The 57,428-nt window shown below is 69.7% G+C and carries 45 protein-coding genes and 2 pseudogenes (1 of these 47 running past the window's edge); 24 read left to right on the top strand and 23 right to left on the bottom strand.

What is annotated here, in order from left to right:
* The 7 genes in view from AC1RR5_RS22900 to AC1RR5_RS22870 are tightly spaced (each overlapping or abutting the next) and all read left to right on the top strand, a layout consistent with a single transcriptional unit that may run on beyond the window.
* Positions 1-631 carry the final stretch of a hypothetical protein gene (locus AC1RR5_RS22900; protein WP_492925377.1) on the top strand. 962 nt of this gene lie to the left of the window's left edge, so 631 of the gene's 1,593 nt are visible here — the last part of the coding sequence; its start codon lies beyond the left edge, outside the window; the stop codon is at positions 629-631.
* Positions 628-1,179 carry a hypothetical protein gene (locus AC1RR5_RS22895; protein ID WP_492925375.1) on the top strand — a complete coding sequence of 184 codons (552 nt, stop codon included), beginning with the start codon at positions 628-630 and terminating at the stop codon, positions 1,177-1,179. The genes AC1RR5_RS22900 and AC1RR5_RS22895 overlap by 4 nt, the downstream gene beginning before the upstream one ends.
* A complete protein-coding gene (locus tag AC1RR5_RS22890) occupies positions 1,176-3,887 on the top strand; it encodes a hypothetical protein (RefSeq protein WP_492925373.1) in 2,712 nt (903 codons plus the stop codon). The genes AC1RR5_RS22895 and AC1RR5_RS22890 overlap by 4 nt, the downstream gene beginning before the upstream one ends.
* Positions 3,884-6,466 (top strand): hypothetical protein, encoded by a 2,583-nt coding sequence (locus AC1RR5_RS22885; RefSeq protein WP_492925371.1) that lies wholly within the window; start codon positions 3,884-3,886, stop codon positions 6,464-6,466. Before AC1RR5_RS22890 ends, AC1RR5_RS22885 begins: the two co-directional genes overlap by 4 nt.
* Positions 6,463-6,858 carry a hypothetical protein gene (locus tag AC1RR5_RS22880; RefSeq protein ID WP_492925369.1) on the top strand — a complete coding sequence of 132 codons (396 nt, stop codon included), beginning with the start codon at positions 6,463-6,465 and terminating at the stop codon, positions 6,856-6,858. Before AC1RR5_RS22885 ends, AC1RR5_RS22880 begins: the two co-directional genes overlap by 4 nt.
* A complete protein-coding gene (locus AC1RR5_RS22875; protein ID WP_492925367.1) occupies positions 6,855-8,951 on the top strand; it encodes a protein kinase domain-containing protein in 2,097 nt (698 codons plus the stop codon). Before AC1RR5_RS22880 ends, AC1RR5_RS22875 begins: the two co-directional genes overlap by 4 nt.
* Positions 8,948-9,676 carry a hypothetical protein gene (locus AC1RR5_RS22870; RefSeq protein ID WP_492925365.1) on the top strand — a complete coding sequence of 243 codons (729 nt, stop codon included), beginning with the start codon at positions 8,948-8,950 and terminating at the stop codon, positions 9,674-9,676. Before AC1RR5_RS22875 ends, AC1RR5_RS22870 begins: the two co-directional genes overlap by 4 nt.
* On the opposite strand, the gene AC1RR5_RS22865 is transcribed toward AC1RR5_RS22870, so the two are convergent.
* From AC1RR5_RS22865 to AC1RR5_RS22820, 10 genes and pseudogenes are all read right to left on the bottom strand, one after another.
* Positions 9,673-12,453: a PAS domain-containing protein gene (locus tag AC1RR5_RS22865; RefSeq protein WP_492925363.1), complete on the bottom strand. Its 2,781-nt coding sequence runs from the start codon at positions 12,451-12,453 to the stop codon at positions 9,673-9,675. The genes AC1RR5_RS22870 and AC1RR5_RS22865 overlap by 4 nt on opposite strands.
* 46 nt (positions 12,454-12,499) lie before the next feature.
* The gene (locus AC1RR5_RS22860) at positions 12,500-13,138 is read right to left on the bottom strand and encodes a chemotaxis protein CheX (protein ID WP_492925361.1); all 639 of its coding nucleotides are present in this window, start codon (positions 13,136-13,138) and stop codon (positions 12,500-12,502) included.
* Positions 13,135-13,518, bottom strand: a complete 384-nt coding sequence (locus AC1RR5_RS22855) for a response regulator transcription factor (protein ID WP_492925359.1) — start codon at positions 13,516-13,518, stop codon at positions 13,135-13,137. The genes AC1RR5_RS22860 and AC1RR5_RS22855 overlap by 4 nt, the downstream gene beginning before the upstream one ends.
* 55 nt (positions 13,519-13,573) lie before the next feature.
* Positions 13,574-13,819 (bottom strand): hypothetical protein, encoded by a 246-nt coding sequence (locus tag AC1RR5_RS22850; protein ID WP_492925357.1) that lies wholly within the window; start codon positions 13,817-13,819, stop codon positions 13,574-13,576.
* Positions 13,816-15,708 (bottom strand): chemotaxis protein CheA, encoded by a 1,893-nt coding sequence (locus tag AC1RR5_RS22845; RefSeq protein ID WP_492925355.1) that lies wholly within the window; start codon positions 15,706-15,708, stop codon positions 13,816-13,818. The genes AC1RR5_RS22850 and AC1RR5_RS22845 overlap by 4 nt, the downstream gene beginning before the upstream one ends.
* Positions 15,705-16,538 carry a CheR family methyltransferase gene (locus tag AC1RR5_RS22840; protein ID WP_492925353.1) on the bottom strand — a complete coding sequence of 278 codons (834 nt, stop codon included), beginning with the start codon at positions 16,536-16,538 and terminating at the stop codon, positions 15,705-15,707. The genes AC1RR5_RS22845 and AC1RR5_RS22840 overlap by 4 nt, the downstream gene beginning before the upstream one ends.
* Positions 16,535-17,623 carry a protein-glutamate methylesterase/protein-glutamine glutaminase gene (locus AC1RR5_RS22835; protein WP_492925351.1) on the bottom strand — a complete coding sequence of 363 codons (1,089 nt, stop codon included), beginning with the start codon at positions 17,621-17,623 and terminating at the stop codon, positions 16,535-16,537. The genes AC1RR5_RS22840 and AC1RR5_RS22835 overlap by 4 nt, the downstream gene beginning before the upstream one ends.
* The gene (locus AC1RR5_RS22830; protein WP_492925349.1) at positions 17,620-19,047 is read right to left on the bottom strand and encodes a chemotaxis protein CheW; all 1,428 of its coding nucleotides are present in this window, start codon (positions 19,045-19,047) and stop codon (positions 17,620-17,622) included. The genes AC1RR5_RS22835 and AC1RR5_RS22830 overlap by 4 nt, the downstream gene beginning before the upstream one ends.
* Positions 19,044-20,159: a methyl-accepting chemotaxis protein gene (locus AC1RR5_RS22825; RefSeq protein ID WP_492925629.1), complete on the bottom strand. Its 1,116-nt coding sequence runs from the start codon at positions 20,157-20,159 to the stop codon at positions 19,044-19,046. Before AC1RR5_RS22825 ends, AC1RR5_RS22830 begins: the two co-directional genes overlap by 4 nt.
* Positions 20,148-20,681, bottom strand: a pseudogene (locus AC1RR5_RS22820) (methyl-accepting chemotaxis protein); the annotation flags it as partial. The pseudogene AC1RR5_RS22820 and the gene AC1RR5_RS22825, both read right to left, overlap by 12 nt.
* 518 nt (positions 20,682-21,199) lie before the next feature.
* On the opposite strand from AC1RR5_RS22820, the gene AC1RR5_RS22815 reads away from it, so the two are divergent.
* The gene (locus tag AC1RR5_RS22815; RefSeq protein WP_492925347.1) at positions 21,200-22,540 is read left to right on the top strand and encodes an LLM class flavin-dependent oxidoreductase; all 1,341 of its coding nucleotides are present in this window, start codon (positions 21,200-21,202) and stop codon (positions 22,538-22,540) included.
* 48 nt (positions 22,541-22,588) lie between these two features.
* On the opposite strand, the gene AC1RR5_RS22810 is transcribed toward AC1RR5_RS22815, so the two are convergent.
* The gene (locus AC1RR5_RS22810) at positions 22,589-23,029 is read right to left on the bottom strand and encodes a hypothetical protein (RefSeq protein WP_492925345.1); all 441 of its coding nucleotides are present in this window, start codon (positions 23,027-23,029) and stop codon (positions 22,589-22,591) included.
* Complete coding sequence (locus AC1RR5_RS22805; RefSeq protein WP_492925343.1) at positions 23,029-23,844, bottom strand: TIGR02587 family membrane protein; 816 nt, start codon at positions 23,842-23,844, stop codon at positions 23,029-23,031. Before AC1RR5_RS22805 ends, AC1RR5_RS22810 begins: the two co-directional genes overlap by 1 nt.
* A gap of 118 nt (positions 23,845-23,962) precedes the next feature.
* Between AC1RR5_RS22805 and AC1RR5_RS22800 the strand changes: the two genes are divergently transcribed.
* Both AC1RR5_RS22800 and AC1RR5_RS22795 read left to right on the top strand, forming a co-directional pair.
* A complete protein-coding gene (locus AC1RR5_RS22800; RefSeq protein ID WP_492925341.1) occupies positions 23,963-24,685 on the top strand; it encodes a cytochrome c oxidase assembly protein in 723 nt (240 codons plus the stop codon).
* Positions 24,682-25,392, top strand: a complete 711-nt coding sequence (locus AC1RR5_RS22795) for a cytochrome b (RefSeq protein WP_492925340.1) — start codon at positions 24,682-24,684, stop codon at positions 25,390-25,392. The genes AC1RR5_RS22800 and AC1RR5_RS22795 overlap by 4 nt, the downstream gene beginning before the upstream one ends.
* Positions 25,393-25,408: 16 nt before the next feature.
* Here AC1RR5_RS22795 and AC1RR5_RS22790 read toward each other — a convergent pair.
* Positions 25,409-25,861: pseudogene (locus AC1RR5_RS22790) on the bottom strand (c-type cytochrome); the annotation flags it as partial.
* A gap of 200 nt (positions 25,862-26,061) precedes the next feature.
* On the opposite strand from AC1RR5_RS22790, the gene coxB reads away from it, so the two are divergent.
* From coxB to AC1RR5_RS22775, 3 genes are read left to right on the top strand one after another with little or no spacing between them, the layout of a single operon-like run.
* Positions 26,062-27,018: a cytochrome c oxidase subunit II gene (gene coxB / locus AC1RR5_RS22785; protein WP_492925338.1), complete on the top strand. Its 957-nt coding sequence runs from the start codon at positions 26,062-26,064 to the stop codon at positions 27,016-27,018.
* Positions 27,015-29,546, top strand: coding sequence for a cbb3-type cytochrome c oxidase subunit I (locus tag AC1RR5_RS22780; RefSeq protein WP_492925336.1), 2,532 nt, complete (start codon positions 27,015-27,017; stop codon positions 29,544-29,546). Before coxB ends, AC1RR5_RS22780 begins: the two co-directional genes overlap by 4 nt.
* Positions 29,543-29,842 (top strand): hypothetical protein, encoded by a 300-nt coding sequence (locus AC1RR5_RS22775; RefSeq protein ID WP_492925334.1) that lies wholly within the window; start codon positions 29,543-29,545, stop codon positions 29,840-29,842. The genes AC1RR5_RS22780 and AC1RR5_RS22775 overlap by 4 nt, the downstream gene beginning before the upstream one ends.
* 1 nt (position 29,843) lies before the next feature.
* Here AC1RR5_RS22775 and AC1RR5_RS22770 read toward each other — a convergent pair whose 3' ends face one another.
* Positions 29,844-31,142, bottom strand: a complete 1,299-nt coding sequence (locus tag AC1RR5_RS22770; protein ID WP_492925332.1) for a PQQ-dependent sugar dehydrogenase — start codon at positions 31,140-31,142, stop codon at positions 29,844-29,846.
* Positions 31,139-31,573 (bottom strand): DUF2231 domain-containing protein, encoded by a 435-nt coding sequence (locus tag AC1RR5_RS22765; protein ID WP_492925330.1) that lies wholly within the window; start codon positions 31,571-31,573, stop codon positions 31,139-31,141. Before AC1RR5_RS22765 ends, AC1RR5_RS22770 begins: the two co-directional genes overlap by 4 nt.
* Positions 31,574-31,725: 152 nt before the next feature.
* Here AC1RR5_RS22765 and AC1RR5_RS22760 point away from each other — a divergent pair, with 152 nt between their 5' ends.
* Together AC1RR5_RS22760 and AC1RR5_RS22755 are read left to right on the top strand one after the other, a co-directional pair.
* The gene (locus tag AC1RR5_RS22760; protein WP_492925328.1) at positions 31,726-32,085 is read left to right on the top strand and encodes a hypothetical protein; all 360 of its coding nucleotides are present in this window, start codon (positions 31,726-31,728) and stop codon (positions 32,083-32,085) included.
* Positions 32,086-32,097: 12 nt separating this feature from the next.
* Positions 32,098-32,379, top strand: a complete 282-nt coding sequence (locus AC1RR5_RS22755) for a hypothetical protein (protein WP_492925326.1) — start codon at positions 32,098-32,100, stop codon at positions 32,377-32,379.
* Here the strand turns inward: AC1RR5_RS22755 and AC1RR5_RS22750 are convergent.
* The 7 genes from AC1RR5_RS22750 to AC1RR5_RS22720 all read right to left on the bottom strand — a co-directional run bounded on the left by AC1RR5_RS22750 (position 32,376) and on the right by AC1RR5_RS22720 (position 38,888).
* Positions 32,376-34,430, bottom strand: a complete 2,055-nt coding sequence (locus AC1RR5_RS22750) for an ATP-binding protein (protein WP_492925324.1) — start codon at positions 34,428-34,430, stop codon at positions 32,376-32,378. The genes AC1RR5_RS22755 and AC1RR5_RS22750 overlap by 4 nt on opposite strands.
* A 53-nt stretch (positions 34,431-34,483) precedes the next feature.
* Positions 34,484-35,143, bottom strand: a complete 660-nt coding sequence (locus AC1RR5_RS22745; RefSeq protein ID WP_492925322.1) for an extensin family protein — start codon at positions 35,141-35,143, stop codon at positions 34,484-34,486.
* 32 nt (positions 35,144-35,175) lie between these two features.
* Entirely contained in the window at positions 35,176-35,361 is a 186-nt protein-coding gene (locus tag AC1RR5_RS22740) for a DUF3008 family protein (RefSeq protein ID WP_492925321.1), read from the bottom strand.
* A gap of 54 nt (positions 35,362-35,415) precedes the next feature.
* A complete protein-coding gene (locus AC1RR5_RS22735) occupies positions 35,416-35,652 on the bottom strand; it encodes a hypothetical protein (protein WP_492925319.1) in 237 nt (78 codons plus the stop codon).
* 84 nt (positions 35,653-35,736) lie between these two features.
* The gene (locus AC1RR5_RS22730) at positions 35,737-37,221 is read right to left on the bottom strand and encodes an amidohydrolase (protein WP_492925317.1); all 1,485 of its coding nucleotides are present in this window, start codon (positions 37,219-37,221) and stop codon (positions 35,737-35,739) included.
* Positions 37,222-37,339: 118 nt separating this feature from the next.
* The gene (locus AC1RR5_RS22725; protein WP_492925315.1) at positions 37,340-38,359 is read right to left on the bottom strand and encodes a FecR family protein; all 1,020 of its coding nucleotides are present in this window, start codon (positions 38,357-38,359) and stop codon (positions 37,340-37,342) included.
* Positions 38,313-38,888, bottom strand: coding sequence for an RNA polymerase sigma factor (locus AC1RR5_RS22720; RefSeq protein ID WP_492925313.1), 576 nt, complete (start codon positions 38,886-38,888; stop codon positions 38,313-38,315). The genes AC1RR5_RS22725 and AC1RR5_RS22720 overlap by 47 nt, the downstream gene beginning before the upstream one ends.
* Positions 38,889-39,172: 284 nt before the next feature.
* Between AC1RR5_RS22720 and AC1RR5_RS22715 the strand changes: the two genes are divergently transcribed.
* The 9 genes from AC1RR5_RS22715 to AC1RR5_RS22675 all read left to right on the top strand — a co-directional run bounded on the left by AC1RR5_RS22715 (position 39,173) and on the right by AC1RR5_RS22675 (position 57,140).
* Positions 39,173-41,689 (top strand): TonB-dependent receptor, encoded by a 2,517-nt coding sequence (locus AC1RR5_RS22715; protein WP_492925311.1) that lies wholly within the window; start codon positions 39,173-39,175, stop codon positions 41,687-41,689.
* 103 nt (positions 41,690-41,792) lie between these two features.
* The gene (locus AC1RR5_RS22710; protein WP_492925309.1) at positions 41,793-44,093 is read left to right on the top strand and encodes a TonB-dependent receptor; all 2,301 of its coding nucleotides are present in this window, start codon (positions 41,793-41,795) and stop codon (positions 44,091-44,093) included.
* A 144-nt stretch (positions 44,094-44,237) separates the two neighbouring features.
* Entirely contained in the window at positions 44,238-46,034 is a 1,797-nt protein-coding gene (locus AC1RR5_RS22705) for a CIA30 family protein (protein WP_492925307.1), read from the top strand.
* Between the two features lie 154 nt (positions 46,035-46,188).
* Positions 46,189-49,224 carry a TonB-dependent receptor plug domain-containing protein gene (locus AC1RR5_RS22700; protein WP_492925305.1) on the top strand — a complete coding sequence of 1,012 codons (3,036 nt, stop codon included), beginning with the start codon at positions 46,189-46,191 and terminating at the stop codon, positions 49,222-49,224.
* A 501-nt stretch (positions 49,225-49,725) separates the two neighbouring features.
* Positions 49,726-52,863 carry a DUF2339 domain-containing protein gene (locus tag AC1RR5_RS22695; RefSeq protein ID WP_492925303.1) on the top strand — a complete coding sequence of 1,046 codons (3,138 nt, stop codon included), beginning with the start codon at positions 49,726-49,728 and terminating at the stop codon, positions 52,861-52,863.
* A gap of 170 nt (positions 52,864-53,033) precedes the next feature.
* Positions 53,034-54,563 carry a DUF4153 domain-containing protein gene (locus AC1RR5_RS22690; RefSeq protein WP_492925301.1) on the top strand — a complete coding sequence of 510 codons (1,530 nt, stop codon included), beginning with the start codon at positions 53,034-53,036 and terminating at the stop codon, positions 54,561-54,563.
* Positions 54,564-54,568: 5 nt separating this feature from the next.
* Positions 54,569-55,273 (top strand): response regulator transcription factor, encoded by a 705-nt coding sequence (locus tag AC1RR5_RS22685; RefSeq protein ID WP_492925299.1) that lies wholly within the window; start codon positions 54,569-54,571, stop codon positions 55,271-55,273.
* Positions 55,270-56,850, top strand: a complete 1,581-nt coding sequence (locus AC1RR5_RS22680; protein ID WP_492925297.1) for a sensor histidine kinase — start codon at positions 55,270-55,272, stop codon at positions 56,848-56,850. Before AC1RR5_RS22685 ends, AC1RR5_RS22680 begins: the two co-directional genes overlap by 4 nt.
* A gap of 92 nt (positions 56,851-56,942) precedes the next feature.
* Positions 56,943-57,140, top strand: coding sequence for a hypothetical protein (locus tag AC1RR5_RS22675; RefSeq protein ID WP_492925295.1), 198 nt, complete (start codon positions 56,943-56,945; stop codon positions 57,138-57,140).
* A 12-nt stretch (positions 57,141-57,152) separates the two neighbouring features.
* Here AC1RR5_RS22675 and AC1RR5_RS22670 read toward each other — a convergent pair.
* Positions 57,153-57,428, bottom strand: a 276-nt coding sequence (locus tag AC1RR5_RS22670) for a hypothetical protein (RefSeq protein WP_492925293.1), incomplete at its 5' end; no start/stop codon positions are given.

The raw sequence follows: 57,428 nt of genomic DNA, 5'->3' as shown, positions 1-57,428 counted from the left end.
GCGGCTGCTGGAAGGCGGCGTCGAGCAAGCCCTGCAGCGCCTAGCTTCGAAACATGAGGAGCTGGGCGACTACATCAGCGGCGTCGGCCTGATGGCCCAGCTGATGGTGGTGATGGAAGAGCGCGGCGGCCCCGACCTCGACCCGTCGATCGACGCCTACGCCGTGTTCGACCGCAGCCGAGAGGCCGAACGCAAGAAGCCCACGAAGCCGATGTTCATCGTCCTCTCCAAGAGCGACGACCTGACCCACAAGTCCGATGCGGTGCAGCTGCCGATCCGCCGGCTGCTGCAGGGTCATCCGCAGGCGGCCCACCTGCTGCGCATGCTGCGACGCGAGCCGCGCAAGGCAGACGCCTATGCCATGCTCAACACCCTGCGCCCCGGGGTCGCCCGCCAGATCGACGAGTGGTTCGCCCTGGCCAGCTTCCAGTTCGCCACCGCCTTCGAGGGCGTGGCGCGCGGTTCGACGACCATCAACTACCGGCTCAGCCATGTCGGGGTCACCGAGCTGATCCGCGCCCTGCTGCGTCTGAAGGAGCACACCGAGAAGCGCCGCACCTGGGACGGCGTGGCCGGCCTGTTCCGCCGACGCCCGCCGGCCGAGGCACCGGTGGCGGAGTCGGCGCCGTGAGCCGCCACAACGGCATAGGCTCGTTGGTCGCCAGTGGCGTCATGGCCTTGCTGGCCGTGGCCGCGCTTGCCTGGATGCTTGGCGTCGCGCCGAGTTTCGGAACGGCGACGGTCGGCGCGGCGCCGACCCGGGGCGGCGGGCCGTGGATCGAACGGCTGGGCCTGTCGCAACTGGAGCCCTGGTCCTCGCCGGCGCCCGCCTTCGCCGAGCGTCTCGCGGCGCTTGGCGACACGCAGGGCGCGGTGCTGAGGCGCGAGCTCTGCACGGGCGCCGGCATGGACGGCGACCCGGCCTTCCGCGAGGCGCGGCTAGCGCTGGCGCGCAATGACGCCAGCCTCTGCGCCGCTCCCGTCGAGCACGTCGCGGCGGTGTCACCGGTGATCGTCGCCCTAGGGCCGCAGTTCGGCTGGCCGGCCCTGATCGCTGCCGCCGTAGCCGCCCTGGGCCTGGCGTTGTGGCGGCTGCTGGCGCTGAAGCGCGCCCATGACCATTGGCGCCTGCTGGGCCGGTCGACCTTCGGGACGGCGCGGAGGGCCGGCAGCGGATGAGTGGCGTCCTGCTGGGTCTGACCTGCCTGGCGCTGGGGTTGGCGTTCTGGCGTGTAACGGCGGACGGCGCCTCGGCGCGGCGCAAGCCGTCGGCGCAGCGCGTCGCCGCCCTGGTCGTCGGCGTCGTCGCGCCGGCGGTCCTGGTCGTGGGTTGCCTGCTCACGGCCGCCGCGCAAGGCCGCACCGGCGATCTGCGCCTGTCGCTGCTGCGGCTGACGGCCGAGGTGCGCCAGTTCCCCTTGAGCCTGGGCGGCGACGCCAGCCGCGACGACCTCGTCATACCGCGCTTGCCCGCCGGCTTCGCCACGGTGCAGCCCGACCTGTCGACCGGCGGCGACGCCCCGCCGCTGGCCCTCGTGGTCGCCGGGTCCGATATCGCGCCGCCGCCAGCGGTGATCGCCCTGCGCCAGGGCCGAAAGCTGACCTGGCCCGCCGCCCTGTCCTTCGCAGAGGGCGACGCCGTCTGCGTTCAGGCCCCATGCGAGCGTGCCGGCGCCGCCTGGGCCGTGATGCGCGGACGCACCTTCACTCCGGCTGAGTGGCGTGACGGCAGGGTTGAAGCTCTGCCCGAGGCCGATGCCGGCCCGGCCATGCCCGAGCGCAAGACCCTGCTGGCGTTCGGCGGCGTCAACGACTGGACGCCGCTCCAGGCGATCCATCCGCTGCGCGACTTCTTCCCCCAGTCCCGGACCGCCAAAGCGAGCGGCGTGCTGGCCGATTGCGACCGGTGGCTCTGCGTTGGCAAGGGCGCGGCGCGCACTCCGGCCCGCAGCTTCCTGTTCCAGAAGGGCGGCTTCGGCGGCGACGCCTGGTCGATCGTGCTGGCCGATCCCGGCGCGCGGATCGCGCGAGGCGGCCAGGTCGTCCCCTACGCTACGCCCGCGCCCATTCCGCTCGGGACCGGGATCGCGGTCGAGATCTTCGAGCCGCGCTTCGTCGATGGCGCCATCGACGGACAGGACGCCCGCCGGGGCAGCCTGCAACTGCGCCGCAGCCTGGTCCTCGCCGAGCGTGACGGCCAGGCCGACATCGCCTTCGCCACGCCGCCGACCGAGGTCGTCGGCCGTTGCGACCGCGCCGCGCCACCCCGCCGCCTGGGCCTGGAGGCGACCGTGGTCGGCGGCCTAACCGCCGACGCCCTGCGCGCGTCGCCGAACCTGCCGCAAGGTCCGGCCTGCGACAGCTTCAACCGCGCCAGGCTGGATGTCCCCGCCACGGTGCCCGCCCTGCGGACCGCGCACCTGTCGCTCGATCGGATGGCGACGCCCTGGCCGGCGGTGCTGATCGTCCTGGCCTGGACCGCAAGCGTCCTGCTGACCTGCCGAGATGTCTTCCACCGGCGCCCCAGCCTCTGGGTGATCCTCAGCCTGCTGCAGTTGTTGCTGGCTCTGCGCCTCCTGATCGGCCTGGCCGCCGCCGAGGCCGACCCGGCGCTGGACTGGCGCGAGATCCTTGGCGACGCCGCCCTGGCCTATGTCGCCGTCCCGGCCGCACTGCTGGCCTGGGCGCGAGCCGGTGAACCGCGCAAGCCCGGCGACCTGACGCTCGACCTCGCCCCGCCGCTCGCCGCCGTCGCCATCCTGGCCTGGACCCATCACCTCAGCGTCCTGAGCCTGCTGCTGCTCGCCGCCTGGGGCTTGGCCGTCGCCTGGCGCGCGCGCTTGGCGGATCGCTTCAAGCCAGCCCCCAAGCCCGGATCGCCCTGGGCGTCAGGTGTCCTGCTGCTGGTCATCATCCTGGTCGTTCGCCTGGCCGTCGGGGCCATCGGCTGGAAGGAACGCATCGATCTGGGCGTGACCGTGCTGGCGATCAGTGTCGTCTACACCCCGCTGATCCTGCTCGGTTTCGGCCGCCTGCTGGCCGCGTCCGAGGTCCACCCCGCCGGCTGGGTCAGGCCGATCGTCTTCTGGGCGCTGCTGGCGCTGGCGACCTTCGTCGTGCCGTTCACAGTGCGCGACAGCGGCTACGCCCTGATGTTCCTGCCGATCGCCGGGGTCGCCGCCGGTCTCGCGTGGCGTCGCGGCGTTGCGCGGATCCCGTGGGCGACGCCGATCGTCACCGCCGCCGCTCTGCTGATCGCCCTGCCCGTCCTGGGCGCGGTCGGCGCTACCCGCGCCGAGCACCTGGGCCACACCGCCCAGATGCAGCGCGGCCTCAGCGACGAGCAGGCCCTGGCGACGCTGGACCGCCAGGCCAAGGCCAGCCAGAACCTGCTGCGGCTCTACCTGATCGCCGCGCCCGAGGCGCTGGGGGCGGACGTCTCCACGGAAGCCGAAGGGCTGAAGATCTGGTCGGCGCAGCTGTCCGACTACACCGGCTCGCTGCTGGGGCGCGGCTATCTCTCCCCGGCCAATCTCACCGCCCTGAAGCCGGTCCAGGCCACCGACAACCTGACCGCCGTCCACCTGATGTCCCCTTTCGGTCGCCTGGCCACGGGTCTCTTCCTGGCCCTGTTGGCCGTCGCGCCTATCGCGGTCTGGAACCTGAACCGCGCCGTCGCCCTCGACGCAAGACGCGCTACCGGCCTCCTGGCGCTGTGGTGCCTGTTCGGCGCGGCGACCTACATGACCCTGGCCAATCTGCAGTTGGTCCCGTTCACCGGCCGCAACGCCTATCTGCTGGCCCCGACCTCCGGCGGCGACCTGCTGGAAGGCGCGATCCTGATCGCCCTGGCCGTCTGGGGCCTGGCCTCGGAGGCCAAGCGATGAGCCGCCGCCCGAAGCCGAAATGGGGCCGCGCCCTGGCCGTCGCCACGCCCCTGGTCGCCGTCGTCGCCCTCGTCGCTGGGGCTCCAGCGGTGCTGGCCGCGCTCGGCCGGTCATCGGGCCAGGGTCCCGCCAGCGGCTATGACCGCCTGGTCGACGCCATCGCCCAGCGCCAGTGGCTATCGGTGCGCTACGACGCCGAGGGCGAGCCGCGCATCGCCCTACGCGACGGCCCGGTCGGCCGCGATCCGCGCCTGCGCGCCTTCGTCAACGCCTCCTACCTACGCGGCGACCTGCAGGACCCGTCCGTCTGGCGGCTCAGCGACGACGGCCAATGGGTCGAGGGCATCGACCCGTTCGCGCACCACATCGACCGGCCGTTCTCGGGCGGCGGCGCCTGGGGCGGGCCGATCCAGTTCCGGGGCGGCGCGGCCCCAGGCCTGCGCCTGCAACCGCTGGGGACGCCGCCGCCCGCCGCGATCCGCCTGGAACCGCAAGGCGCTCCGGCCGCTGCGTGCGACATCCTGATGCCGACGCGTCGGGTCGTCGCGGACGGACCGCGGCGCGCGCTCTCGATCTGCCTGAAGGACGGCGACCAGCCGCCTCATTCGGTCGGGTCGGTGATGTTGGTTGGCGACCAGGCCGTGGTGCGGGTACAGACCCCGTCCATCCTGGAGATCCGGGTCGGCGCGCGCGACGTGCGCCCGCACGCCGATGGCGACGTGACCCTCACGCCTTTGCCGCCGGGCGAAACCCTGACCCTACGCACCGGCCAGTCGGTGCTGCGCCTGCGGCTCGACGGCGGGGCGGCCGACATCGCCCACGGCACGCCCTCGGGCGCCCGCGCCTACTTCCCGGCCCTGCAACCGCTGGCCCAACCGATCGAGCGGGCCATGACCGGTCGGCCGCCGACGCCCTTGCGGCTGTCGCTGGATGCGCGACTGCAGCAGGCCGCGCAGGACGCCCTGACCGCTGGTGCCGCTACGGTGCGCGCCACCGCGACGCCAGGGTTCAAGCCCGATCCCGGCGACGCCTTCAAGGCCGCCGTGACGGTGATGGACACCACTACCGGCCAGGTGCTGGCTGTCGGCTCCTGGCCGCTGGCCGAAACCGACCTCGCCCCCGCCCAGCGCCGCACACGCCGGGGCCAGAACCTGATCGACCAGAACCACAATTTCGAGCGCCTGCCCGTCGGCTCGATGGTCAAGGGTCCGTTCGCCCTAGCCATTCTCGACGCCGATCCGGGCCTGGCGAGCCTGAAGATCCAGGGCGGCGGCACGGGCCGCATCCGCACGGTGCTGGGCATGGACCTGGGCAAGGGCGGGTTCGACAACCACGGCCTGGGCATGACCGACTTCCCGACCTTCCTGGAGCACTCCAACAACCGCTACGCCCTGGCGCTGATGATGCTGGCCTATCGCGACCCTGGCGCGCCGCCGGCTCCGCCCCGCGTCCAGCCGGGACCGGTGGAGGCCTGGTCGCTGGAGGGCAAAGGCCGCACTGACGTCCCGCCCCTGCCGGTGTTCGGCGAGGCGACCGCGCCCGGACCGTTCGGCTGGGTCCTGCAACCGCCGCCCGGAAGGGGCCCGCCCTGGCCCGACCGCTTGGCGAGGCTCTTCGATCTCGACGCCGGCCAGGGCGGCGGCTGCCGTTATGACGTCGCCGTCTGGCGTGGTCTGAGCGGCGCCGCGCCGCCCTGCGCCTCACCCCTGGCTGGCGCGTCGCCGGAACGCGAGCGGCTGGGCTTCGACGCCGTCGCCTCGTTCCGCAACGACTATCTGATGGCCGTGCTGGGCGGCAGCCGCTCGACCTGGAGCGCCATCAAGATGGCCGAGGTCTATTCGCGGATCGTCACCGGCCGCCAGGTGCGCGCCCGCCTGACCCCGGCCGCCGCCGGCCCGCCCGGGGCCGAGCTGCCGATGCGCAGCCCGCAGGTGCGTGGGCCGGTGCTCGACGGCCTGTCGCGCGTGGTCAAGACCGGCACCGCCGCCTGGCTGGGCCGCGAGTTCGCCGCCATGGGCTACGGCCCGGACGTGGCGCTCTACGGCAAGACCGGCACCATGAAGGTGGCCGGCGAGGTCCCCAGCGCGCCCGGCGCGGCCCTGCTACGGCAGCTGGCGCGCGGCGACTGCGGCCTGCGCTGGGACGCCTCGGCGGGCATGCTCAAGTTCGGCTATGTCGCGCCCCAATCGAAGGCCGAGGCGACGCGTCAGATCCTGGACCTCAAGGAGACGCGCTGCCGCGTCCGCGTCGCCGGCCGGCGGGATCTGGCCGAGCAGGCGGCGGCGGAGATGCTGCGCTACGCCTGCGGCTATCGCAACTGCCGGCCGGGCGACTTCGAGCCCGAGCCGGACGGCCGCGTCGTCGACCTGCCGCTGCGCGCGACCGAACCGCCGCTGCTGGACGGTCACGCCATCGCCGTCGTCGCTGTGCGTCAGGCCGACGGCCAGCCGGTGCGCGGCCTGACCATCGTGGTCAATCTGCAGGACAAACGGCAGGCGGAAACTCCGGCCCTGGCCGTCGCCGCCGCCGTCCTACGCTCACAAGCCGCCCACGCCTGGATCGCCGGAGACGGATCATGAAGCGCTCCGTCTCCTATCTCGCCATCGTCCTGCCCGTCGCCCTGGGACTGGCCGCCACCGGGCTTGGCGCCTGGATGGCCCGCCCCTCGCCCGCGCCCAGCGTCGAGGCGACGGCGCCGCGCTGGCTGGCCGTGAAGGTCGCCGCCGACAGCCCCGCCACCCGCGACTGGCCGCATTTCTTCGCCTGTTCGGGCCTGGCCGCCGATCCAGCTCTGATGCGCGCCACGCTGGGACTCAACGGAGGCGGGGCCGAAAGCGTTTGGCGTCGAGATGGTTCAGACACGCCGATCCGCGTCGCCCTCGCCCCGATTGATGCGCCGGCCCCGCCGGAGGCCGATCGGATCATCGAGGCCGCGTCGCGGGCCGTCACCGACTGTGGAGACACGCCATGACCTTCCTCCAGGCCGAGGCGCCGCTTCGTCTGAAGGTCGACGGCTACCGCAAGCCCCTGCGCCTGCGGTCGCTGGGTCGCGCCGGGTCGCTAGAGACGTACGCCGTCGAGGGCGAGACGGTGCAGGCGGTGCGTTTCGTCCCGATCCCCGAAGCGGCCGGCCCGTACGCCGCGGCGATGGACGCCTTCGAGGCGCTCGGCCGGAAGCTGCGAGCCGACGCTCCGGGCGCGGCCCTGCCGGTCGAGGCCGTGGTCCGGGCGGCCAGCGGCGTCTTCTGGCTGCAACCGCCGTCCGGCCTGACGCTGGAGGCCTGGCTGGCCGAGCACCCCGGCCCCGTAGCCGAGCCGGTCGTCGCCGCCTTCGCCCGCCGCCTGGCCGAGGCGCTAAGCGAGCTACACGCGGCCGGGATCATCCATGGAGACCTGGCGCCCCGCGCGGTGCTGATCGACGGAGAGACGTTGCGCCTGACCGGCTTCATGGTCGATCGTCGCCCGTTCTTCCGGGCGCTGCGCAGCCAGGACGGCCTAGTCGAGCCCGGCTATGCGCCGCCCGAGGCCCATGACGGCGCGCTTCGTCACCCGATCGACCGCGCCGCCGACCTCTACGCCGCCAGCGCCCTGCTCCAGCGCCTGCTGACGGGGCGCGCGCCGCCGGCCGCCAATCTCGCCGCCCGCGTGGCCGGCGACAACGCCTGGCCGAGCGACGTCTTCGTTCCCGCCGCCCTGCGCACCGGGATCGAGGCCGGTCTCGCGCCCGCCGCCGAGGCGCGGCCTGCCGACGCTTCGGGCTGGCTTTCCGGGCTGGGCCTTGGGCCCGAGACCGGCGCCTGGTTCGATGGCTTGGTGCAAACATCGCCGGAGCCGGAAGCGGACACGTTCGAGCTGCCTCCCCTACCGATGGCCGTCGAGACGCCGCCGGAACCGGTCGACGCGCCGCTCACTCTGGCGCGTGAGACGCCGGTGCGCCGCCGCCTCGGCTGGTGGGCGGCCGGCGCTGCTTTAGCCGTCGTGGTCGTCGCGGCTGTCGCCCTGGTTGGACCCAAGCTGGTTCAGACTCAGCGCAAGCCCGTTCTCACCAGCGCGCCCAAGGCCGCGGCCCCCGTCGCGCCGGCAGGCTGTCAGTGGGTCTCGGCGGCTGACGGCTGGCGGCTGCGCTGTACGGATGCGCCCGCCCAAGGCCTGCGCCTGCCAGAACGGTTCGACACCGGAACGACGGCGCGCGCGGCGGCCGGGGAGCCCGCCGCCATGGAGCGGCTCGGGGCCTTCTATCGCCTGCGGGCCGGCGAGACCGCCAATCCCGATCGCGGGACCTATGCCTACCAGGCGCTCGACTGGCTGCAGCGCGCCGCCGGCGCTCCGGACGACGACCGACCCGACACGGCGCGAGCCCGGGACGACGCGGCTCTGGCGCTGGGCCAGATGCTGGCCCACGGCGAAGGTGGTCGCGCCCCTGATCCGGCCGCCGCCGGAGCGCGTCTGCGCCAGGCCGCCGCCGGCAGTCGCGCCGACGCCGTGCTGGCCCTGGGCCAGTTCCTGGAAGAGCAAGCCGGCGGCGACGCCGAACGCCTGGCCGAGGCGCGCGGTCTCTATGCGCGCGTGGCCCAGCTCGGCGACGGCTCGGCTCTGCAGCGCCAGGGCGAGAAGGGTCTGGCCCGTATCGACGCGGCAACGCGGCCGCCGCCGGTCGAGGTCGAACCGCCCCCAGCGCCGCCGCCCGAAAAGCCCGTCGAGAAGAAGGCGATCACCAAGCCCGCGCCTGAGCCCAAGCCGACGGTCAAACCCAAGCCGGCGCCCGCCAAACCTGCCCCGCCGCTCGTCAGGACGCCGCCAAGACCCGCGACGACACTCCCGCCGCGCCCGGCCGCGGCCCCGCCCGCACCACGTCCGGTCCTGCGGACCTGGACGGCCTCGGCCTTCATCAAGGTCGATCCGACCACGAACTTCTCGCCTTCGTTGGAACTGGCCGGTCGGGCCGCCTGCGACAGCGAAGGCGGCGAGACCCTCTCGGTCCGCGCCGGCGACACGATCTGCCCCAACGGGGTCAACTACTGCCAGGTCCGCGCCGTCGCCACCTGCCAAGGAGCCAGGCCATGACAACCATGCGTTCTCTCGTGGGGGCCAGCGCCGCCCTCGTCCTGGCGGCCGCGACGCAAGCCCAGGCCCAGAGCGCCTTCCGGGGCGATTGCGACCAGGCGCGGACGTTCGCCCAGTCCCTGGCCTTCAAGGCGTCGTACCGGGGCGTGCAGCGCATGACGCCCCAGGCCGCCGATCCGTGCGGCCGGGACGTGGTCGCGGTCTACGACCTCAAGCGCCGCAACGAGGCCAACGCCAACTACGACCTGATCGGCCGCTACTATTACCTGTGGCCCGACAACGCCTCCTGCCGCGAGGAGGTGCACGACCGCCTGAGCGGCGTCGCGCGCATCACCCAAGAGGTCAAGCAAAGCGGCCTGCTCTGCGAGGTGCAGCTGCGCCTGGACTTCGACGTGACCAATGACGAGAAGTACGGCCCCAACCGCTTCTCCAAGCTGGTCACGCTGGTCGGCGCCGACACCTCGCGCTTCGCCGCCACCGCGACGGGCGAAACGGGCGCCACGGTCTTCTATGAAGCGCCGGCCCACACCGCCGACCGCGCGGCGGGACCCGCCGATCAGGACAGCGAGATCGTCACCGACCGAGTCGAGGAGCGAGCGCCGGCCGCCGCGCGGCCCCACACGCCGAACCGGCGTCAGTACTTCGATCGTTATGTCGGCCGGTTCTATTATTACGACCCCGTGCGCGAGGCCTATTTCTGGGAGAACGGCCAGCCTCGGGACTAGCTAGTGGCGGAACCGTCCGCACGTTCCAGGATCGCGCCGATCCTGCGAGCGAGGTGGTCAATGGCGAAGGGCTTGGTGATGATCTCCATGCCCTGGGCCAGGAACGCAGCCTGGTCGGCGGCCTGTTCGGCATAGCCGGTCATGAACAAGATCGGCAGGTTCGGCCGGCTTTCGCGGGCGATCTCGGCCAGTTGGCGTCCGTTCAGGCCCGGCAGGCCCACATCGCTGATCATCAGGTCGATCGGACGGCGAGACTGCAGGATCGGCGTGGCGTCGCGGCCGCCCTCGGTCTCGATCGCCCGGTAACCGAGCTCTTCCAGCACCTGGATGACCAGCATGCGGACCGACGGATCGTCCTCGACGACCAGCACCGTCTCGCCCGCGCCGACGTGCGTGGTTTCATCTTGGTCGGCCGCTGTCTCGGCGACGTCGCCGTGATGGCGCGGCAGGAAGAGGCGGATCGTCGTGCCCGTCCCCTCCTGACTTTCGATCTCCACGTGGCCCCGCGACTGCTGGACGAAACCGTAGATCATCGACAGGCCAAGACCCGTGCCCTGCCCCAGCGGCTTGGTCGTGAAGAACGGGTCGAAGACCTTGCCCAGGATGTCAGGCGACATGCCCAGGCCCGTGTCGGAAACGCTGAGCTCGACATAGTCGCCGGGCTCGGCCCGGTCGCTCTTGGCCAGCCGCTCGGCCGACAGCACGACGTTGCGGGCCGCGATGGTCAGGCGTCCGCCGCGAGGCATGGCGTCGCGGGCGTTGATCGCCAGATTGAGGATGGCGCTTTCCAGCTGGTTGTCATCGGCCACAGCCGTCCAGACATCCTTGGCGACGGCGGTCTCGAGGCGGACCTGTTCGCCCAGCGTTCGCCGCAGCAGCTCCTCCATGGATCCGACCAGCGTCTCGACATCCAGGGGGCGACTGTCCAGCGACTGGCGGCGTGAAAAGGCCAGCAGGCGGTGGGTCAGCGCCGCGGCGCGTTGGCCCGACTGCATGGCCGCTTCCAGGAACCGGTCGGCGTCGGCGACGCGGCCTTCGCCGATGCGGCGACGGACCATGTCGATGCCGCCCAGGATGCCAGTCAGCATGTTGTTGAAGTCGTGCGCCAGGCCGCCGGTCAGCTGGCCGACGGCTTCCATCTTCTGGCTCTGGCGCAGTTGGTCTTCCAGCAGCTTGCGCTGGGTGATGTCGCGCCCGACGGCGTAGACGACGTCGCCTTCCGGCACGGCGGTCCAGTTGATCCAGCGATAGGCGCCGTCCTTGGCCAGGACCCGGCAGTCGAAGTCCGCGACCGCGTCGCCGGCCAGCAATCCCGCGGCATGGTCGCGGGCGTGGGCCTTGTCGTCGGGATGGACCAGCCCGCCCATCGGCACGCCGACCAAGTCGGACGCGTCATAGCCCAGCAGGTCCTTCCAGGCCGGATTGACCGCCCGATAGACGCCCGTACGGTCACCGATGCTGAGCAGGTCGCGCGACAGGTTCCAGATCCGGTCGCGCTCCTGCTGGCTGACCTCGACCCGCTCCTCCAGCGCCGCCGCCAGCGTGCGCAGGCGCGCTTCGGATCGCTTGGTCGCGGTGATGTCGTAGAGCACGCCGATGAAGCTGACGCCGCCCGTCGGCGCCTGCTGGTATTCGCCGCGGCAGACCAGCCAGCGCTCCTCGCCGGTGTCGGCGCGTCGGATCCGGAATTCGTGGAACGCCGCGCCGATATCGATGTCGCGCTCACGCCCGCTGATCAGCGGCGGGTCATCGGGATGCATGACCGAGTTGATCGTGCGGATCGGCAGGCTACGGGCCGGCTGCAGGCCCAGCAGGCGGCAGAACTCGTCGGAAACCTCGGCCGTGCCGAAGCCGCTCAGATATTCGAAACTGCCAATGCCGCCGGCGGTCTGGGCGATCCGCAGACGCTCCTCGACGCGCTTCTGGTCGGTGATGTCGGCCAGGACGCCGGAGAACCGCACCGGGTTCTCCTGCTCGTCCAGGAAGGTTCGGCCGCGCGCCGAGACCCAGCGCACCTCGCCGTCGACCACGACGCGATAGTCGCGCGCGAAGACCTCGGCCCCGTTGAGCGCCCCGGCCACGGCGATCTTCAGGCGCATGCGGTCGGGCGCGAAGACGGTGTCGAAGAAGACCGAGGTCGGCTGTCCTTGTGAGGCCTGGACCGGATCCAGACCATAGAGGCTGGCGAAGCGCGCGTCGGCGACCAGACGGCCGCTGGCGATGTCCCACTCCCAGGCGCCGGCCGCGCCGGCCACGGCCTGCGCGACTCGCAGCCGCTCCTTGGCCTCGATCAGCCGCTGGCGGGTGAGATTGAGTTCACGGCCGAGATCCTCGTTGCGATATTCGCCGCTGACATCAGCCTGGGTCGCGATGCGAAAGGCCGGGCGCCCCTTCGCATCGGGCACGGTGGTGATGTTGAGGCGGTTCCAGAACTTAGAGCCGTCGCGGCGGGCGTTCAGCAGATCGGCGTTGGCCGCGCCGGATCGAGCCAGGGCGGCGGCGATCCCCGCCACCGTTTCGGCGTCTGTCTCGGCGGTCTGCAGGAATCGGCAATTGCGGCCAAGGGTCTCCCCGACGTCGTAACCGGTCAGAGCCTCGAAGGCGGCGTTGACGAAGATGATCGGGTCGTCCTTGCGGCGCGGATCGCTGACGGCGACCGCCATGCCCGAACCGACCAGCGCGTCGAACAGCGGACCGGCCAAGGCGCGCAAGGCGTCCAGGTCCGCGGCCGCCCCCCGGTTCACTCGGCGGATCGCTGGATCGACGATGTCATTCATGACGTCGCTAAAACGCCAAGCTCGGCAATAGGTTCAACGACGCACGTCACGCGACGTCGCCAGCGACGCGTTCGATAAAGTCGTGGATCAGTGCTCGCAGGGCCTGCAGCGACGGCAGGTCCATCAGCATGGCGATATAGCCGCGGATGTCGCGGTCGTTGATCGCGAAGTTGATGTAGAGGAACAGCACCACGCCGCCCTCGGCATGCTTGGCCGACAGGCTGAACAGCGCTGCGCCGTCGCCTCGGAACACCTCGGGCAAGGACATCTGCAGAGGCTTCTGCAGCATGTTGGCCATGGTCGCCAGGCAGCTGTTGAGCACCACATTGCCTGTCTCGGCCAGCGCCTCGTCTTCCATTTCGATCGCTTCGCCCGGCGAAAGCGCGCCGCCGGTGACCGCATGGACCAGGGCCAGGCTGTTGGCCTGGGGGAAGATCAGCAGGGCGCGGCCGGAAAACACGCCCTCGAAGTCCTGGCGTACGGCGACCAGTTCGCCCGCCTCGCGCTCCTGGATCAGCTTGGCCGCGCCCGCGCGCGACATGACCTCTACCGAGGGCACGGACAGCAGCACTTGCTGGCCAACCATCTTGCGCAGGCCGCTGGCGGCGCGGCTGACGCCGATATTGACCAGCTCAGTGAGCGCGTCGCGCTCGAGTTCTTCCAGAAAGATGGCCTGAACGGTCATTGGCCGCTCGACCGCAGCCGCAAGGCCGCGCCCGAGATGAAGCCGCGCATGCCGTCCTCGGTGACCGGCTTGGCGATGAAAGTGGCGTTAGCCGCGCGAGCGCGCGCGACGATCTCGTCCTGGACGTTGGCCGTGGCGACCGCGATCGGCATATCGGCGAACCGCCCGCGCAGTTCCTCGGCCAGCTCCAGGCCATCACGACCCGGCATGTTGAAGTCCAGGACGACCAGGTCGATCTTCTCGTTCTCGAACAGCGACACCGCCTCGTCCGCATTGCCGGCCTCGAGCCGGCGCCACTCGGGCTGCAGGGCCGCGATCGCCTTGCCGACCACGATGCGGGCCAGCTTGCTGTCGTCGACGATCAGAACCGTCGTCCCCATGAAACCTCTCCAACCTTGCCACCCTTGCGAGGCGGCGAACAAACATAGTCTCGATCTAGTCGACCGTTCGGGAAAGCGCCGGACCAAGACGATCCCGCAAGAACAGTTCGACCGGCGCGCCGACGACGGGCGCGCCGAACGCAAGCAGTACCTGTACGACAGCGGCATGGAGGCTGTCACACCCCGATATGTCGACAGTGACGCCTTGCGACGGCTGTAGCAGAGCCACAAGGGCCTCTGCGTCTTCCACCCGACAGTGGCCGCTCAAATAGACGACATCGCCGTCGCGCGAGACTTTCATGCCAGAAGCTCCGCCAGGTTCAGCAGCAGCAACACGTCGCCGTCGGACGTCAGGGTCGATCCGATCACGCCAGCCGCGCCGGAGAGCAGGCCGCTCATCGGCCTGACGACCGCATCGATCCGATCGACGACAGCGTCGACGGCGAAGCCGACCAGCTCGCCATCGACCCTGGCCACCACGACACGATCGACGGCGCTGACGGGGCGGTCGACGCCGCCAACCATCCGTTCCAGCCAGACCAGCGGCACGACCTCGTCGCGCAGGACGAACGCATGGCCGGCCCGGATCGGCACGATCTGGCTCTCCGACACCCGAGTGACTTCGACAATGTCTTCCAGCAGCAGGCCGAAGTGCTCGTGCCCGCCCGCCACCACCAGCAACCGCGCCAGCACCATGCGGATCGGCAGGACCAGACGGATCGTCGAGCCGTGTCCCAGTTGGCTGGCGACCTCGACCCGCCCGCCCAGTTTCGCCGTCGCCGAGCGCACGGCGTCCATGCCGACCCCGCGCCCGGAGACGCTGCTGACGGTGTCGGCGGTCGAAAAGCCGGGCTGGAAGATCAGGTCCACCAGATCGGCCTCGTCAAGCGCGCTAGCCGCCGTCTCGTCGATCAGGCCGCGCGCCAGGGCTCGGGCGCGAATACGCGCTGGATCGATGCCGCCGCCGTCGTCCGCCACCGTGACGACGACCTGGTCGCCGACCGTGCGGGCGGACAGCCGGACGACGGCCTGGGCCGGCTTGCCGGTCCGCTGACGGACGGCCGCGGTCTCGACACCGTGGTCGACGGCGTTGCGCACCACGTGCAGCAGCGGCTCGAACAGGCCATCGACGATGGCCTTGTCGACCTCGACCTCGCCGCCCTCGACTTCCAGCGACACGACCTTGCCCAGGCCGGCGGCGATCTCGCGCACCAGACGGGGGAAACGGCCAAACAGCGGCGTCAGCGGCGTCAGCCGCGCGCGACCGACCGTGGCGTGCAGGGTCGAAACCAGCCGGTCCAGCTCCGCCTGGCGCGCCCGCAAGGCCGAGCCTAGCCCCTGCCCGCCCTCCAGCCGGTCGGCCTGGGCCGCGAGGTCGCCAAGGCCGCTCTTGGCGACCACCAGCTGGTCGGTGATATCAGCCAGTTGATCGATCCGGGCAGCGTCGATGCGCAGGGTGCGACGAGCCGTGTCCGCCTCGATCGGCGCTGTCGGTTCGACCTGTGACGGCGCCTGCCGAGTCAGTTCGACCTGATCCCGCACCAGCCGGAGAGCCGTCTCGACAAGCCCCTCCTCCGCCGTGGACAGGGCCTCGATGACCAGGTTGCAGGCGAAGGGATCGTAGAGCGCCAGGTCGCCGACGGGCTCGCGCAGGCCGACACGCAGCTCGGCCAGTCCCGGCACGCCGGAAATGATGGCGACCGGGTCGTCACCCGCGAAATAGCAGTCGGCGCGCGGCGTGTAGCGGATCGCGATGCCCGCTTTTCCCGCGAAAGGCGCGTCGGCGCTTCTCGTGACGGGGCTCGCAGCGCCGCCTTCGGTCGACCCCAACAAGGCCAGCAGGCGATCGGCGACACCGTCCGCGTCGGCCGGCAGCGCGCCGGTCGACTCCAGGGCGTCCAGCCAGCGCTCGACCTGATCCACGACCGCAACGAGGCTGGAGAAATCCGGCGCGGCCTCCGTTCCGCCACGTAAGACGCCCAGCCGATCCTCGGCCACGTGCAGCACGCGTCCTAGCGCCTTCAGCCCCAAGAGGTCGGCGGAGCCCTTCAGCGTGTGGACGGCGCGAAAGCAGCTATCGAGCCGCGCGGCGTCCCGAGGCGCGCGTTGCAGGGCCGCCAGATCGGCGTTGGCCTCCAGCGCCTGCTCGCGTCCTTCGATCAGGAACTGAGCCAGGAGTTCGTCGATCACCTGGCGTCCTCCGGCCGCTGGAACACGACCGCGTCCTCGAACCGGCGGACGAGGAAACGCTCGTCGATCCGGCTCATGGATTCGGTGTGGCCGAGACAGAGATAACCGCCCGGCGTCAGTCGATCATAGAGGTTTTGGGCGGCCGTCAGGCGCGAGGCCTCATCGAAATAGATCAGCACGTTCCGGCAGAAGATCACGTCGAACGCGCCCTGCTCGCGCAGACGCACGCCGTCGATCAGATTGGCGTGGGTGAAGGTCACGGACTCGCGTAGGTCGTCGATGATCTGGCGGCGATGGCGTTTGGCGGGCTCGAAATAGTCCTCCCGCACCGACTCCGGCAGCCGCGCCAGGGCGCGCTCGCCGTAAAGCCCCGCTCGGGCGGCCTCCAAAGCATGGGTGTCGATGTCCGAACCGACGATCTCGATGTTGTAGGCGTCGACCATGCGCCAGTTTTCCAGCAGCCACAGGGCGATGGAATAGGTCTCCTCGCCGCTCGAGCACGGCAGCGACCAGATCCGCACCTTGTCGCCGGGCACGCGACGCGAAACGATGTCAGGCAGCAGATCGCGGCCCAGGCAGGCCAGTTGGTGCTCTTCGCGATAGAAGTAGGTCTCGTTGACGGTGAAGGCGTTGACCAGGGCTTGGCGTTCTTCGCTGTCGATGCGCAGCAGCGACATGTAGCCGGCGAAGTCCGTACCGGCATGCGCCAGACGATCATTCAGGCGACGCTCGATATAGTAGCGCTTGGTCTCGCCGAACCACATGCCAGTCTGGCGATAGAGGTAGTCCCGCAGCCGCTCCAGCTCTTCGTCTGTGAAGGTGATGCTCATCGCGGAACCATCGCGATCAAGCGGCCGGCGATGGCCTCCAGCGGCTCCACCACGTCGGCGCCGCCGGCCCGGACCAGCGACCCCGGCATGCCCCAGACCACGGCCGTCTCCTCGGCCTCGGCGATCGTCAGGCCGCCGGCCTGATGGAGCGCGGTCATAGCCTTGGCCCCGTCGTCGCCCATGCCGGTCATCAGCACGCCAATCAACCGCTCTGGCGTGACCTGGGCCATGGCGCTGGCGACCAGGCGATCGACGCTGGGATGCCAGCGATACGTCTCATCCGCCGGCGCCGGCATGACCACCAGGCCGGACACGCGCCGACTGACCACCATGTCGGCGCCGCCGCGCGCGACATAGACGACGCCGGCCTCCAGCCGCGTCGGGCCCACGACCTCGCTGACGGTCAGGGCGCACAGCCCGTTCAACCGCGACGCCAGGGAGCCGGTGAAGGTCGCCGGCATGTGCTGGGCCACGAGGATCGGCCACGGAAAATCACCGGGAATGTCGCTGAGCAAGGTTTCAAGCGCCGCCGGACCGCCTGTCGAGGTCCCGACGACAACAATGCCTGTCGGTTCTCCTCCGTCCTGCACGCTCGCCGGCTTGACGGCGCGAACCGGGCGAGCCGACCTCACGGGGCTTTTGACTTGGCCGCGCCGCGCGCGCAGGCGCTCGACCAGGCGATGCGCCCGCCCGACCCGCGCGGTCGCGGCGGCCCGGACCTTCTCCACCAGGACCGGCGCCAGTTCCTCGACGGCCAGGGACACCACCCCGTCGGGCTTGGGCACGAAGTCGACCGCCCCCAGCTCAAGGGCGGTTAGCGTCTCCTCCGCGCCTTCCGCGGTGAGCGCGGAGACCATCACGACCGGGCACGGTCGCTGCAGCATGATCCGGTCCAGGCAGTCCAGGCCGCTCATATTGGGCATCTGGACATCGAGCGTCACAACGTCCGGCAGGAACGTGGTCAGCTTGGCCAGGGCCTCGACGCCGTCGCGCGCGACCGCGATCTCGAAACCGGCTTCGGAGAGGATCTCACTCAGGACGCGCCGGATAAGGGCCGAGTCGTCGACGATCAGAACCTTGGTCACGAAGTGGATGACGCTCGGGTCAGGTCGCGCAGCAGGTCGGCCTCGGCCCGCGCGAGCAGTGTTTTCGGATCGACCAGCAAGATGACTTCGCCCCCGCGCTCCAAGGCGCGATCAAACAAACGGGCCTGGTCTCCCGACAGTTCCGGCGCGGTAAGCAGCTCGTCAGCGCCGATCTCCACGATCTCGCTGGCGCCGTCCACCGCGAAGCCGGCCTGAAGGCCATCCACCGTGACCACGACCACGCGGCCGTTGGCCGCCGGCTCGCCCGGCGCCGAGAAGCGCAGGCGCTGGTCGATCACCGGCAGGGTCTTGCCGCGCAGGTTCATCACGCCCCGCACATAGGCCGGCGCCCTGGGCAGCCGGGTGAACTGGTCGGGCGCGCGCACGACCTCGTCGACGGCGGCGATCGGCAGGCCGTAGCGCTCGTCGCCCAGCCGCAGGATGACGAAGCGTTCGCAGATCGCCGCTTGTCGGGTGTCGGCCATCTCGGCCTCCTTGGAACCACTGCCGAGCGCCAGCCACTGGGTCACCCGCTCGTCGGCCAGCAGGCGATCCGGGGTCAGGATCGCCAGGACGCCGCGACCGTCGGCCAGTCGCAGCACCGTATCGATGCGCGCCTCGCCGCCGCCGCGATTGAACAGGCTGGGCGCCTTGCCCAGGCGATCAGCCGGGGCCCGCACGATCGCATTGACCTCGTCGACGACGAGGCCGATCCGCTCGCCGCCGATGCGCACGATGACCAGGCGGCCATTCACGGTGTCGCCGACCAGGCCCAGCAGACCTCGCGCCGCCAGCACCGGCAAGACCTGGCCGCGATAGTCGCAGACGCCGAGCAAGACAGCCTCGGTCCTTGGAATCTCAGCGATGGCCTTCGGAACGGCCGCCACTTCCACCACCGCGTCCAGCGGCAGGCCGTAGCTCTGTCCCGCCAGCGCGAAACCCAGGAAGGCAAGATCGGGCTCGCTGGCCTGTTGGAGCATCGGACGCGCGGCCTCGAGGCCGACGGCGGTCCGGCGACGTCCGCGATCCGAGGCGAATCTGGCGTCCAGCGCCTCGCCCAAATCGAGCCACGGCGTTCCGTCGGCGCGTGAGAGGCGCAGGCGGGTATCGCCAACCTCCGGCTCACCGTCAGCGAAACCCAGGGCCTCGACGCCATCGACCACGAGACCGACCGGCGGATCTCGCCGGAGCACGACGATGCGGTCGCCATCCTCGCCGTCCAGCCCCAGCATCTGCCCCAGCGACACGATCGGCAGGACGACGCCGCGCAGGTGCGTCACGCCTAGCAGGCCCGGCGGCGCATGCGGCACGCGGGTCAGCCGGGGGCGCTTGATCACCTCGGCCACGGCCTGGGCGGGCAGCGACATCCGGGCGCCGGCCGCCCGGACGGTCAATCGTCGATAAGCGCCGTGGTCGGCGCTCATGCCTCTGCCGCGCGTTGAAGCTCGCTGGCCAGGAGGGCGACTTCCTCGATGGCGGCGGCCAGTTCTTCGGCGGCCTGCGACTGCTGGCGGGCCGCGACAGAAGCCTGGCTGGCGGCGGCGCTGGCCTCCTCGGCGGCGGCGGCGATCTGGTTGACGCCCGCCGCGACCTGGGCGCAGGCGGCAAGGATGGTCTCGCCGCCCTGGGCGATCTCGCTTGCGCCAACGCGCAGCGCCTCGGTTTCCTGCATGACGACGCCCAGTCGTTCTTCGATGGCGCGGTTGCGATCGACCTCTACGTCCGCGACGGCGAGGGTCAAGTCGACCTCGCGGCGGACCTTGCCGATCTGGATGGAGATCGCCGCGATCAGGTCCTTGACGGACTCGGCGTTGCCCGAGGCGTCCCGCGCCAGGGTGCGGATGTCGCCGGACACGACGGCAAAACCACGACCGGCCTCGCCCGCCCTCGCCGCCTCGACCGCGCCGCTGGTGGCCAGCATCGTGGTCTGGACGGCGACAAGCGCCAGTCCATCGACCAGCTTGGATGTGGCGCCGCTTTCCAATTCCAAGGCTTCGACCGCCTCCAGCACCGAGCGGCTTTCGACGGCGGCGGCTTCGACGTTCTTGACCAGCGCTGAGATCGTCTTGCGGCTGTCTTCCAACAGCCCGCCCATCGTCCGGGCCCGCGTCGCGCTCTGCGCGCCATTGGCGCTGGACAGGCGCGCCGCGCGCTCGATCTCGGTCATCGCCGCACTGGCTTCCTGCGTCGCCGCCGCCTGGATCTGCGCGCCCCGGCTGATCTGGTCGATGGCGACCAGAATCTCGTCGGCCGAACCTGAAAGCTCCTGGATGGCGGCGGAAAGTTCCTCTGCCGCCGCCGCGGTCTCGGCGGCGGCCGCCGCCGCGCCATCTCCCGCGGTCCCCACCTCCACCAGTTGGCTCAAGGACTCGGCCGCGGTCTGGCTCTGGTCGAGAGACTGACCCTGCTGCTGGATCGACCGTTGCGCTTCCGTGGCGGCCGCGGCCTGCTCCTCGGCCGCGCTAGAAATGCTCTCGGACCCGCGCCGCACCTCGACCGTCGCCGAGGCGGCCTCGACAGCCGCGATCAGGATCATCTGGCTGTCTTCGCTCAGCCGCGCCATCTCGGCGCGGATCATTTCCAGCATGGACAGGATGCTGGCCGCCGAAGCCGCCTCGGCCTCGGCGTTGGTCGCGGCGTTGCGCAGCCGCGCGCTGACATCGCGCACCATGGCGGTCATGCGGTCGGCCGAGCCCTGGATTTGCCTTGACCGCGTCTCGGCGGCCTCGGCCAGCGCCCGGACCTCGTCGGCCACAACCGCGAAGCCACGCCCCTCGTCGCCCGCCCGCGCGGCCTCGATGGCGGCATTCAGCGCCAGCAGGTTGGTCTGATCGGCGACGTCGGAAACGGCGAGCGTGATCTCGTTGATCCGCACCGCGTGCTGGTCCAGCAGGTTGACCGCGTCGACGGTCGCCAGCTGGCGGCGGGCATTGGCCGCGACGGCCTTGATGGATGCGCCGACGGCGCCGCCGAATTCGGTCAGGACGCCCTGCAGGGCCTCAGCTCTTTGGCGCGCCGCTTCAGCGCGCTCGCGCCCCTGCCGGAACTGGTCGGCCATAGCATTGGTGGCGGCGAGTGATTCGTGCGCCGCACCGGCCGCTTCCTCGGCGCCGCTGGAGATCTGGGCCAGAGCCCGGCGCAATTCCTCGACGGCGCTGGCCGCCTCCGCCAAGCCACTGCTGAGTTCTAGAACGGCCGCGCTGATGCGCGCCTCTGCGCCGCCATGATGGACCCGAGACCGGCGCGACGGGGCGCGTTTGGCGATGACAGGCTGGTCGTCCGACCCGGCCGGCGCTTGGCGCGTCTTTCCGCGACCAGTCAGCCTCGTCGTCTTAACAAGCGCCATCTGGTCAATCCTGGAACGCTCTTCAGCCCGCTCAAACGCCCGTCGCGATCAGCGCTGAAGAGCGGTCATACAAGCATGGATGCGTCGGACCGCTCAACGCCGCAATGGCGCCCCTCGCTCCCAATCCCGACAAGGCCCGACCTCATAAGACCTATGAGACCAATTCCATTGTTCCGCGCGCTCCTCTGGGGTTCTTCGTGTTGCTAATCGAAACCCACTCGGAGGCCGTGATGGCGACCCCGCGCAAGCAACTCAAACTCGGCCACATGATCGAAGGCGCGGGCCGCACCTGGACCGATTGGCGCCACCCCGACGCCCAGCCCGGCGCCAGCACCGACTTCGCCTACTATGCCGAGGCCGCCCGCCTGGCAGAGCAAGGCAAGTTCGACTTCCTGTTCATCGCCGACAGCCTGTCGATCAACGCCAAATCCAGCCCGCACTATCTGAACCGCTTCGAGCCGGTCACGATCCTGTCGGCCCTGGCGGCGGTGACCAGGCACATCGGCCTGACCGCGACGATCACCATCAGCTACACCGAGCCCTTCAACCTGGCCCGGCAACTGGCCTCGCTGGACCACATCAGCGGCGGCCGCGCCGGCTGGAACGTAGTCACCTCCTGGCTTGAAGGCACGGCCGAAAACTTCAGCAAATCCGAGCACCTGGCCCACGATGTTCGCTATCGCCTGGCGGCCGAGTATCTCGACGTCGTCCAGGGCCTCTGGGACAGCTGGGAAGACGACGCCCTGGTCCACGACAAGGCCAGCGGCGTGTTCTTCGATCCCGACAAGCTCAACACCCTGGGCCACAAGGGCGAGTTCCTGTCGGTGAAGGGACCCCTGAACATCGCCCGCTCGCGTCAGGGCCAGCCGGTGATCTTCCAGGCGGGCGCGTCCGAAGACGGTCGCAACTTCGCCGCCAAGCGCGCCGACGCCATTTTCGTGGGCGACAGCGCCCTGCAGGACGCGCAAGCCTACTATGCCGACGTCAAGGCGCGCGCCGCGGGCTTTGGCCGCGATCCCGACAAGCTGTTCATCCTGCCCGCCCTGGCCCCGATCATCGGCTCCACCGAAGCCGAGGCCGAGGCGCGCTGGCAGGAACGCGCCGAGCTGGTCTCGGTCGAGGCGGCGCTGGGCATGCTGGGTCGCGGCTTCAACGACCATGACTTCAGCGTCTACGACCTGGACGCCCCCTTCCCCGACGTCTTCACCAAAGGCTTCAACAGCTCGCAGTCGGCGACGGTGAAGATCGCCAAGGCCGTGCAGGAAGAGAACCTCACCCTGCGCCAGGTGGCCCTGCGCTTCGCCACGCCGCGCGGCAATTTCGTCGGCACGCCCGAACAGATCGCCGACAAGTTCGAGCAATGGCTGGACGCCAAGGGCTCGGACGGCTTCGTCATCGGCCAGGCCCTGCCCGGCCAGTTCAAGCTGCTGGTCGAAGAGGTGATCCCGATCCTGCAAAGCCGGGGGATCTACCGCGAGGACTACGAAGGCTCGACCTTCCGCGACAATCTGGGTCTGGACGTTCCGACCAACCGCTATACCGCCGCCAAGACGGCCCGCGCCGTCGCCTGAGTACGCACGCGCCCCGACCGCCAAAGGTCGGGGCGTTTGAGCTTGCTGTCAGGAGGCATCCGCGAACCCCTTGGCGCGCAGCTTGAGCGTCCCGCCGCGCGGATCTTGCTCGAAGATCAGCCCGCCCTTGGCGCGCGAGCGTTCGGGGATGAAGTCGATCGTCACCCCGGCCGGCTCGCCCGAGGCGCTCACCCCCTCGATCTCGACCTGAGCTGCGGGCGTCCCGCCATGGTTGAAGGCCTCGATCTCGGCGACATAGCCGTGGGCGGTCGGCGTGACCTGCGTGAGGCGCACCTCGATGGCCGGCGGCCCTTTGACCCCGAACATCGCATCCCAGGCGGTCAAGCTGATCGCCGTGCCAGCCAGCACGAGGCCGATCCCTGCGGCGACCCATTCCAGCGGCGGGATGTCATTGGCCGGCGCGCGCTTGGACGGCGTCTTGCGCGGTGTCGGCTGGGGCGTGCGACGCGTGGCGCGGGTCCTGGCCATCAGACGACCAGCCGCGCGGTGGCCGCGCCGATCGCGGCGGGAAAGCCCAGGACGATGGTCATGGTGGCGATCTCATGGAGGGCGACGCCGTCGGTGCGTCCGAACGTCCACAGCAGATAGAGGCTCATCAGCAGCGCCACGCCATAGCCGGGCGCAGTGAAGGCCACGAAAGTCCGCGCGAAGCCGCCCGCCTCGCGTCGCCGGGTCTCTCCCGGGAAACCCAGCTGATAGACGAAGAGGTGCAGCAGCCCGACGGAGAATGCCATCAGGACAAGGGTCGCCAGGGGGCCCATCTGATAGGCGATCACGATCATCTCCTCGGTGGGCGCGACATTGAAGGCCAGGAAGGCCGCGCCGACCGCCATCAGGAAGAGCTCGCCCAGCGGTCCGGCGTCGGCCTTCTCACGCGCGCCAGGGCCATGCTCGCCCAGTTGCTTGCCAGCCAGCAGAGCGCCGACCGCCGCGGGCACGGCGCATAGCGAGACCTTGCCCAGGGCGCTCTGGACACGGCTTTCCTCGACGCTCAGCACGCCGAACAAGGCCAACAGCCCGGCCGACAGCAGAAAGCCCACGCCGAAGGCCGCCAGGGCGTCCAGCACCTCGTCCTTCAGGCGAAAGGTCGGTTCGAAGCCGGCGTAGTAGGACAGGCCGATCAGCATCGGCAGGGTCAGCAGCAGGAACACGAGCAGTCGCCAGCGTTCCACCGCCATGCCCAGAGACCACATCTCCATGGTCATCAGCAGCGGGAACGAGAATAGCAGCGCGCCGCCGAAGGCCCGGCTCAAGGCGCGGCCATAAGCAGCGTTGGCGTCCACGGTGTCTTTACTCCCTGACGATCCGCCGAGCCAACGGTCAGGCTTGGCCGCCGGTTCCGGGAACGTCGCCGCCACCCGAGGATTTGCAGACAGAGCGCTACCGGGGAGCCGCCGCCGCATGTCCATCGCCGATCGCCTCTGGTCGCCCTATTGCGGCGCAGGTCCCGTGCCGGCCGAGCTGTGGTCGCGCTGGAATCTCGACCCATTGGCGCTGCTTGTTCTGGCGGCGCTGGGCGGCTTGCTGCTGGCGGCATCGCAGAGCCGGAAGCTGGCCGTCGCGGCGATCCTGGTGCTGCTCGTCACGTTCGTCTCGCCGCTGTGCGCCCTGAGTTCGGCGCTGTTCGCCGCGCGCACCGTCCATCACGTGCTGCTGGTCGCGCTCGCCGCGCCCCTGATCGCCTGGGCCCTGCCCCGCAGCGAGGCCCCATCGCGCCTCCTGGCCTGGACAGCCGCCTTCGTCATCGTGTTCTGGGCCTGGCACGCGCCAGCCGCCTATGGACAGGCGATGTCGGATGATCTCGTCTACGCCCTGATGCAGGCCAGCCTGCTGGTCACGGCCGTCGGCGCGTGGCGGGCCGTCCGCGCCGCGCGCCCGGCCAGCGCCATCAGCGCGCTCCTGGCGACCACGGTGTTGATGGGCCTGCTGGGCGCGATCCTGACCTTCGCCCCGCGCGCGCTCTACGCGCCCCACGCCCTGACTACCGCCGCCTGGGGCCTGACGCCGCTGGGCGACCAGCAGATCGCGGGGCTGATCATGTGGATTCCGGCGGCGGGGGTCTATCTGGCCTGCGCCCTGTCGGTCCTGGCCGGGGTGCTGCGGCCCCGTCTGGCGGCCGCATGATCGACCGGCTGATCGAGAACGTCTTCGAATGGGCCGCCGGCCATGCCGACGAGGGCCGCTATTCGCCGGTGGCCATCGTCTTCCACTGGACCATGGCCGGCCTGGCCTTCTTCCAGCTGGGCTGGGGTTTCTGGATGGGCCGCGCGCCGGCCGGGGCGACAATGACGTCCGCCTACGAGCTTCACTACGCTGTCGGGATCCTGATGCTGGTCCTGGCCCTGGGACGGCTGGGCTGGCGGCTGTTCGCGCCGGACACGATCAACGACGCCGACAAGCCGGGCTGGGAGAGCACGGCGGCGCACGTCACCCACTATGTCTTCTACACTTGCCTGTTGGGACTGCCCCTGAGCGGCTGGGCGATGGTGTCGGCCACCGCGCGCGAGACGGATCTGGCCTTGCTGGGCGTCATCCCCTGGCCGCTGATGCCTCTGGAGGGCCTGGCCAACCCGACGCTTTGGGCCATCGAGGCCGTCGCCGAGTGGCTGCATTGGGGTTTCGTCGTCAGCTTGGTCCTGCTGATCCCGATCCATGCCGGGGCGGCGCTGAAGCGGCATTTCATCGATCGAGACGACGTCCTGCACGGGATGCTGCCGATCGTCCCGCAACTTCCGAAGCGCCAGACACGCTGGCGGCGTCGATGGCTGGCGCTGGAGAAGCGGATTGCCGCCGCAACCAGGCCGCCAGGGCGTCGACCTCGGCGGACGTGAGCTTGCGGGCGATCTCGCCCATCGCGCCGCGCGGATCGTTGCGCCGCTTGGCCAGTCGCCAGCGGTCCAGCTGCTCGCGGGTGTAAGCCTCGGGCTGCCCGGCCAGGGCGGGGCCGCCAAAGCCTACGCCCTGCCCCTGGTCGCCGTGGCAGGCGGCGCAGGGCTGGAGGCCGCGCGCGCGATCGCCCTGGCTCCAGAGCGGCGGCGCGAGTTCCGCGCCCTCGCCGGACGGCGCCGGCAGCGTGGCGTAGTAGGAGACCACCGCCCGCCGCGCCTGGTCGTCCAGCGCCTTGGCCACCGGGCTCATCACCGGGTCGGGGCGCAGGCCCGAGGCGTAGTCCTCCATCTGCTTCTGCAGATAGCCCGCCTCGATACCGGCCAGCCTGGGCTTCGAAACGCCGTCGCCGGCGCCGTCTAGTCTATGGCAAGAGAAGCAGGCGTTCGTCGCACCGCCGGCGCCGCCGCTCATGGCGATCGTGCGGCCCGTGGCGCTCAGCGCCTGGTCGGTCCGGCTGACGGGCCGCTCGCAGGCGGCCAGCGCGGTCAGGGCGAGAAGGATCAGGAGGCGGCGCACAGCGGCTTAACCGGCGACGCTTGGCCCGGTTCCGCCGGAACCTTGGCCGCGCGCGCGGGTTGAGCCTGCGAAATGGCTCCGGGGCGTGGCGAGACATGACGAACAAGACCGCCGCTGACGAGAGCTTCAGGGGTTGGCCGCCGCCAGTGCTGGACCCGGCCGGACCGTTCGCCGCGCCGCTGAACACCCTGACCTGGGGTCTGTTGGCCATGGCCGCGCTGGTGATGGTCGTGGTGTTGGCGGCCCTGGCCATCGCGCTGTTCGCGCCCCGCCCGTGGCGCCAGCGACTGGGCGGAGAGAAACTGATCTGGATCGCGGGCCTTGGCTTCCCAGTCGTGGTGCTGAGCGTGCTGCTGGTCTGGGGCCTGTCGCTGACCAACAAGCTCTCCGAAAGCCCGCAGCCGGGCGACCTGCGCGTGCGGGTGACCGGCGAGATGTGGTGGTGGCGGGTGGCCTATCTAGACGCCGCCGGTCGTGAGGTCTTCCAGGATGCCAACGAGATCCACGTGCCGGTCGGTCGGGCCATCGCCCTGGAACTGGAGTCGACCGATGTGATCCACAGCTTCTGGGTCCCGCGCCTGGCCGGCAAACTGGATATGATACCTGGCCGCCGGAATGTCCTGCGGATACAGGCCGATAGCCCGGGAACCTACAGCGGCCAGTGCGCCGAATACTGCGGCGGGGCCCACGCCCTGATGGCCTTCGTGGTCGTCGCCCATACGCCCGAGGGCTATGCCCGTTGGCGTGAACGCGCCGAGCGCCCCGCCATGCCGCAGCAGACAGTCGGCGAGACGGTGTTCGACAAGAGCGGCTGCGGCGCCTGCCACACGATCCGGGGCACATCGGCCAACGGCGTCGCCGGGCCGGACCTGACCCATGTCGGATCCCGCCGCACCCTGGGCGCGGGGATCCTGCCCAACGACACCGCGACGATGAACAGCTGGATCGCCGACAGCCAGGCCATGAAGCCGGGCAACCGCATGCCGGCCTATCCGATGTTGAGCGGCCAGGACCTGCGGGCCGTCTCGGCTTATTTGGAGAGCCTGAAGTGAGTGACGGCTCTGAGACCGGCTTCGATCGTACGATCTACGACCGCTTCCCCACCAAGGGCCGACGCCCCAAGGGCGAGGTCGAGGCGCTGGAGGAGATCTGGTGCGCGCCCAAGGGCTGGCAGTGGATCACCGCGATCAACAACAACTTCGTCGGCGTCTACTATGTCGGCGCGGCCATGCTGTTCTTCGTGCTGGCAGGGGTGCTGGCGCTGCTGATGCGCACCCAGTTGGCCCTGCCGCTGCAGGGCGTGCTGGCGCAGGAGACCTACAACCAGATCTTCACCATGCATGGCACGGTGATGATGTTCCTGTTCGCCGTGCCGGCGGTCGAGGCGCTGGGCGTGCTGCTGCTGCCGCAGATGCTGGGCGCGCGCGACCTGCCGTTCCCACGCCTGTCGGCCTACGCCTTCTGGGCCTATCTGATCGGTGGGCTGGCGTTCTTCTGCTCGCTGTTCTTCGGCCTGGCGCCGAACGGCGGCTGGTTCATGTATCCGCCCCTGACCTCGATGACCTATTCGCCGGGGATCAACGCCGACTTCTGGCTCTTGGGCATCGGCTTCATCGAGATCTCGGCCATCGCCGGGGCCATCGAGATCATCGTCGGGGTGCTGAAGACCCGCGCGCCGGGCATGAGCCTGGACAAGCTGCCGATCTTCGCCTGGGCCATGCTGGTGTTCGCCGGCATGATCATCATCGCCTTCCCGTCGGTGATCCTGGCCACCACCCTCCTGGAGCTGGAGCGGGCGCTGAACTGGCCGTTCTTCGACGCCACGCGCGGTGGCGATCCGATGCTGTGGCAGCACCTGTTCTGGTTCTTCGGTCACCCGGAGGTCTACATCATCTTCCTGCCAGCGGCCGGAGCCATGTCGACCATGATCCCGGCCGTGGCGCGCACGCCGCTGGTCGGCCACTGGATGGTGGTGCTGGCTTTCCTGGCCACGGGCTTCATCAGTTTCGGCGTCTGGGCCCACCACATGTTCACCACGGGCTTGCCGGGGACCTCGGTCGGCGTGTTCTCGGCCGCCTCGATGGCGGTAAGCTTGCCGGCCGGCGTGCAGGTCTTCGCCTGGATCGCCACCGTGGCGTCGGGGAAGATGCGGTTCAACACACCGGGCTTGTTCGTGCTGGGCTCGCTGCTGATCTTCGTGATGGGCGGCCTGACCGGGGTGATGGCGGCCATGGTCCCCTTCGACTGGCAGGCCCACGACACCTATTTCATCGTCGCCCACCTGCACTATGTGCTGATCGGCGGCATGGTCTTTCCGCTGTTCGCGGCAATCTATTACTGGACGCCGATGGTCTCCAGCCGGCCGCTGAGCGAGCGCTTAGGGCGCTGGACGTTCGGCCTGATGTTCGCCGGCATGCATCTGGCCTTCCTGCCCATGCACCTGTCGGGCCTGATGGGCATGCCGAGGCGGGTGTGGACCTACGCCCCCGGCCGCGACCTGGAGATTCCGAACCTGATCTCCAGCGTCGGGGCCTTCGTTTTCGCGGCCGGGGTGCTGATCTGGATCATCGACATGGTCCGGAACTTCCGCCCGTTCGGGAGCGACGCCGGCAATGTCTATGACGGTCCGGGCCTGGAATGGCTGCCGGCCGAGCTCTATTCGACGCGCAGCATCCCGCTGGTGACCTCGCTCTATCCGCTGTGGGACCAGAAGAACCTGGCCCGCGACGTCGTGGCCGGTCGCTACTTCCTGCCCAGCGCCCCGACCGGCGGACGCGAGACCCTGGTCACCAGCCCGGTCGAGGCCGAGCCACAGTATCTGCTGCCCATGCCCAAGCCGTCCGGCTGGCACGTCTGGGCGGCGGTGTTCACCGCGGGCTTCTTCCTGCTGCTAACCGTGCAGGCCTATGCGGCCAGCGTCATCAGCGGCGTGCTGGCGATCTGTTGCGTGATCCGCTGGTGCTGGTTCCTGGATCATCCCCTCCCGCAGAAAGAAGTCGATGTCGGCGCCGGACTGATGCTGCGGACCTACGCTAGCGGCCCGTCCAGCACCGGCTGGTGGGCGATGGTCATCACCCTGGTGGTGGCCGGCATGGTGCTGGCGATGAGCGTGTTCTCCTACGTCTTCCTGTGGAGCCGCTCGCAAGCGCCGTGGACCGCGCCGGTCGGGATCGAGACCCTGGCGGTCGCGGCGATGAACCTCGCGGCCGTCCTCTGCGCCTGGCTGGCCAGCCGCGTCTTGGCGAAGGCCCCTCGCCTCACCGTCCTGCTCACCGTGGCGGCCGGCGCGCTGGTCGCCGCAGCCTGGACCTTGGATCTGAAGGTCTGGCAGGGCACGGGTCTGTCGCCGGACCTCACCGCCCAAGGCGCGATCGTCCACGCCATGCAGGCCTGGCAGGGCTTCTTCGTCGCCGTCGGCGCGATCATGGCGGTCTATGTCGTGTTGCGCTGGCTGTTCGGCTATGTCGGCCCCGACCAGCCGGCGACCGTGCAATTGGTTGGCCTATTTCACGCCTACATCGCGGCCCAAGGCTTAGTGACCTTGAGCGTGCCGCGCCTGTTCGCGACGATCCCGGCATGAGCGCCTGGCGCACCCTGCTGGCGGGCCTCGTCGTGTGGCTGGTCCACTTCGCGATCGTCTATGCCCTGCCCAGCCTGGAGGCGATCGGCGCCGCCTCACCCACCAGCCTGAGGATCGCCCACGGCCTCGCGACTCTGGCGTGCCTCGGCGTCGTTGGGTTTCTGGCCTTCGTGGATTGGCGAAAGGCGCGTGCGGCCGACGACAGCGCGGCCTTCCGGCATCACATCGCCGCCTTGGGCGCGGCCATGGCCGGCGTCGCGATCGTCTGGCAATCGGCGCCGGCCTGGCTGAGCTAGGTCACTTCGTCGGCGCGACCCGCCAGACAGTGTTTGAGAGATCGTCGGCGATCAGCAGAATGCGCTTGGCTGGATCGAAGGCCACGCCAACCGGACGCCCGCGCGCCTTCTGGCCATCCAGGAAGCCGGTGACGAAGTCGACCGGCTTGCCGTTCGGACGACCATTGGCGAACGGGATCCAAACGACCTTGTAGCCGGACAGGTCCTGGCGGTTCCAGCTGCCATGCTCGCCGACGAACACGCCCTCCCGGAAGTCGCCGCCGAACCCGCCGTCGCGCGCGAAGCTGACGCCCAGCGCCGCCACGTGCGAGCCCAGGGCGTAGTCAGGCACAACAGCCTTGGCGACCATGTCCGGCTTCCGCGGATGGACGCGCGGATCGACGTTCTGGCCCCAGTAGCTGTAGGGCCAGCCGTAGAAGGCTCCGTCACGCACGGACGTCAGGTAGTCCGGCACCAGTTGCGGACCCAGCTCGTCTCGCTCATTGACTACGGCCCACAGGGCGTTGGTCGTGGGCTCGATGGTTAGGGCGGTGGGATTGCGGATGCCGTGGGCGATGGTGCGACGCGCGCCGGTCAGGCGGTCGATCTCCCAGACGACGGCCCGCTCCTCCTCGACGTCCAGGCCGCGCTCGCCGACATTGCTGTTGGAGCCGATGCCGACATAGAGCTTGCTTCCGTCGGCGCTGGCGACCAGCGACTTGGTCCAGTGGTGGTTGATCCGCGAGGGCAGCTTGGTGACCTCGACGCCCTTGACGGTGATCCTGGTCTGGCCCGGCTGGAAGGGGAAACGCAGCAAGGCGTCCTGGTTGGCCACGTAGAGCTGGCCATCGACGAAGGCCAGGCCGTAGGGCGCGTTGAGGCCCTCGATCAGCGTCTCCTTGACCTCGGCCCGGCCGTCGCCGTCGGCGTCGCGCAGTAGGGTGACGCGGTTGCCGCCCTTCACCTTGGTCTTGCCCTGGGCCTTGATGTAGCCGGCGATGATGTCCTTGGGCCGCACCTTGGGCGCCTGCGCGCCGCCAGAGCCCTCGGCCACCAGGATGTCGCCATTGGGCAGCACCAGCAGCTGGCGCGGGATCTTCAGGTCGGTGGCCAGGGCCGTGACCGCAAAGCCCCTGGGCGCGGTCGGGGTCGCGTTGTCCCAGCCGGCCGGCTTGGCGATCTTCATCGGCGGCAGCAGGGTCTGCTGCTGGTCGGGCAGCGGCGGCTTGCCGGCCCCGGTCTGGTCGAGGCCCGGATCGCTGCGGCCGCAACCCTGCAGGGCCAGCACCGAGGCGGCGAGGAGAAGCCAGCGCGCGCTCATCGGGCGATCCCCTCGATGCGTTGTTCCGAATAGCCGATCACGCCTGCGCCCAGCGCCGCCAGGGTCGAGACGATCGACAGGGTCAGGCCCAGCGATCCGACCGCGCTCCAACCGTCGTGGCTGTGCTGGAAGGCATTGATCAGGCCGGCGACGAACATCACCGCCACCACCGCCAGATAGGCCAGCGCCCGGCCGCGCGCGGCGCGTCCCGGGAAGAGGGCCGCGACGATCGCCCAGGCCAGGACCAGCCCCGCGAAGAAGCAGCCGCCGGCGATCAGCCAGGCCGAGAAGTTCGACCACTGGACCAGGGCGCTCTTCAGATAGGCGATGTCGGAGGCCAATCCCGCCGAAAACAGCGCCAGCGGAAACGCCAACAAAATGGCGTGGAGCGGATGGAGCGGCGTGGCGCCGATCCCTCTGGATATTGGCATGGAAGACTCCGCACGCGCGCCGCCTGTGGCGCTAGCGGAGCAATCCCTGGGCGCGCGATAGGTTTCACGGCCGCCTGAACGACCCGCGTTCGATGACGCGGGAACATCCGCCGTCGCCGGGACGTTGATCGATGGGCTTTCAGGATGACCACATGATATGGGCCGACAAGGCCAAGGCCGCGATGATCGCCGTCGTGCTGGCGAGCGCGGCGGCTCCCTTCGCCAACGCTTGCGCCGCCTCTTCACGCACCAGCGTCGCCGGTCCCGTGCTGGATGTTCCGGAGGCCGGCGTGCTTTGCGTGGCCCTGGGTCCGCGTCCCGAGCAGTGGGTGCGCGTGCGCCTGGCGGGTCCCGAACCCCTTGATCGCAAGCGCCTGATGGCGGCGGCCTTCTCCCGGCGCGTGCATTGCACGCAGACCGCCCAAGGCTGGTCCTGCCGCGTCGGGACCGAGGACCTGGCCGCCCTGGCCGGATCGCGCGAGACCGGCCTGACCGCCGCGAGCTGGCGCTAGGTGTCACGCGCCATGGATCGTCCCTATCGCTTCGCTCGCCTCGACGCCTCTGGTGAAGCCAGATCGGACCCCGTCTTCGCGCGCCTGATCGCAATCCACCACGCCGTGGAGACCGGCGTCGCCGACGCCGAGACCCTGGCGCGATGGGACGAGCTTCGCGCCGGCGTCCTGGATCTGGTCCAGGCCCTGTGGGCGCATCCCGTTCCGGTTTCACGCGCGGACGCCGAACGGCGCATACGGCTATGGATCGGCGAGTTCGCCGACAAGCATTGGCCCAGCACGGCCGTCCACTAGCCCAGCAGATTGCCCAGGCTGGCCGCCAGCTCGGCGCGTCGGAAGGGCTTGGTCAGCCTGGCCAGACGCAGTGGAATCCCGTCCTCCTCGGCATAGCCCGAGACGATCAGCACCGGCAGCTGGGGACATTCCTCGGCCAGGGCCAGCGCCAGCTCGGTGCCGCTGAGACCCGGCATGATGTGGTCGGTGACCACCAGCTGCGGGCACAGCCCGCCGCGGATCTTCTCCAACGCCTCCTCGGCCGAGCCCACTTCCACGACAAGATAGCCGAGGTCGGCGAGCATCTCGGCGGTGCTTAGCCGCACAGCGTCCTCGTCATCGACGATCAGCGCCACGCCAGCGCGGCCTGGCTCGCGCGAGCTCTCGACGATCCGAACATCGACCAGGATCGGACCGGCCCGGCTGACGGGCAGCAGAAGGTCGATTTCCGTGCCGACGCCCACCTGGCTGCGGATCAACACCGCGCCGCCCAGCTGCCGGGCCAGGCCTTCGACCATCGACAGGCCCAGGCCCGTGCCCTTGCCCACGCCCTTGGTGGAGAAGAACGGCTCGACCGCCTTGGCCAGGGTTGCCGCGTCCATGCCCGCGCCGGTGTCGCGGACCGACAGCCGGATATAGTCGCCGGGCTGAACGTCCGCCGCATGCCCTTCACCGACGGCCTCCAGAGACCCGACGATGCGAAGGGTCCCGCCATCGGCCATGGCGTCGCGGGCGTTCACGCTGAGATTCAGGAGCGCCATTTCCAACTGGTGCGGATCGGCGTGGGCATGGGGCAGGTCCTCGGCCAGATCGACCTCCAGCCGGACGCGCGCCCCCAGGGTGCTGGTGAGGAGTTCGCCCAGACCACGCACAAGCGCGCCGACGTCGACGGCTTTGGGCTGCAGGGGTTGGCGACGGGCGAAGGCCAGCAGGCGATGGACCAGGGTGCGAGCCCGCTCGGCCGATTGCAGGGCCGCCGCGATCAGGCGCGCCTCGCGCTCGCCGCCGAAGCCCCGCTGCTGCAACAGATCAAGGCTCCCCACGATCGGCGTGAGAAGGTTGTTGAAATCGTGCGCCACCCCGCCGGTCAGCTGGCCGATGGCCTCCATCTTCTGCGCCTGACGCAGTTGCTCCTGCGCTAGGGCGAGCTGGACCTCGGCCTGGACGCGCGTGGTGACGTCATAGGACGTGCTCGAGGCGCCGATCCGCTCGCCTTCGCTGTTCAGGAGCGGCGTGAAGCGGACCTCGTAGTTGCGCTTCTCGAAGGTGTCGTCGCCGAACTCGCCGACGACCACGAAGGTCTCGCCCTCCAGGGCCCTGGTCCAGATCGCCCGCTGCTGCTCGACCTGGTCGGGGATGTCGTCGAACAGCGCCAGGAAGTTGTCGCCAACCCTGGGCCGCTTGCCATAGACGCGCTCGAACGCTTCGACATTGGCCCGGTTGATGGCCAGGATCGTCCAGTCGGGACCGAGCGCCGTGATCGCCGCCGTCGAGGTCTCGACGATGTCGGCGTAGACCTTCTTCTCCGCCAGCACGTCGGCCACCCGATGCTCGAGAATGGCCGCCTCCGCCGAGGCGCGGATCCGCTCGATGTGGGCGGCGATCTGCTGGGCGAACAACGTGAACATGCCTCGGATCTCGGGCGTGTCGACGCGGTGAGGCTTGGGGTCGATGGCGCACAGCGTGCCGAACAGCTCACCGCTCGACAGGATGATCGGATAGGCGATGTAGCTCTGCAGGCCATAGGTGGCCGGCGTGTGGTGATCGCGATAGATCGGGTCGGCGGCGACCTCATCGATGACGATCGCGTCCCGCGTGCCTCGGACGGTGTCGCAGAGCGTGGTCTTGACCGGCAGCTCGCCGCCCGCCCCGAGACCAAAGGCGATCTCGTCGCGAACCTGGCAGGCCACCCAGCGACTGTCGGTGACGTGGGCGACGGCCGCGAAGCCCAGGCCCGTCGTGCGGCAGACGATCTCCAGGATAGCGTGTACGGCGTCGGACGCGCCGAGTTCCTTGAGAAGGGCTTGGATCTCCCTCTGTTGCGGCTGGCTCCTAACGACGATAGTACTCATTCCTCCTTCGTGCCTTGAGCGGCTTCGCCCCGCAAGCTTCACCGGAGCCATCCCTAGCTGCAAAGACCTCCGCGCCCGCTTTCCAGGTGCAGATGGTTGGCGTGGGCGGCGTTGTAGTCCGGCGACAGGGTGACGCCGAACAGCCGGCAGGCGTCGTCGCGCACCCGGCGCAGAAAGACCGCCTCGGCGCCCTGCCCGTTCCAGTGCTTCTCGACCGTGACGCGTCGACCGTCGGCCAGACGGAACCCCGCGATGTCTATGGCTTGGGCCCGGGCGTGGGCGCTGGGTCGACCCGTGACCGGATCGCCGACGCCGCGACAGGCATAGACGCCCAGGTGGTCGATCTGCCGGACCTCGGTTCCGAGCAGTTCACGGGCGGCCGGTCCCACCGACTGTCGCCGCCAGATGGCCACGGCGGCCGCCAGGTCACAGGCCATCATCGGCCGGGCCGGTGACAGGACCGGATCGATCCGAGGCGTAGCGTCGACAAGATTGCCGGCCCCGGTCACCTGGCAATAGGTTTTCTCGGTCCGATCGGCCACCGGCCGGAAGGTCAGCCCTGCGCCGGCCAGCCACGCCGCACAGGCCTGCGGCGTCTCGATCATGTTCAGCAGGCGCCCTCGGGTCGTGCCGTCGATCGGTTCGGTGATGTGGACGGGGCGGCGATCAAAGCCGAGCTCGGACAAAGGCTGGCAGGCCGCGCAGGCGAGCAACGCCAGAGCAGCCAGATGGGAACGCGCCGGCCTCAACGATCGCCGGCGTGCTCGGGTTTGCCCTTACGCTGGGTGTGGGCGAATTCCTCGAGCTGCTTTTCGCTCATCGACAGCATCGACTTGGACGCGCCCTTGAGCTTGCTCTTGGGCGTGTCGCCGCGCTTGGCGGAAAGCGCGGCGCCAGCGGCTTTCTGCTGGGCGGCGGACTTGGCGGGCATGGCGAAACTCCTGGCTCCACCAGTCAACGCGCCACTACCCATTCGGTGTCGTGATCAAGCGGCCTCGGGCCGGACGCTCTCGAACTTCGACGGGCTTGCCTGTATCCGCCGCGCCAGTCGCGCCTGGATCCGCTCCCAGGTCTTGAGCTTGATCGGCTCGCCCTTGCGCAGCTTGGTCCAGGTCGTCTCGCTGATCCCGTAGACGTCGGTCAGGTGCTCGCGGGTGACCGCCGGCAAGGCGGTCTTGAGCGCTTCGAAACGCTCGAGGCTGATGGTGATGGTCTGGACCACGCCTTACTCCAAAAGTATGCGCGGCCGGCGCTCAAAGGGGGGACGGCGCCGGCCGCTGACGATCGCTGGGGAAATGAGCGATCGTTATTCGCGCGCCGCCGAGGCGGGCTTACGGTAGTCGAGCGCCGGCGGGCGGTCGCCCAGCATGGCCTTGTAGGCGAAGCCCGGGCCGCGACGCTGGTCCAGCTCGGCCTTGGCCTTCTTGACGACGTCGGGGTTGGAGAACAGGTCCGCGCCCGTCAGGGCAAGGGTCTTGGCGGCGTTGACCGCGCCCTTGACGCCGATCGACGAGCCGGCGGCGGCCACGTTCTGCCAGCTGTGACCGGCCGAGCCCGGCACGAAGGTGGCGGTGCCCAGGCCCACGGTCGGCGTCACCCAGCTGATGTCGGAGACGTCGGTCGAGCCGCCGCCGCCTTCCAGTTCGACCTTGTAGGGCTCGATCGTCTTGACGGTGTCGATCGACGGCGCGCCGGGCAGGCTCTCCTGCATCTTCTTGGCGAAGGCCTGCTCCTCGGGGGTCCAGGTGATGCCGCCGACCTTGCGCAGGTTAGCGTCCATCACGCGGCCCAGCGTGTCGTTGGGCAGCAAGGCGTAGACGCCGCCTGTGATTTCCTTCTCGACCGTCGTGCCGGTGGCCAGCGCGGCGCCCTCTGCGGCCTTCTCGACACGAGCCCAGACGTCCTTGACGACGGCCGGATCGGGGTGGCGGACGTAGTAATAGACCTCGGCGAAGTTCGGCACGACGTTCGGGGCCGTGCCGCCGGCCGTGATCACGTAGTGGATCCGCGTCTTGTCCGGAGTGTGCTCGCGCAGGAAGTTGGTGGCGACGTCCATGACCTCGACGCCGTCCAGCGCCGAGCGGCCCTTCTCCGGCGCGCCGGCCGCGTGGGCCGAGATGCCGTGGAAGCGGAACTTCCCGCTGATATTGGCCATCGACACGCCCTGGACGGCCGAGTTCTCGTTGGCCGGGTGCCAGTGCAGCGTGGCGTCGACGTCGTTGAACAGTCCGTCGCGGACCAGATAGACCTTGCCCGAGCCGCCTTCTTCGGCGGGCGTGCCGAACACGCGCAACTCGCCCTTGATGTTGTTCTTGACCATCCACTCCTTCAGCGCGACCGCCGCGCCGACCGAGGCCGCGCCGAACAGGTTGTGGCCGCAGCCGTGCCCGGCGACCTGCCCGGGGATGCCGGTCTTCACCGGATCGGCCGTCTGGGCCAGGCCCGGCAAGGCGTCGAACTCGGCGAGGATGGCGATGACCGGGCCAGAGCCGTTCTTGAAGCTGCCCACGAAGGCGGTCGGTTCGCCCGCGATGCCGGCCTTCACGTCGAAGCCGGCGCTCTTCAGCTGGCCTTGCAGCAGGGCCGAGCTCTTGACCTCCTGATAGCCGACCTCGGCGAAGCCCCAGATCTTCAGGGCCGCGTCCTGGATCTGCGGCGCGTCGGCGTCGACGGCCTTCAGGATCTGGGCGCGGGCGGCGTCGGTGAGCGGCGCGGCGTGGGCCTGGGTCGCGAGCACGCTGGTGGCCATGCTGGCGGACAGGAGGGCGAGCTTCAGAGCGGAAAGCTTCATTGGAACGGTTTCCCCGGGTGGCGAAGGACGACGCCAAACGGGCGCCCACCTATATGACGTAGGGCCGCGTCCGCACCTCACCTGGGGTGTCTAATTTTTTATCAGGTCGCGCCGTGCGTCAGGCGCGCGGGCGCACCAGCTCGACCCGCTTGTCGTCGGCGCGGCCGACATCGGCCAGGCCATAGGTCTTGAGCGCGGCGACGAACGCGTCGATCTGGCCGGTCTTGAAGACGCCACTGACCGGCGTGGCGCTCAAGGCCGGATCCGACAGCAACAGCTTGCGGTCGGAGAAGCGGTTCATCTCGGCGACGACGGCCGACAGCGGCTCGCCATCGAACACCAGCCGGCCCTTCAGCCAGGCGGATTCCTTGGCGGTGTCGACGGTCGAGATCAGCCAGTCGGCGGGATCGGCGGCCACGAAGCGCGAGCCGGCCGACATCTCGACGCGGCGTTCACCCTGCGGCGCGTCAGCGGCGATGCGCACCCGGCCCTCGACCAGGGTCACCGACAGCTTGCCCGGATCCATCCGCACGTCGAACGCCGTGCCGACGGCCGTCACGCGCTTGTCGCCCGCCGCGACCACGAACGGACGCGAGGGATCCTTGGCGACCTGGAAGAAGGCCTGGCCGCGCAGCAGCGTCAGCCGACGCTCCTTGGCCCAGTGGTTCACGCGCACGGCGGAGTCGGTGCTGAGCGTCACGACCGAGTTGTCAGCGAGACGGAAGGTCGAGCGTTCGCCGACCGCGGTGCTGAACACCGGCTCTTCGGCTGGCAAGGCCGGCGCGGCGTCGCCGCCCAGCCAGCGCCTGCCGACGACAGCGCCGACGACAGCGGCGACCAGGGCGGCAGCGGCCAAGCCCAGGGTGCGGCGATCCAGATGCGGACGCTTGTCGCCGGCGCCCAGCGCATCGGCGCGCAAAGCCGCGAAGGCCGGATCGTTCTCGAGGCCGGAGACGCCATTCCAGGTGCGGTTGAGATCTTCCCACGCGACGGCGTTGCGCGCGTCGGCCTTCAGCCAGCGCTCGAACTCCCGCCGGTCGCGCGGCGGCACGTCATCGCCTTGCAGTCGCGCAAACCAGAGGGCGGCCGCGCTATCCGGGTCGTCGTGTATCTCGTTGCCCGACGTGGTCGACGTCATCCTGGTCTCGCAGACGCTCGTGCAGGTGACGCAGCGCCTTCATCACATGTTTCTCGACAGCGCTGACGGAGACCCCCAGGCGCTGGGCGACGAGCTTGTAGCTCATCTCCTCGAAGCGCACGAGAATGAAAACCCGTCGCGTGCGTTCCGGCAGCTCGTTGAGGGCCGCCATGGCGCGCGCCATCTGCTCACGTCCCTGTAAGACGCGTTCGGGCGATACTTCATCAACAGGATGATGAATTTCTTGCAGTTCGCAGTGATCGGAGCGTCGGCGGGTCTTATCGCGACGTCCGCGATCGATCAGAACATTGGCGGCGACCTCGAAGAGATAGCCCTCGACATTGTTCACGACGGCGCCCGGCTGACGCTTCTGGATGCGGAGCAGCACCTCCTGCACCAGGTCCTCGACGTCATTGGCGTGGGCGCGACGCGAGAAGAAGGCGCGAAGCGCGGGCGTGAAGCGCGCCCCGCTGTCCGACAGGTCGCGAGCCTGCTCGGGAGGCTGGGAGGGCTTGCGGCCCCAAATCATTGTTTACGCCCCGACATGACAGTCAGGTGAAATGGCTTTCTCGCCCCCGTCAAGGGCGGTTCCCCGGGTGAAGTCACCAGGACGCAACCTGTGACCTGTTGCCTATTGCGTATGCAACACGCGATCTTAGGCCGTCAGGATACGTTGCGAAGCATGGCGTACCGGCAAAGTAAGGCATGGTGCGCGCCCTCGACGGCGTGAGGTTCCAGGCCGCCAGGGGAGGTCGGGATTCGTTGTTGCCCAGGGTCAGAGGCTCGGAAGCGTGCGCGAGGCGCAGCGCCGTCTTGGCCCTGCTGTGCGCCACGGCCCTGACAACGACGCCGCCGGCGGCGGTCGCCGCGCCGCGACGTGCCGAGGTCACCCTCCGCTTCGACATCCCCGCGCAGCCCTTGAGTCAGGCGCTGAACCAGCTGGCGCTGCGCAGCGATCGCGAGATCCTGTTCTCCCCCGCCCTCACGCAGGGCAAGCGCAGCCAGGGCTTGTGGGGCGTGTTCACGGCCGAGACGGCGCTGGAGCGCCTGCTGGCGGGCTCTGGCCTGACCGTCCAGCTCGAGGGGCGCAGCTTCCTGGTGGTGCCGGTCGCACAACCCGCCAAGGCCCCTGCCCCCGATGCCCCGCCGGCGCCGCCACCACAGCCGGTCGCGATCGACCTCGTCGTCGTCACGGCCCTGAAGCGCTCTAGCCTGGTCCAGCAGACGCCGATCAGCATGACGGTGATCTCCGGCGAGCAGCTGTCCCGCGCCGGCATTGTCGACCTGGAAAAGGCCGGGCCGCTGCTGCCGGGCCTGAAGCTGATCTCCACCGCCTTTGGCCGCCGCCTGGTGCTGCGCGGCGTCTATGGCGCCGGTGAAGCGACGACCGGGCTCTATTACGACGAGACGCCGATGACCGGCCCGGTCGGCACCACGGCCGATCCGGGGGTGATGGCGCCGGAGCTGGCGCTGGTCGATGTCGACCGCGTCGAACTTCTGCGCGGACCACAGGGCACGCTCTATGGCTCGGGCGCCATGGGCGGAGCGCTGCGGATTTTGTTCAAGCGACCGGACCTGTCGGAGGACGCCGCCTCGATCGGCGCCTCGCTGTCCTCCGTTGCCCACGGCGGGCAAGGCGGCGGGGCGAACGCCGCGCTGAACGCCGTCGTGATCCCCGAGGCCCTGGCCGTCCGGCTCACCGCCTATGACCAACGCCAGCCCGGCGTGATCGACAACGTCCGGCTGGGGCTGAATGACGTTGACGCCTCCCGCGTGCGGGGCGTGCGGCTGGCGACGTTCTGGGCGCCGGGATCGCGGTTCTCGGCCCTGGTGTCGGCCACGCACCAGACCAGCCACCGCGACGACATCTCGGCCTGGAACGACACCGCCGGGCCTTGGCGGACCGTCCATGCCGCCCGTGCGCCCTTCGACGGCGACATCGACCTGGCGGCGGCGACCATGAAATGGCGCGGCGACGTCGTGGATCTGACGGCGGTGTCGTCCTGGTATCGCTGGCGCCTCACCCGCCGCTCCGACTACAGCGGCGTACTGCTGGGCGAGCGGACCAACGCGGCCGGCTGCATGCGGATGTTCAACCTGGCCCAGGCCTGCGACGGCATGCAGATGGCCAGCTACTCGGCCTATGTCGACAGCGTTTATCCGGCGATCCTGAACCAGCCGGCGGAGCTGACGGCGCAGATCCACGAGCTCCGCGCCTCGTCCGTCGGTGACGGTCCGTTGAGCTGGACGCTGGGCGCCTATCGCGAAGTGCGCGGTGACTCCATCGACAGCCAGGTCCGGCACGTGGATCCGGCCACTGGCGCCCTGACTGAGCCGCCGGTGCTGATCGGCCGCCGCGACATCGAGAACCATCTCTCCCAGAGCGCGGTCTTCGGCGAGATCTCCTACGCTGTCGCGCCGGAGACCCAGCTGACCCTGGGCGCGCGGCGCTTCGACTACGTCAAGCGCGACCGGGGCGCGGTGCAGATCGCCAATGTCGTGTCCGGCACCTGGGCCGATTATGGGATCGACGCGCGATCGCAGGAACAGGGCTGGAGCCTGAAGGCCCTGGCCAGCCGCCAGTTCGCACCGGGACTGTTCGGCTACGCCCAGGTCTCGCAGGGCTTCCGTCCGGGCGGCGTCAATGTCGTGCCCGGCCTGCCGGAGAGCCTGGCGGTCTACCGTTCGGATCGCCTCAGCAACTACGAGCTGGGCCTGAAGCTCCAGAGCGCCGACCGGCGTTTCACCGGCAACGTGGCGCTCTATCACATCACGTGGCGGGACATGCAGTACGCCGCCCAGACCCAGAACCGCGCCTTCAACTACGTCACCAATATCGGCGCGGCCCGCATCCACGGGCTGGAGGTCGAGGCCGCCGCCCAGCGCGTGATGGGCTGGGATCTGGCGGGCGCCCTGACCGTGACCGATGCGCGCCTGACCGCCGATCAGCTGACCAATACCGCGATCGGCCTTGGCCTGGAGGGCGACCGCCTGCCCACCGTGCCCCGGCTGACCGCCTCGGCCTCGATACAGCGCAGTTGGATCCTGTCCGGCGACCTGAAGGGCCGTCTGCGGTTCGACGGTTCCTATGCGGGCCTGGCGCGGTCGGCGTTCAACGCCGGCAACAGCGACTATCTGAAGATGGGCGGCTACGCCGTCTTCGGCGCCAGCTTCAGCCTGGAACACCGCGCCTGGACCCTGGACCTGTCGGTCGACAACCTGCTGGACCGGGCCGGCCGCGCCAACGCGGCGCGCAACACCTCCGGCCCGATCGAGTACTTCGGCGTGGCGCCGCGTATGCTCCGCGTGGGCATCGAACGTCGCTTCTGATCCGATCCCATCCTTTTTCGCGCGAGCGAAGTGAGGGAGCGTCTCGACCTTGCGTCTGATCGTACAGGCCGCCGTCGAGCGCGCCGTAAAGAGGGGATCAACAATGATGCAGTTTCGAGGCCTTCGCGCCCTGGCCCTGGGCGCCAGCGCCCTGACCAGCCTGGTCGCCGGCCAGGCGTTCGCTCAATCCAACGACGCCGGCACGATCGAGGAAGTGGTCGTCACCGCGCTGAAGCGCTCCACCACCGTCCAGACTACCCCGATCAGCGTCAGCGCGGTCACCGAGAAGTCGCTGCAAGCGCTGGGCGCCGCTGGCATCCAGGACTATTTCCGCACCGTTCCGAACCTGCAGGTCGACGGCAACTCGCCGACCAGCCGCCGCCTGACCCTGCGCGGCGTGCGCAGCGCCGGTGAAGCCACCGTCGGCCTCTACTACGACGAAACCCCGCTGACGGGCCCCGCCGGCACCACCGCCGACGCCAGCTCGACCAGCGCCGACGTCAACCTGTTCGACGCCGAACGCATCGAAGTCCTGCGCGGTCCGCAAGGCACGCTGTACGGCTCGGGCTCGATGGGCGGCACCCTGCGGGTGATCCTCAACAAGCCCGACACCAGCCGCTACGCCGGCGCCGTCGAGGCCCAGGGCACCAGCACCAAGGGCGGCAGCAACGGCTACTCGGTGAAGGGCATGGTCAACGTGCCGCTGATCGAGGACAAGCTGGCCGCGCGCCTGGTGCTCTACAAGACCGAAGGCGGCGGCTATGTCGACGACGTCCTGCTGAACAAGAAGGACATCAACGACCAGCACTCCAGCGGCGGTCGCCTGATGCTGGGCTTCACGCCCACCGAGAACCTGACGATCAACGCTTCGGGCCTGTACCAGAAGACCACCCTGGACGGTCAGAACAGCTGGTATCCGGCGCTGGGCAAGGACGCCTATTCGACCAACGCCCGCGTCATCGCCCCGACCAGCGACAATCTGCGGATGTACAACGTCACGGGCAAGTGGGACCTGGACTTCGCCACCGTCACGGCGACCTCATCCTATTACAAGTGGACCCTGCTGCGGAATTCCGACTACAGCCCCACCCTGTCGGGCAGCCGCGCCAACGCCACCTCGTGCCGCAACTACATCGCCGGCGGTCCCGCCGCGGCGGGCGCGACCAACCCGGCCTGTAACGCCACACAGCTGGCGGCCTACACCGCCTATGCCGACAGCCGCACCCCGGGCGCGCTCTACCAGCCGATGGGCCTGACCTCGTGGAACCATGAGCTGCGCATGACCGGCTCGCTGTTCGACGACAAGGTCGACTGGACGGGCGGCGTCTACCTCGAAAAGCGTGAGGACTACATCGAGAGCAAGGTGGCCAAGGGCGACGCCGTCACCGGCATCATCAACCCCAACGACCTGACCGCCTGGCGCCATGTCGGCACCGACACCAAGCAGACCGCCTTCTTCGGTGAAGTCTCCTGGAAGCCGATCGACAAGCTGACCCTGACCGGCGGCCTGCGCCGCTTCAAGTACGACAAGACCGTCTCGGGCCAGGTCCTGATCAGCAACTTCATCACCCAGTCCTATGTCGGTCCGGCCGCCCAGGTCGACGCCGGCGCCGACGGCTGGGTCAGCAAGTTGAACGCCTCCTACCAGGTGACGTCGGACGTCATGTTCTACGCGGTGGCGGCCAAGGGCTTCCGCCCCGGCGGCGCCAACAACGTGCCGGGCCTGGCCAGCGCCCTGCTGGGCTACGCGCCCGACAGCCTCTGGAACTACGAAGGTGGCGTGAAGAGCCAGTGGTTCGATCGTCGCCTGACGCTGAACGCCGCCGTCTACCAGATCGACTGGTCAAACATGCAGATCTCGGCGACCAGCGCCAACGGCGCCTTCAGCTACCTGACCAACGCCGGCAAGGCCAAGATCAAGGGCTTCGAAGTCGAGGCGGTGGCGCGTCCCATCTCCGGCCTGACGATCAGCGGCACCGCCGCCATCGTCGACGCCAAGCTGACGGAAGACCAAGCCAACTCGACCATCCTGATCACCGGCTCGACCGGCCTGCGCGGTGACAAGTTCCCGAACGTCGCCAAGTACAGCGGTTCGGCCGCGGTCGAATACACTTGGCCGCTGAAGGGCGACATGAACGGCCTGCTGCGGGCTGACTATGCCTATGTCGGCCAGTCCGCCTCGCAGTTCCGCCCGACCTACGTCTACTACGAAAAGCAGGGCGACTACGGCTACGCCAACCTGCGCGCCGGCGTCGAAGGCTCCGACTGGGGCGCCTATGTCTTCGTCAACAACGTCACCGACGAAGTTGGCCTGATGAGCGTGACCTCGGCGGTGAACAACCCCAAGCAGGTCGTCAGCATCAACCCGCGCACGGCCGGTTTCCAGGTCCGCAAGCGCTTCTAGAAAAGACCGACGGGTGGGCCCCTCGCCCACCCGTCATCCTGCCCATTGCGGTTATTGCGTCGTCGAACACAGCTGAGTGGCGGAAACGCAAATCCCATTCGTCGATGAAGGAGTAGCATCGGCGACGTCGGGGATCATACTGTCATGAAGCCTATCCGTAGGACCGCATTGGCGGCCACAGCGCTGGCGGGAAGCCTGGGGCTTGCCGCCTTCGGGATCGCCCAGGCGGCGGACGCTCCCGTCGTCGCGATCATGGGCGCGACGGTCTTCGACGCCACCGGCGCCGCCCCTCGCCTGGCCAATGTCATCATCCGCGACGGACGCATCGCCGAGGTCGGCCCGAGCGCGAAGGCGCCGCGCGGCGCCAAGGTCATCGACGCCAAGGGCCAGGCCCTGCTGCCGGGCTTCTTCGACCTGCACACCCACTGGACGCCGGGCGGCGTTCCTTCGACCACGCCCCAGATCGCCAGCGCCTACGTGTCGGCGGGCGTCACCACGGTCAGCGACTTCAACGCCGCGCCGGAATCCTTCGCCCCGCGCCGCCAGTGGCTGTCGACCCTGGTCGCGCCGCACGTGAACTTCGCCGCGCGCATGAGCACGCCGGGCGGCCACGGCGCCGATTGGGCCGACACCGCCACCACCAAGTGGGTCAACACGCCCGAAGCCGCCCGCGCGGCGGTCAAGGCGCTGGTTCCCTACAAGCCCGACCTGATCAAGGCCTTCACCGACGGCTGGCGCTATGGCGTCGCGCCCGACAACACCAGCATGGACGAGTGGACCCTGACCGCCCTGGTCGACGAGGCCCACAAGAACAATCTGAAGGTCTTCACCCACACCGTCAGCGTCGATCGCGGCGAAGTGGCGGGCCGTTCAAAGGTCGACGTCATTACCCACAGCCTGCAGGACCGTCCGCTGGACGCCGAGGCGATCGAGATCCTGAAGGCCGGCGGCACGGCCGACACCCCGACCCTGTCAGTCTATGAGCCGGTGAAGCCCGGTCAGCCGGCGCGCGACCCCGACGAGGATCCCCGGGTCAAGCAGAGCTTCAAGAAGTTCGACTACGCCCTGGGCAACGCCAAGGCGCTGCACGACGCCGGCGTGATCATCGCGCTGGGCACCGATGCGGGCATGCCGGGCACGCCGCACGGCGTCTCGACCCTGCACGAGATGGAGCTGATGGTCCGCGCTGGCCTGACGCCGACCGAGGCCTTGATGGCCGGCACGGCGCTGAGCGCCAAGGTCATCAACCAGCTGAACGATCGCGGCACGATCGAGGTGGGCAAGCGCGCCGACCTCGTGCTGATCAAGGGCGAGCCCTGGAAGACGATCAGCGACGTGCGCAAGACCGATCGCGTGTTCATCGACGGCAAGCTGGTCTTCGGTCCGGGCGCGCCACCCATGACCGCCAACGAGGCCAAGACCCTTCCGTCGCTGCCGGCCAAGGCGCAGATCGACGACTTCGAGCGCGCCGACGGCCGCTCCTCGCTCGACACCCTGCGCACCGACGATCCCGACGGCGGCCTCGACCGCACTGTCGAGATCAGCCAGGTTATCAAGCGCGGCGACCAGGGCCACGCCCTGTCGATCAACGCCCGCATGGCGATGAAGTCCAAGCCCTATGCCGGCGTGATCATCCCGTTGACCGTGGGCTCGATCCAGCCCGTCGACGCCCGCGCCTTCAAGGGCGTGCGCTTCGAGATCCGCGGCGATGGCGACTACGCCCTGGGCGTCACCGCGACGAGCGGCCGCTGGGCCGCGCCGTTCACGGCGGGCTCAAGCTGGCAGACCGTGGAAATTCCGTTCTCCGCCCTCAAGCCCGCCAGCGAGCGCGGCGCGAAGGGGGAATGGACCGCCTCGGACCTGACCGAGGTCGAGTTCATGGGCGGCCGCAAGGGCGGCGAGAAGTTCTGGCTGGAAGTCGACAACGTCGTCTTCTTCTAAGGTCGATAAGAGTTCGCCCGGCGCGCGGCCTGAAGACCGCGCCCGGGCAGCCGAGCCCCGAAAAACGGGACCGGCGAGAGGAAGCGATCGGGTCGGATCACAACAGACAAACTCCGCTCTTGGGGGGCGGAGATTTCAAGAAGAGGGGAATTAGATGACCAACACCAAGGCGCTACGCGCCGCCATGTTCGCCACTTCGGCGCTCTATGTCGCCTGGAGCGGCCAAGCCTTCGCCCAGACCGCGCCTGACAGCACCGTCGAAGAGATCGTCGTCGTCGGCTCGCGCATCGAAGGCGCCAAGGCCACCGCCGCCCTGCCCGTCACCGTCGTCGATGGCAAGCAGCTGGACGCCGTGGCCGCCAGCTCGGGCGATGACCTGTTCCGCGCCATCCCGCAGATGGGCGACGTCAACTACAACAGCGCCTACCTGCCCGGCAGCAGCAACTCGGCCCGCGGCGACATCGGTTCGGTGAACCTGCGCAACCTGGGCTCGGGCAACACCCTGGTGCTGCTGAACGGCCGCCGCGTCGTCGCTCACCCGACCAGCCAGGCCGACGGCAACAGCCTGGTGCCGACCATCACCTACAACACCAACGCCATCCCGACCTCGGGCCTCAAGCGCCTGGAAGTCCTGCGTGACGGCGCCGCCGCCATCTACGGCACCGACGCCGTGGCCGGCGTGGTCAACACCGTGCTGAAGGACAATTTCGACGGTATCGACGTCGAGGCCCAGTACGGCGCCGCCGAGGGCACGCACCTCAAGGAATATGAGTTCAACGGCCTGTTCGGCCACAACTTCGAGCGCGGCAACCTGACCGCCCTCGTCAGCTACGACAAGCGCAGCGCCCTCCGCACGCTGGACCAGGACTACACCGCCTCGGCCGACAAGCGCGGCCTGTTCACCGGCACCCGCTTCGACGGCGCGGCGTCCCTCGACGGCCGTGGCACGGTCACGCCGTGGGGCAGCTTCACCGCCGCCTCGGCGGTCCGGGTCGGCACGACCCTGATCACCAGCTCGGCCGGCGCCTTTCACGTCCAGCCGACGACCTATCCGGGCAGCCTGGCCACCGTCGGCACAGGCATCAGCATCGACGACGGCGCGCCGGCCACCTCGGGCGACGACCGCAACCTGCGTTATGACGGGGCCGCCAGCGACCTGACGGTCATGCCGGCGCTCAAGCGCCTGAACGTCTTCGTGACGGGCCACTACGACGTGACCGACACCATCACCGCCTTCGGCGAAGTGGGCGTCTATCACGCCAAGACCAAGGCCTTCCAAGCTCCTGCGACAACCACTTCGGCCCAGGTGATCACCGCCCCGGTCACCAGCTACTGGAACCCCTTCGGCCCGACCACCTTCAACGGCGTGGCCAATCCCAACCGCCTGGCGGGCATCAACGCCCCGGCCACTGGCCTGGCCGTCACCCTGACCAGCTACGACTTCGTCGATGCCGGCAAGCAGCAGGTCGACGTCACCAACGACCAGACCCGTTTCCTGGGCGGCCTGCGCGGCGAAGCCCTGGGCTGGAAGTGGGAGTCGGCGCTGCTGTACTCGCAATCCAAGGTCAAGGACGTATCCGACGGCATCAGCGCCACGGCCGCTCAGAAGCAGATCGGCCTGTCGACCGCCGACGCCTACAACCCGTTCAATGGCGGCACGGTGTCCAACCCCAGCGTCGGTGACGCCACCCCCAGCAGCCAGGCGGCGATCGACGCGATCCGCTTCAAGTCCAAGCGCGAGAGCACCAGCTCGCTGGCCTCGTGGGACTTCCGCATCTCCAAGGCTGACCTGATCGCCCTGCCCGGCGGCGATGTCGGCGTGGCGGCCGGCGTCGAATGGCGCCGCGAGACCCAGCACGACGACCGTGACGCCCACGTCGACGGCACGATCACCTACACCAACTCGGTGACGGGGATCGTCTATGGGAGCGACATGATCGGCACCAGTCCGTCGCCCGACACCAAGGGCTCGCGCAAGGTCAGCTCGGCCTATATCGAGTTCGCCGTGCCGGTGATCTCGCCCGAGATGGGCATCCCGCTGGTCCGCAGCGTCGAGCTTCAGCTGGCCGGTCGCGCCGAGAAGTACAGCGACGTCGGCTCGGTGGCCAAGCCCAAGGTCGCGCTGGCCTGGGACCTGGTCGACGGCTTCCGCGTCCGCGGTTCGTGGGCCCAGGGCTTCAAGGCCCCCAACCTCGAGCAGATCAACGCCACCGTCGTCACCCGCGCCAACACCCGCACCGACTATGTGCGCTGCGAGGCCGACCTGCGCGCCGGCCGGATCACCAGCTTCAGCAACTGCACCCGCACGCTCAGCGTCCAGGCGCAGCGCTCGGGTAACCCCGACCTGAAGCCGGAAGATTCCGAGACCATGGGCTTCGGCTTCGTCTTCGAGCCGAAGTTCATCCCGTCGCAGTTCGGCCAGTTCACGATGACCACCGACTACTGGCGCGTGAAGCAGAAGGGCATCGTCGGCCTGTTCGGCGAGGGCAACGCCCTGATCCTCGACTACCTGCAGCGCGTCGGCGGCGGATCGAACGCCAACGTCGTCCGCGCCGCCGCGACGGCCGACGACATCGCCGCCTTCGCCGGCACCGGCCTGACCCCGGTCGGCACGGTGCTCTATGTCAAGGATCAGTACGTCAACACCCTGCCGCAGGAAGCCCGCGGCATCGACATCGGCCTGATGTGGCGCAAGCACGGCACGCCGATCGGTGACTTCGACCTGAACGTCAACGGCGCTCACCTGATCAAGTTCTACCAGCAGCCCTCGCCGCAGATCGCGGCGCTGATGGCGGCGCGCGCGGCCGGCACGATCAACGCCGGCACCACGATCACCGGCGGCGGCAGCTATATCCGCCAAAACAGCAAGCCGGACTGGAAGTGGACCGCCGCCTTGAGCTGGAGCCTCGACCAGTTCTCGGCCGGGGTGTTCACCCAGTACGTGTCGGACATCGACGACACCGGCCTGATCGACTCGGCCGGCGCGCCCTGGATCATCGACTCCCAGGTCACGACCAACGTCTATGGCCAGTACGAGTTCACCAAGGGCTGGGCGGCAAACACCCGCCTGAAGCTGGGCGTGCGCAACGTGACCAACGAGGCGCCGCCGTTGTCGTCGAACGGCTATCTGGGCACGGTGTACCAGCCCTACGGCCGGTACTTCTACGCCAGCATCCGCAAGACCTTCTAGCCGGTCGTCCGCGCTCCCTCCGGGGAGCGCGGACTTCTACCCACGAGGCCACGGCAAGCCGCTCTCGACTTAAGGTGTTGTTGAGAGCCTTCTTTGCATACCAAATCGGCATGGCGGAAACCGCCGGACGGGGCATGCGAGATGGAATGGCTGCTTATCCTGGGCCTTGGGGTCTGGGTCTATCGACAGGGCCAGGCCATCCGAGCGCTCGAACGGCGCCTCGACTCGCCCGAACCGTCGAAGCGACAGACGCCTTCAACCAACGCCGTTCCTGATCCCTTTTCCTGGCTATTCGACAAGCCGCCGCTCGCGGAACCCGTCGCCGCGCCCGCGCCCGAACCGGTGGCGGAGTCGTTCGAGCCCTTCATTCCAGTCTCCCAGCCCGAACCACCCCGGGTTGAACAGGCTCCCGCCCCCGAACCGGTTTTCACGCCACCGCCGGCGCGCAAGCCGAGTCCCGTCGCCGAGCCCATAGATCCGCCGGCGCGTCCCATCCCGACGATGACCCGCGAGTCGATCTCGACCTGGCTGTCGGAGAACGGCCTGGCGTGGATCGGCGGCGGCGGCCTGGCCTTAGGCGGCCTGCTGCTGGTGGGCTACGCAGCCCAGCGCGGCGTCTTCACGCCCGGACTCCGCATCGCCCTGGCGGTCATTCTCGGCGCGCTGATGGTCGCCGCCAGCGAGTGGATCCTGCGCCAGAAGCCGTCGATCACCGGCGGTCGCCACCTGCTGGCCGCGGCCGTCTCAGCCGGCGCCGGGGCCGTCACCCTGTATGGCGCCGTCTGCGCGGCCTACGGGCTCTACCAAATGATCCCGCTAGGCCTGGCCGCCGTCCTCGCCGGTTCCATCTCGCTGGGCCTGCTGGCGCTTTCGCTGAAACATGGCCAGGCCCTGGCCCTGGTCGCGCTGGTGGGCGCGGTGCTGACACCCGCCTTCACGGGCCTCTCCGATTGGTCGACCCCGGCCCTGACCGCCTACGCCCTGCTCATCGGCGTGACGGGCTTCTCGATCTCGGCCCTGCGGTTGTGGGGCAAGGCGGGCAGCGTCACGATCCTGGGCCTCGTGCTGCTGAGCGGCGCGCCCCTTGCGGACCGCCATACCCTTTCGACGGTCATCATCATGGCCCTGGCGGCCGTTGGCCCGTTCGCCGCAACGCTGTGGCGACGCCGCTTCCGTCTCGACGATGCGGCCGACCCGAGCGGGCGAGACTTCCGAACCCTACCCGCGATCGGCCTGGTCCTCACCTCGCTGGCCTCGTTCTTCCCGTGGTTCATCGGACAGAACGACGGCGCGCACCTGCCGCTGGCGGTCGCCTTGTCGGGCCTGCTGGTGGTCCTGGGGGCGATCATGGCCACGCGCGATATGATCAAGCCTACGCTGTTCGCCGCCCCGGTCGGCGTGGCCATTGCCTGCCAGCTGCTGGTCATGGCCGTGGGCGCGCGCCTGGCTGTGTTCCCGTCGTGGCAGCCCTGGCTCTACGCCCTGACGGCCCTGATCCCGGCCGCAGCGCTATGGGCCGCACTGCGCCTGCCGGCCGTGGACCGTACGCGGATCCTGGCCATCGGCGGCGTCGGCGTCGCCATCCTGGCCAGCCTGACCTGGCCGATCCTGCATGCGGCCGACCGCCAATTCGGCTGGGCGCCGGCCGCCGCCCTGGCGGCGGCGCTCTTCGCCCTCTCGCCGCTGATCGCCCGCCGGGTCGAAGCGAGCATAACTGACCGAGGCCTGGCGCTGTGGCTCGCCGCCGCCTCCGAACTCGCATTCCTGGCGATCCATGCCGCCGGCGACCCGCGCTTCGAGTCCGTCGCCTTCGCCTTGGCCGCCCTGGCTCTGGCGGTCGCTGCCTGGCGCCTGCCTTGGAGAGGCTTGGCCACCGCCAGCGTCGTTGGCGGCCTGATCGCCTTCATCGCCATGCTGCGCCCGGACTTCATCGGCGCGACCCTGGAAGGGCGCCTGTCCCTGCCCTTCATGCTGGCGGTCAGCGCGACGGCCGCCGCCCTCTTGGTCGGGGCGGCTCTGTTGATCTGGAATGGCGGCGGCGAGGCTGTTCGCAACGAGGCCGAGGCGCAACGCGCCAGCGCCCTGTTGATCGTCCTGCTGGCCGTGTTCACAGCCCTGCACGTCATCTTCGGCGGCGCGAGCGAAGCGGTCGACGGCTTGCTGGAGAGCTCGCTGCGCACCCTGGTCCTGCTCGGCACCGGCCTGCTGCTGGTGCTACGTCAGCGGCCCGACGACGGCCCGATCTCCCGCTGGCGCACGGTGATCGTCGTCAGCGTCGGCCTGGCGCATGGCCTTCTGCTGCAAGGACTGATCTGGAACCCGTGGTGGGGCATGGGCCAGCCGCCGGCCGGACCGCCGGTTCTGAACACCCTGATCCTGTCCTATCTGGCGCCCGCCGGCCTGGTGGCGGCGATCGCCTGGCGCCGCAAGCCCGCGGACGATCGCTGGACGCAGGTCTGGATCATCGCCGCCCCGGTGTTCGCATTCCTCTGGGCCCTGCTGGCGGTGCGTCACCTGTTCCATGGCGCGGACATGGAGCACGCCGCGCCGGGCCGGCTCGAATGGGCCACGGCGGCGCTGCTGCCGATGCTGACCGCCCGCGCCCTGGTCGAACCGCGCCTGGGCATGGCCTCGGCACAGGCCCGCCTCCTGCGCGCCGGCGCGCCTGCCGTCGGCTGGACAGCGCTGGGCATTCTGGCCCTCGTCTTCGGCCTAGTGGTCAGCCCCTGGTGGGGTCCGTTCTACGAACCGCTGACCCCGATCTGGAGCGGCGTCCTGCTGTTTGGCCTGCAAGCGGTCGCCATCGCCCTGGCCTGGGGCGTGAGCCGAAAAGACGCGACGGTCGGGCGCGCGGCCCTGGTCGTGGCGGTGATCCTGGCCCTGTCGCTGGCGGCGCATCTGATCCGCTGGGCCTTCCACGGCGCCGCCATCTCGGTGGGCGCCGTCGGACGCGCGGAAAGCGCGGCCTACGCCATCCTCGCCCTGGTCGTCGCGCGCGCACTCCTGTCGCCTCGCCTGGCCGAGCGCACCAGCACAGGCTGGCTGGTCCGCGCCGCGCCCACCTGCGGCTGGATCGCCCTGGTCGGCGCCGGACTGGTGTTTGGCCTGCGCGCCAGCCCCTGGTGGGGCCCCACCATCCAGCCCCTGGCCTCCACGGGCGCGGCGGTGCTGCTGTTCGCGCTTTATGGCCTGGGCGCGGTCGCCATGATCCGCCTTCGCCGAGGCGATACGCCGTACGACCGCGCCGCCCTGGCCGCGGCGGTCGGGACGCTGTTCGCCCTGCTGACGCTGCTGATCCGTTACGCTTTCCGGGGCCTGGACATGCATGCCCAGACGCATGGCGGCGGCCTGGAGACCTGGACGTTCTCGGCGCTCTGGGCCGTGTTTGGCCTCGCGGTCCTCGGACTCGGCGCGGCGCGCAAGGACATCGTCCTGCGCTGGGCAGGCCTCGCGGCGCTGTTGTTCACTGCCGGCAAGGTGATGCTGTTCGACCTGGCGCGCCTCGAAGGCGTCACGCGGGCCGCCTCGTTCCTGGCCGTCGGCGCATTGTTCCTGGGCGGCGCCCTGTTGGCCCGCCGCCTGAACGCCAGGCACAAACCGGCGACGGAGCCGGAGGCCGGGGCAAACCCAGAGAGCTAAAGGGCGGTTATCAAATGCCTGCGACGCCCTCGGCGGGCGTTCGGACGCTCCGTCCTCTAGCGAACTGCACCGAAACTGCACTCGACTTTCGAGCCATTTGCATCGCTACGGTGGTCGCGGCTGGATACCGGGACCGTATCCGTCGAGTTCCTGTCACGGGGTCTCGAACCATGCCGATCACGTCCGGGTCACGCGCCGCCTTCTGGCTGAAGAGCGCCTTGGCCATCCTTCTGACCACGCTCGCCGACGTGGTCTTTTATCGCCAGTCCGTCGGCGCGAATTTCGGTGTCTATGCGCTGGCCCTGACCTTGGCCGTCCTGGCGGCGACGCCGGCGGTGAGACGTCAGCCGCGCGCGCTCGCCGCCCTGGCGATCGCGGCCGCCGGGGCGCTGCTTTCGCTTGAGCACCCCACCGTCACCATGGCGGGCCTGTTCGTCCTGGCCCTGGGCGTGGCCGTGCTGTCACCTCGCGCGCCCGAGACCGACGACGTCTGGTCGTGGGCCCAGCGCCTGGCGATGGCGATACTGCGCGGCGTGATCAGCCCTCTTCGGGACCTCCGCCGCCTGTGCGCCCGTCGCCTGCGGCGGCGGCGTAGCGGCAAGAGCCTCTCACGCCTGTCCGTCCTGCTGCTGCCGCTGGCGGGCGGCCTGGTGTTCGTGGCGCTGTTCGCGGCGGCCAATCCACTCATCGCCCTGATGCTGGAGGCCATCCGCCTGCCGCGCCTCGACATTCCGCGAGCGATATTCTGGCTGCTGGCCGGGATCATCGCCTGGGGCGCCCTGCGTCCGCGCGGGCTGCGTCGGACGATCGCCGCGCCAGACGGACGCGGAGACCTGAAGGTCTTTGGCGTGACGCCGACCTCGCTCCTTCTTTCGCTGATCGTCTTCAACGCGCTCTTTGCCCTGCAGAATGGCCTCGACCTGGCCTTTCTGTGGAGCCACGCGCCCCTGCCCGCCGGCGTGACTCTGGCCGAGTACGCCCATCGCGGCGCCTATCTGCTCATCGCCACCGCCATCCTGGCCGGCGCCTTCGTGCTGGTGGCCCTGCGCCCCGGATCGACCACGGCCGCCTCGCCGGCCGTGCGACGGATGGTGGTGGTGTTCGTCGCCCAGAACCTGCTGCTGGTGGCGTCCAGCGTGCTGCGGACCCTGGACTATGTCGAAGCCTACGGCCTGACCCAGCTGCGGCTGGCCGCCCTTGCATGGATGGCCCTGGTCGCGATCGGCCTCGTCCTCATCTGCGTGCGGCTGTTGCAGGACAGGAGCTCGAGTTGGCTGATCAACGCCAACGCCTCGGTCGCCGCCCTGGTGCTGCTGATCGCCAGCCTCGTCGACCTGGGCGGCGTCGCGGCGACCTGGAACAGCCGCAACGCCCGCGAGGTCGCCGGCCACGGCCCCAGGCTGGACCTGGACTACCTCGAAGCGCTGGGCCCCGCCGCCCTGGTTCCGTTGGTCGAGCTCGAAGACCGTCCCCTGCCCCCCGCTCAGCACGACGCCGTCATGGCGACCCGCGTCGGGGTGATGGCGGACGTGGAACGCCGGCAGGCGAACTGGCGGACGTGGTCCTGGCGCGACGCCCGCCGCTTGAAGATCGCTTCGGATCGGATCGCCCGTAGACCGCCGCCGCTCCCCCATCCGGCGCTTCCACCCATGCCGCAGGCGCCAACCCCGTTGACCGACGTCGCTCAACCCGGAACATGACTCCCATGCCGCAACGGATCCTCATCGTCGACGACGACCCGCACATCCGCCAGCTTCTGGTCTTCGCCCTCGAAAAGGCCGGGTTCGCGACCTGCGAGGCCGACGACGGCGAGGCGGCGCTGGCCAGGGTCGCCGACGCCGCGCCCGACCTGGTGGTGCTGGATATCAACATGCCCCGCATGAACGGACTGGAGGTCTGTCGCCGCTTGCGGGGCGATAGCGACGTGCCGATCCTGTTCCTCTCGTCTCGGGACGAGGAGATCGACCGCGTGCTGGGCATCGAGCTGGGGGCCGACGACTATGTGGTCAAGCCGTTCAGCCCGCGCGAGGTGACGGCGCGGATCACCGCGATCCTGCGCCGAACGGGATCCCAGACGCCGAAGACCGAAACGCCGGCGTCGCTGGGCCGGGGCCGTCTTGGCCTCGACCCCGATGGCTGGATCGCCTCCTGGGACGGCCAGGAGCTGACCCTGACCGTGACCGAGTTCGGCATCCTGCGCGCGCTGGCCGCCGCGCCCGGCAAGGTCTTCACCCGCGATGCCATCATCGACCGCCTGCGCGGTCCCGGCTTCGCGATCACCGATCGCACCGTCGACAGCCATGTGCGCAACCTGCGCGGCAAGTTCGCCCTGGTCGGCGGCCACGACGTGGTCGAGACCCGGGCCGGCGTCGGCTATCGCCTGGGCGCGTGCCAGGGCGGCGGCGCTTGATCGATCGTGCCAAGGCCTTCGTGAAGCGCCGCTGGCCGCGCCTGCGCCTGAGACTGATCCTGTTCGCCGTGCTGTTCTTCGCCGCCGCCATGCCGGGGATCAGCGCGATCTTCCTGCGGGTCTACGAGAACACCCTGGTCCGCCAGACCGAGGTCGAGCTGGTGGCGCAAGGCGCGGCCCTGGCGGCGATGGCGGCAGTGACCTGGCCGGGCGCGCCCCCGCCGGACCCGAACCCCGACCGCACCGCGCCCGGCTACTACGCGCCCGAGCCGACGACCCTGGACCTGCGCACCGCCGCCGTCCTGCCCGAACGCCCCGCGCCCAGCCCGACCGGAAAGGTCGCGGATCCGGCCGCCGTGCGCGCCGCCCAGGCCCTGGGTCCCGTGATCGAACGCACCTCCCGCACGACCCTGGCCTCGATCCTGATCCTCGACGGACACGGCGTCGTCACGCGCGGATACGGTCTGGGCGGCGACCTCTCGGCCTTGCCGGAGGTCCAGGCGGCCCTGGCCGGACGCCCCCAGACGGTCGTGCGGCGCAACGGCGATTATCGTCCCAGCTATGCCTTCGAGTGGCTGAGCCGCGCGTCCGGCGTGCGCCTGCACCACGCCCGGCCGATCCTGGTGGGCGACCGCGTCGTCGGCGTCGTCCTGCTGTCGCGCTCGCCTCGCGCGCTGTTTCGCGGCCTCTACGAGGATCGCGGCAAGATCATCCTGGGCGTGGTGGGCATCTTCGCCATCCTGGTGCTGCTGTCGGGCCTGGTCTCGCGCGGCGTGACCCGGCCGATCGAGGCGCTGAGCGCGGCCTCGCGGGACATGGCGACGGGACGCGGCGCGCCGCCCGAAACGCCGACAACGGCGGCCGTCGAGATCCAGACGCTCTACGACGAGTTTCGGGTCATGGCGTTGGCCATCGACCGCCGGTCCAGCTACCTGCGCGACTTCGCCACCGCCGTCAGCCACGAGTTCAAGACGCCCCTGGCGGGGATCGCCGGCGCCGTGGAGCTGTTGCAGGATCACGCCGAGACCATGAGCCGGGAAGACCGGCGCCGCTTCCTCGACAACGCCGGGGCCGACACGGCCCGACTGTCCCTGCTGGTCACGCGCCTGCTGGACCTGGCCCGCGCGGACATGGCCCGCCCCGAGATGGACGCGGCGACCAGCCTGGTCGCCCCGCTTCGCCGCGCCGCCGACGCCGTGGTCGGCGAGACGTTCCGGATCGCGCTGCGCCTGCCAGACCAGGCGCCCCTCGCGGCGGTTCCGGAAGCGACGCTCGACACCGTGCTCAGCGTGCTCTTCCAGAACAGCCGCCAGGCCGGGGCCGGCCTGGTCGTCGTCACCTTGAGCCAGACGGCCGAGACGATCGTGCTGCGGATCGCCGACGACGGTCCGGGGGTCCCCTTCGCCGATCGCGCCCGACTGTTCGAGCCCTTTTTCACCAGTCGCAGGACCGAGGGCGGCACGGGCCTAGGCCTCTCCATCGCCCGGTCCCTGCTCGCCGCCAGCCATGGCGCGATCCAGTGGGTCGAAAGCGACGTCGGCGCGGCGTTCGAGGTGATCCTGCCCGTCGCGCGCTAGGCTCTGCACGCCGTCTTCACCAGATCTCGACACCGGCCGCCGCCTGGCCTGCACCCCGTCCGACGATCCTCGCGGTTCAGGGAGGACGCACCATGGATGGCGACGAAAACGCAGAGGCCTATCGGCTGGCGGTGCGCGAGGACCGCGGGGCCTGGAACTGGACCCTCTCGCGGGGCGAGTCGGTGGCCATGATGGGCGAAGCGCCGGGCCTTGAAGACGCTGTCCGGCGGGCCGCCTTCGCCGCCGGAGCCCACGCCGCGTTCAAAAGGATCGGCCGTCGCAGGTTCTGAGTTGGCCTTCCCTCAGCGGTAGTCGAGACGCCAGGTGATCTTGAACGGCGTCGCTGGGTCCGTCGGGGCGCCCTGGCAGACGACCTTGGTCGTCATGGCGCCCGCCGCGGATCGGTATTCCTTGTCCTGTCCGGTCGGGCCGGACTGGCAGGATTTCAGGCCTTCCACCGCAAAGCGGCGCACCGCCCCGTCGGCGAAGGTGGTGGTTGCACCGGCCTGCTTGGCGCCGCCGGAGAACGATCCGAACTGCAGCTCGATATCCTTGATCTTCACGCCCTTGGCCGGGGT

Source organism: Caulobacter sp. GW821-FHT11E11, assembly GCF_058808315.1.
Note: the sequence above shows the minus strand (reverse complement) of the source record. Positions and strands in the feature narration are given on the sequence as shown.

What these genes read in the sequence shown, in the direction of transcription:
- AC1RR5_RS22890 (WP_492925373.1), top strand. Translation starts at nt 1,176, where the DNA reads ATGAGTGGCGTCCTGCTGGGTCTGACCTGCCTGGCGCTGGGGTTGGCG.
- AC1RR5_RS22885 (WP_492925371.1), top strand. Translation starts at nt 3,884, where the DNA reads ATGAGCCGCCGCCCGAAGCCGAAATGGGGCCGCGCCCTGGCCGTCGCC.
- AC1RR5_RS22880 (WP_492925369.1), top strand. Translation starts at nt 6,463, where the DNA reads ATGAAGCGCTCCGTCTCCTATCTCGCCATCGTCCTGCCCGTCGCCCTG.
- AC1RR5_RS22875 (WP_492925367.1), top strand. Translation starts at nt 6,855, where the DNA reads ATGACCTTCCTCCAGGCCGAGGCGCCGCTTCGTCTGAAGGTCGACGGC.
- AC1RR5_RS22870 (WP_492925365.1), top strand. Translation starts at nt 8,948, where the DNA reads ATGACAACCATGCGTTCTCTCGTGGGGGCCAGCGCCGCCCTCGTCCTG.
- AC1RR5_RS22865 (WP_492925363.1), bottom strand. Translation starts at nt 12,453, where the DNA reads ATGAATGACATCGTCGATCCAGCGATCCGCCGAGTGAACCGGGGGGCG.
- AC1RR5_RS22860 (WP_492925361.1), bottom strand. Translation starts at nt 13,138, where the DNA reads ATGACCGTTCAGGCCATCTTTCTGGAAGAACTCGAGCGCGACGCGCTC.
- AC1RR5_RS22855 (WP_492925359.1), bottom strand. Translation starts at nt 13,518, where the DNA reads ATGGGGACGACGGTTCTGATCGTCGACGACAGCAAGCTGGCCCGCATC.
- AC1RR5_RS22850 (WP_492925357.1), bottom strand. Translation starts at nt 13,819, where the DNA reads ATGAAAGTCTCGCGCGACGGCGATGTCGTCTATTTGAGCGGCCACTGT.
- AC1RR5_RS22840 (WP_492925353.1), bottom strand. Translation starts at nt 16,538, where the DNA reads ATGAGCATCACCTTCACAGACGAAGAGCTGGAGCGGCTGCGGGACTAC.
- AC1RR5_RS22830 (WP_492925349.1), bottom strand. Translation starts at nt 19,047, where the DNA reads ATGAGCGCCGACCACGGCGCTTATCGACGATTGACCGTCCGGGCGGCC.
- AC1RR5_RS22825 (WP_492925629.1), bottom strand. Translation starts at nt 20,159, where the DNA reads ATGATCCTGATCGCGGCTGTCGAGGCCGCCTCGGCGACGGTCGAGGTG.
- AC1RR5_RS22815 (WP_492925347.1), top strand. Translation starts at nt 21,200, where the DNA reads ATGGCGACCCCGCGCAAGCAACTCAAACTCGGCCACATGATCGAAGGC.
- AC1RR5_RS22810 (WP_492925345.1), bottom strand. Translation starts at nt 23,029, where the DNA reads ATGGCCAGGACCCGCGCCACGCGTCGCACGCCCCAGCCGACACCGCGC.
- AC1RR5_RS22800 (WP_492925341.1), top strand. Translation starts at nt 23,963, where the DNA reads ATGTCCATCGCCGATCGCCTCTGGTCGCCCTATTGCGGCGCAGGTCCC.
- AC1RR5_RS22795 (WP_492925340.1), top strand. Translation starts at nt 24,682, where the DNA reads ATGATCGACCGGCTGATCGAGAACGTCTTCGAATGGGCCGCCGGCCAT.
- coxB (WP_492925338.1), top strand. Translation starts at nt 26,062, where the DNA reads ATGACGAACAAGACCGCCGCTGACGAGAGCTTCAGGGGTTGGCCGCCG.
- AC1RR5_RS22775 (WP_492925334.1), top strand. Translation starts at nt 29,543, where the DNA reads ATGAGCGCCTGGCGCACCCTGCTGGCGGGCCTCGTCGTGTGGCTGGTC.
- AC1RR5_RS22770 (WP_492925332.1), bottom strand. Translation starts at nt 31,142, where the DNA reads ATGAGCGCGCGCTGGCTTCTCCTCGCCGCCTCGGTGCTGGCCCTGCAG.
- AC1RR5_RS22765 (WP_492925330.1), bottom strand. Translation starts at nt 31,573, where the DNA reads ATGCCAATATCCAGAGGGATCGGCGCCACGCCGCTCCATCCGCTCCAC.
- AC1RR5_RS22760 (WP_492925328.1), top strand. Translation starts at nt 31,726, where the DNA reads ATGATATGGGCCGACAAGGCCAAGGCCGCGATGATCGCCGTCGTGCTG.
- AC1RR5_RS22755 (WP_492925326.1), top strand. Translation starts at nt 32,098, where the DNA reads ATGGATCGTCCCTATCGCTTCGCTCGCCTCGACGCCTCTGGTGAAGCC.
- AC1RR5_RS22750 (WP_492925324.1), bottom strand. Translation starts at nt 34,430, where the DNA reads ATGAGTACTATCGTCGTTAGGAGCCAGCCGCAACAGAGGGAGATCCAA.
- AC1RR5_RS22740 (WP_492925321.1), bottom strand. Translation starts at nt 35,361, where the DNA reads ATGCCCGCCAAGTCCGCCGCCCAGCAGAAAGCCGCTGGCGCCGCGCTT.
- AC1RR5_RS22730 (WP_492925317.1), bottom strand. Translation starts at nt 37,221, where the DNA reads ATGAAGCTTTCCGCTCTGAAGCTCGCCCTCCTGTCCGCCAGCATGGCC.
- AC1RR5_RS22725 (WP_492925315.1), bottom strand. Translation starts at nt 38,359, where the DNA reads ATGACGTCGACCACGTCGGGCAACGAGATACACGACGACCCGGATAGC.
- AC1RR5_RS22720 (WP_492925313.1), bottom strand. Translation starts at nt 38,888, where the DNA reads ATGATTTGGGGCCGCAAGCCCTCCCAGCCTCCCGAGCAGGCTCGCGAC.
- AC1RR5_RS22710 (WP_492925309.1), top strand. Translation starts at nt 41,793, where the DNA reads ATGATGCAGTTTCGAGGCCTTCGCGCCCTGGCCCTGGGCGCCAGCGCC.
- AC1RR5_RS22705 (WP_492925307.1), top strand. Translation starts at nt 44,238, where the DNA reads ATGAAGCCTATCCGTAGGACCGCATTGGCGGCCACAGCGCTGGCGGGA.
- AC1RR5_RS22700 (WP_492925305.1), top strand. Translation starts at nt 46,189, where the DNA reads ATGACCAACACCAAGGCGCTACGCGCCGCCATGTTCGCCACTTCGGCG.
- AC1RR5_RS22695 (WP_492925303.1), top strand. Translation starts at nt 49,726, where the DNA reads ATGACCCGCGAGTCGATCTCGACCTGGCTGTCGGAGAACGGCCTGGCG.
- AC1RR5_RS22690 (WP_492925301.1), top strand. Translation starts at nt 53,034, where the DNA reads ATGCCGATCACGTCCGGGTCACGCGCCGCCTTCTGGCTGAAGAGCGCC.
- AC1RR5_RS22685 (WP_492925299.1), top strand. Translation starts at nt 54,569, where the DNA reads ATGCCGCAACGGATCCTCATCGTCGACGACGACCCGCACATCCGCCAG.
- AC1RR5_RS22675 (WP_492925295.1), top strand. Translation starts at nt 56,943, where the DNA reads ATGGATGGCGACGAAAACGCAGAGGCCTATCGGCTGGCGGTGCGCGAG.